53 protein-coding genes and 4 pseudogenes (2 of these 57 running past the window's edge) are annotated in these 56094 nt (G+C 71.3%); 26 read left to right on the top strand and 31 right to left on the bottom strand.

The window, feature by feature from the left end:
- Positions 1–19 carry the beginning of an ArsR/SmtB family transcription factor gene (locus tag MQP27_RS20820; protein WP_242766795.1) on the bottom strand. It extends 323 nt beyond the left edge of the window, so 19 of the gene's 342 nt are visible here — the first part of the coding sequence; its start codon is at positions 17–19; its stop codon lies beyond the left edge, outside the window.
- 5 nt (positions 20–24) lie between these two features.
- Entirely contained in the window at positions 25–210 is a 186-nt protein-coding gene (locus tag MQP27_RS20825; RefSeq protein ID WP_242766796.1) for a hypothetical protein, read from the bottom strand.
- 203 nt (positions 211–413) lie between these two features.
- On the opposite strand from MQP27_RS20825, the pseudogene MQP27_RS20830 reads away from it, so the two are divergent.
- Positions 414–666 (top strand): annotated as a pseudogene (locus MQP27_RS20830) (IS630 family transposase); the annotation flags it as partial.
- 26 nt (positions 667–692) lie between these two features.
- Here the strand turns inward: MQP27_RS20830 and MQP27_RS20835 are convergent.
- On the bottom strand, positions 693–1190 hold the full coding sequence (locus tag MQP27_RS20835) for a quercetin 2,3-dioxygenase (protein ID WP_242766797.1): 498 nt from the start codon (positions 1188–1190) through the stop codon (positions 693–695).
- Positions 1191–1249: 59 nt separating this feature from the next.
- On the opposite strand from MQP27_RS20835, the gene MQP27_RS20840 reads away from it, so the two are divergent.
- The gene (locus MQP27_RS20840; protein WP_242766798.1) at positions 1250–1960 is read left to right on the top strand and encodes a TetR/AcrR family transcriptional regulator; all 711 of its coding nucleotides are present in this window, start codon (positions 1250–1252) and stop codon (positions 1958–1960) included.
- Positions 1961–2535: 575 nt separating this feature from the next.
- Here the strand turns inward: MQP27_RS20840 and MQP27_RS51700 are convergent.
- Positions 2536–2835, bottom strand: coding sequence for an integrase core domain-containing protein (locus MQP27_RS51700; protein ID WP_372511262.1), 300 nt, complete (start codon positions 2833–2835; stop codon positions 2536–2538).
- Entirely contained in the window at positions 2756–3409 is a 654-nt protein-coding gene (locus MQP27_RS20855) for an LLM class oxidoreductase (RefSeq protein ID WP_242766799.1), read from the bottom strand. Before MQP27_RS20855 ends, MQP27_RS51700 begins: the two co-directional genes overlap by 80 nt.
- 352 nt (positions 3410–3761) lie before the next feature.
- Here MQP27_RS20855 and MQP27_RS20860 point away from each other — a divergent pair, with 352 nt between their 5' ends.
- Positions 3762–4142: a hypothetical protein gene (locus tag MQP27_RS20860; RefSeq protein WP_242766800.1), complete on the top strand. Its 381-nt coding sequence runs from the start codon at positions 3762–3764 to the stop codon at positions 4140–4142.
- Here the strand turns inward: MQP27_RS20860 and MQP27_RS20865 are convergent.
- The 3 genes and pseudogenes from MQP27_RS20865 to MQP27_RS20870 form a co-directional block, all read right to left on the bottom strand.
- Positions 4099–4989 (bottom strand): fructosamine kinase family protein, encoded by an 891-nt coding sequence (locus MQP27_RS20865; protein ID WP_308289964.1) that lies wholly within the window; start codon positions 4987–4989, stop codon positions 4099–4101. The genes MQP27_RS20860 and MQP27_RS20865 overlap by 44 nt on opposite strands.
- A 55-nt stretch (positions 4990–5044) precedes the next feature.
- Positions 5045–5170, bottom strand: coding sequence for a hypothetical protein (locus MQP27_RS51020; protein WP_278196333.1), 126 nt, complete (start codon positions 5168–5170; stop codon positions 5045–5047).
- A 781-nt stretch (positions 5171–5951) separates the two neighbouring features.
- Positions 5952–6131, bottom strand: a pseudogene (locus MQP27_RS20870) (helix-turn-helix domain-containing protein); the annotation flags it as partial.
- A 170-nt stretch (positions 6132–6301) separates the two neighbouring features.
- Here MQP27_RS20870 and MQP27_RS20875 point away from each other — a divergent pair.
- Positions 6302–6655 carry a hypothetical protein gene (locus MQP27_RS20875; RefSeq protein ID WP_242766801.1) on the top strand — a complete coding sequence of 118 codons (354 nt, stop codon included), beginning with the start codon at positions 6302–6304 and terminating at the stop codon, positions 6653–6655.
- 354 nt (positions 6656–7009) lie between these two features.
- Positions 7010–7627 carry a DUF1963 domain-containing protein gene (locus MQP27_RS20880; RefSeq protein WP_242766802.1) on the top strand — a complete coding sequence of 206 codons (618 nt, stop codon included), beginning with the start codon at positions 7010–7012 and terminating at the stop codon, positions 7625–7627.
- 320 nt (positions 7628–7947) lie between these two features.
- Here the strand turns inward: MQP27_RS20880 and MQP27_RS20885 are convergent.
- From MQP27_RS20885 to MQP27_RS20895, 3 genes and pseudogenes are all read right to left on the bottom strand, one after another.
- A pseudogene (locus MQP27_RS20885) lies at positions 7948–8318 on the bottom strand (fic family toxin-antitoxin system, toxin component).
- Positions 8315–8470 (bottom strand): hypothetical protein, encoded by a 156-nt coding sequence (locus tag MQP27_RS20890; RefSeq protein WP_242766803.1) that lies wholly within the window; start codon positions 8468–8470, stop codon positions 8315–8317. Before MQP27_RS20890 ends, MQP27_RS20885 begins: the two are co-directional and overlap by 4 nt.
- 639 nt (positions 8471–9109) lie before the next feature.
- Positions 9110–9688: a TetR/AcrR family transcriptional regulator gene (locus MQP27_RS20895; RefSeq protein WP_242766804.1), complete on the bottom strand. Its 579-nt coding sequence runs from the start codon at positions 9686–9688 to the stop codon at positions 9110–9112.
- Between the two features lie 96 nt (positions 9689–9784).
- Between MQP27_RS20895 and MQP27_RS20900 the strand changes: the two genes are divergently transcribed.
- Positions 9785–10666 (top strand): SDR family oxidoreductase, encoded by an 882-nt coding sequence (locus tag MQP27_RS20900; RefSeq protein WP_242766805.1) that lies wholly within the window; start codon positions 9785–9787, stop codon positions 10664–10666.
- Positions 10667–10884: 218 nt separating this feature from the next.
- Here the strand turns inward: MQP27_RS20900 and MQP27_RS20905 are convergent, their stop codons facing one another.
- Positions 10885–11445, bottom strand: coding sequence for a hypothetical protein (locus MQP27_RS20905; RefSeq protein ID WP_242766806.1), 561 nt, complete (start codon positions 11443–11445; stop codon positions 10885–10887).
- 111 nt (positions 11446–11556) lie between these two features.
- On the opposite strand from MQP27_RS20905, the gene MQP27_RS20910 reads away from it, so the two are divergent.
- Both MQP27_RS20910 and MQP27_RS20915 read left to right on the top strand, forming a co-directional pair.
- The gene (locus MQP27_RS20910) at positions 11557–12255 is read left to right on the top strand and encodes a TetR/AcrR family transcriptional regulator (protein WP_242766807.1); all 699 of its coding nucleotides are present in this window, start codon (positions 11557–11559) and stop codon (positions 12253–12255) included.
- Between the two features lie 207 nt (positions 12256–12462).
- Complete coding sequence (locus MQP27_RS20915) at positions 12463–13047, top strand: DinB family protein (protein WP_242766808.1); 585 nt, start codon at positions 12463–12465, stop codon at positions 13045–13047.
- Positions 13048–13403: 356 nt separating this feature from the next.
- Here MQP27_RS20915 and MQP27_RS20920 read toward each other — a convergent pair whose 3' ends face one another.
- Positions 13404–14267, bottom strand: a complete 864-nt coding sequence (locus MQP27_RS20920) for an NAD(P)H-binding protein (protein WP_242766809.1) — start codon at positions 14265–14267, stop codon at positions 13404–13406.
- A gap of 125 nt (positions 14268–14392) precedes the next feature.
- Here MQP27_RS20920 and MQP27_RS20925 point away from each other — a divergent pair, with 125 nt between their 5' ends.
- On the top strand, positions 14393–14848 hold the full coding sequence (locus MQP27_RS20925) for a MarR family winged helix-turn-helix transcriptional regulator (RefSeq protein WP_242766810.1): 456 nt from the start codon (positions 14393–14395) through the stop codon (positions 14846–14848).
- Between the two features lie 126 nt (positions 14849–14974).
- Here MQP27_RS20925 and MQP27_RS20930 read toward each other — a convergent pair whose 3' ends face one another.
- Entirely contained in the window at positions 14975–16543 is a 1569-nt protein-coding gene (locus tag MQP27_RS20930) for a cellulose binding domain-containing protein (RefSeq protein WP_242766811.1), read from the bottom strand.
- Between the two features lie 198 nt (positions 16544–16741).
- Here MQP27_RS20930 and MQP27_RS20935 point away from each other — a divergent pair.
- A pseudogene (locus MQP27_RS20935) lies at positions 16742–16942 on the top strand (DoxX family protein); the annotation flags it as partial.
- Positions 16943–17008: 66 nt separating this feature from the next.
- Here the strand turns inward: MQP27_RS20935 and MQP27_RS20940 are convergent.
- From MQP27_RS20940 to MQP27_RS20960, 5 genes are all read right to left on the bottom strand, one after another.
- On the bottom strand, positions 17009–17857 hold the full coding sequence (locus MQP27_RS20940) for a hypothetical protein (protein ID WP_242766812.1): 849 nt from the start codon (positions 17855–17857) through the stop codon (positions 17009–17011).
- A 157-nt stretch (positions 17858–18014) separates the two neighbouring features.
- Complete coding sequence (locus MQP27_RS20945; RefSeq protein WP_242766813.1) at positions 18015–19934, bottom strand: N-acetylmuramoyl-L-alanine amidase; 1920 nt, start codon at positions 19932–19934, stop codon at positions 18015–18017.
- A gap of 251 nt (positions 19935–20185) precedes the next feature.
- Positions 20186–21025 carry a SigB/SigF/SigG family RNA polymerase sigma factor gene (locus tag MQP27_RS20950; RefSeq protein WP_242766814.1) on the bottom strand — a complete coding sequence of 280 codons (840 nt, stop codon included), beginning with the start codon at positions 21023–21025 and terminating at the stop codon, positions 20186–20188.
- Positions 21026–21162: 137 nt separating this feature from the next.
- The gene (locus tag MQP27_RS20955) at positions 21163–21675 is read right to left on the bottom strand and encodes a flavin reductase family protein (protein ID WP_242766815.1); all 513 of its coding nucleotides are present in this window, start codon (positions 21673–21675) and stop codon (positions 21163–21165) included.
- Between the two features lie 80 nt (positions 21676–21755).
- Positions 21756–22187, bottom strand: coding sequence for an ATP-binding protein (locus tag MQP27_RS20960; RefSeq protein ID WP_242766816.1), 432 nt, complete (start codon positions 22185–22187; stop codon positions 21756–21758).
- A gap of 204 nt (positions 22188–22391) precedes the next feature.
- On the opposite strand from MQP27_RS20960, the gene MQP27_RS20965 reads away from it, so the two are divergent.
- The 3 genes from MQP27_RS20965 to MQP27_RS20975 all read left to right on the top strand — a co-directional run bounded on the left by MQP27_RS20965 (position 22392) and on the right by MQP27_RS20975 (position 29862).
- Entirely contained in the window at positions 22392–22757 is a 366-nt protein-coding gene (locus MQP27_RS20965; RefSeq protein WP_242766817.1) for an STAS domain-containing protein, read from the top strand.
- A 260-nt stretch (positions 22758–23017) separates the two neighbouring features.
- The gene (locus tag MQP27_RS20970) at positions 23018–27292 is read left to right on the top strand and encodes a HAMP domain-containing hybrid sensor histidine kinase/response regulator (protein WP_242766818.1); all 4275 of its coding nucleotides are present in this window, start codon (positions 23018–23020) and stop codon (positions 27290–27292) included.
- A 77-nt stretch (positions 27293–27369) separates the two neighbouring features.
- A complete protein-coding gene (locus MQP27_RS20975) occupies positions 27370–29862 on the top strand; it encodes a SpoIIE family protein phosphatase (RefSeq protein WP_242766819.1) in 2493 nt (830 codons plus the stop codon).
- Between the two features lie 12 nt (positions 29863–29874).
- On the opposite strand, the gene MQP27_RS20980 is transcribed toward MQP27_RS20975, so the two are convergent.
- Together MQP27_RS20980 and MQP27_RS20985 are read right to left on the bottom strand one after the other, a co-directional pair.
- Positions 29875–30678, bottom strand: a complete 804-nt coding sequence (locus MQP27_RS20980; RefSeq protein WP_242766820.1) for a hypothetical protein — start codon at positions 30676–30678, stop codon at positions 29875–29877.
- Between the two features lie 99 nt (positions 30679–30777).
- Positions 30778–33579, bottom strand: a complete 2802-nt coding sequence (locus tag MQP27_RS20985; RefSeq protein WP_242766821.1) for a helix-turn-helix transcriptional regulator — start codon at positions 33577–33579, stop codon at positions 30778–30780.
- 136 nt (positions 33580–33715) lie between these two features.
- On the opposite strand from MQP27_RS20985, the gene MQP27_RS20990 reads away from it, so the two are divergent.
- From MQP27_RS20990 to MQP27_RS21040, 11 genes are all read left to right on the top strand, one after another.
- Positions 33716–36298, top strand: coding sequence for a helix-turn-helix transcriptional regulator (locus MQP27_RS20990; protein ID WP_242766822.1), 2583 nt, complete (start codon positions 33716–33718; stop codon positions 36296–36298).
- Between the two features lie 25 nt (positions 36299–36323).
- A complete protein-coding gene (locus MQP27_RS20995) occupies positions 36324–37313 on the top strand; it encodes an alpha/beta hydrolase (RefSeq protein WP_242766823.1) in 990 nt (329 codons plus the stop codon).
- Positions 37314–37349: 36 nt separating this feature from the next.
- Positions 37350–38375, top strand: coding sequence for an AraC-like ligand-binding domain-containing protein (locus MQP27_RS21000; protein WP_242766824.1), 1026 nt, complete (start codon positions 37350–37352; stop codon positions 38373–38375).
- Entirely contained in the window at positions 38360–39355 is a 996-nt protein-coding gene (locus MQP27_RS21005) for a helix-turn-helix domain-containing protein (RefSeq protein ID WP_242766825.1), read from the top strand. Before MQP27_RS21000 ends, MQP27_RS21005 begins: the two co-directional genes overlap by 16 nt.
- A gap of 39 nt (positions 39356–39394) precedes the next feature.
- Positions 39395–40363, top strand: coding sequence for an alpha/beta hydrolase (locus MQP27_RS21010; RefSeq protein WP_242766826.1), 969 nt, complete (start codon positions 39395–39397; stop codon positions 40361–40363).
- A gap of 20 nt (positions 40364–40383) precedes the next feature.
- The gene (locus tag MQP27_RS21015; RefSeq protein WP_242766827.1) at positions 40384–41100 is read left to right on the top strand and encodes an alpha/beta fold hydrolase; all 717 of its coding nucleotides are present in this window, start codon (positions 40384–40386) and stop codon (positions 41098–41100) included.
- Positions 41101–41245: 145 nt separating this feature from the next.
- Positions 41246–42385 carry a sensor histidine kinase gene (locus MQP27_RS21020; protein ID WP_242766828.1) on the top strand — a complete coding sequence of 380 codons (1140 nt, stop codon included), beginning with the start codon at positions 41246–41248 and terminating at the stop codon, positions 42383–42385.
- Positions 42382–43041, top strand: coding sequence for a response regulator (locus MQP27_RS21025; protein ID WP_242766829.1), 660 nt, complete (start codon positions 42382–42384; stop codon positions 43039–43041). The genes MQP27_RS21020 and MQP27_RS21025 overlap by 4 nt, the downstream gene beginning before the upstream one ends.
- Positions 43042–43164: 123 nt before the next feature.
- Entirely contained in the window at positions 43165–43803 is a 639-nt protein-coding gene (locus MQP27_RS21030; RefSeq protein WP_242766830.1) for a GOLPH3/VPS74 family protein, read from the top strand.
- A 16-nt stretch (positions 43804–43819) separates the two neighbouring features.
- Positions 43820–45376, top strand: coding sequence for a carboxylesterase/lipase family protein (locus MQP27_RS21035; protein WP_242766831.1), 1557 nt, complete (start codon positions 43820–43822; stop codon positions 45374–45376).
- Between the two features lie 110 nt (positions 45377–45486).
- A complete protein-coding gene (locus tag MQP27_RS21040; RefSeq protein WP_242766832.1) occupies positions 45487–45996 on the top strand; it encodes a MarR family winged helix-turn-helix transcriptional regulator in 510 nt (169 codons plus the stop codon).
- Positions 45997–46000: 4 nt separating this feature from the next.
- Here MQP27_RS21040 and MQP27_RS21045 read toward each other — a convergent pair whose 3' ends face one another.
- The 7 genes from MQP27_RS21045 to MQP27_RS21075 all read right to left on the bottom strand — a co-directional run bounded on the left by MQP27_RS21045 (position 46001) and on the right by MQP27_RS21075 (position 52991).
- On the bottom strand, positions 46001–47188 hold the full coding sequence (locus MQP27_RS21045) for a PP2C family protein-serine/threonine phosphatase (protein ID WP_242766833.1): 1188 nt from the start codon (positions 47186–47188) through the stop codon (positions 46001–46003).
- On the bottom strand, positions 47175–48932 hold the full coding sequence (locus MQP27_RS21050; RefSeq protein ID WP_242766834.1) for a PP2C family protein-serine/threonine phosphatase: 1758 nt from the start codon (positions 48930–48932) through the stop codon (positions 47175–47177). Before MQP27_RS21050 ends, MQP27_RS21045 begins: the two co-directional genes overlap by 14 nt.
- Positions 48919–49977: an ATP-binding SpoIIE family protein phosphatase gene (locus MQP27_RS21055; RefSeq protein ID WP_242766835.1), complete on the bottom strand. Its 1059-nt coding sequence runs from the start codon at positions 49975–49977 to the stop codon at positions 48919–48921. The genes MQP27_RS21050 and MQP27_RS21055 overlap by 14 nt, the downstream gene beginning before the upstream one ends.
- Positions 49974–50420 carry an anti-sigma regulatory factor gene (locus MQP27_RS21060; protein ID WP_242766836.1) on the bottom strand — a complete coding sequence of 149 codons (447 nt, stop codon included), beginning with the start codon at positions 50418–50420 and terminating at the stop codon, positions 49974–49976. The genes MQP27_RS21055 and MQP27_RS21060 overlap by 4 nt, the downstream gene beginning before the upstream one ends.
- A complete protein-coding gene (locus MQP27_RS21065) occupies positions 50420–50836 on the bottom strand; it encodes an STAS domain-containing protein (RefSeq protein WP_242766837.1) in 417 nt (138 codons plus the stop codon). Before MQP27_RS21065 ends, MQP27_RS21060 begins: the two co-directional genes overlap by 1 nt.
- Entirely contained in the window at positions 50833–51735 is a 903-nt protein-coding gene (locus tag MQP27_RS21070; protein ID WP_242766838.1) for an STAS domain-containing protein, read from the bottom strand. Before MQP27_RS21070 ends, MQP27_RS21065 begins: the two co-directional genes overlap by 4 nt.
- A gap of 104 nt (positions 51736–51839) precedes the next feature.
- Entirely contained in the window at positions 51840–52991 is a 1152-nt protein-coding gene (locus tag MQP27_RS21075; RefSeq protein ID WP_242766839.1) for a PP2C family protein-serine/threonine phosphatase, read from the bottom strand.
- A gap of 172 nt (positions 52992–53163) precedes the next feature.
- On the opposite strand from MQP27_RS21075, the gene MQP27_RS21080 reads away from it, so the two are divergent.
- Complete coding sequence (locus MQP27_RS21080; protein ID WP_242766840.1) at positions 53164–53652, top strand: MarR family transcriptional regulator; 489 nt, start codon at positions 53164–53166, stop codon at positions 53650–53652.
- 393 nt (positions 53653–54045) lie between these two features.
- Positions 54046–54471, top strand: coding sequence for an ATP-binding protein (locus tag MQP27_RS21085; RefSeq protein ID WP_242766841.1), 426 nt, complete (start codon positions 54046–54048; stop codon positions 54469–54471).
- Here MQP27_RS21085 and MQP27_RS21090 read toward each other — a convergent pair.
- The 3 genes from MQP27_RS21090 to MQP27_RS51705 form a co-directional block, all read right to left on the bottom strand.
- Positions 54461–54667: a hypothetical protein gene (locus MQP27_RS21090; RefSeq protein WP_242766842.1), complete on the bottom strand. Its 207-nt coding sequence runs from the start codon at positions 54665–54667 to the stop codon at positions 54461–54463. The genes MQP27_RS21085 and MQP27_RS21090 overlap by 11 nt on opposite strands.
- A gap of 70 nt (positions 54668–54737) precedes the next feature.
- A complete protein-coding gene (locus MQP27_RS21095; protein WP_242766843.1) occupies positions 54738–55238 on the bottom strand; it encodes a hypothetical protein in 501 nt (166 codons plus the stop codon).
- Between the two features lie 148 nt (positions 55239–55386).
- Positions 55387–56094: the 3' portion of a hypothetical protein gene (locus MQP27_RS51705; protein WP_372511263.1), read on the bottom strand. It continues 843 nt past the right edge of the window; 708 of the gene's 1551 nt are visible here — the last part of the coding sequence; its start codon lies beyond the right edge, outside the window — the gene reads right to left on this strand; the stop codon is at positions 55387–55389.

Raw genomic sequence — 56094 nt, forward strand, 5'->3', positions numbered from 1 at the left:
CGTACAGCGGAACCGGCATCCCGATCACCTCTCGCCCGCTTTTGCGGCGGAATCCACGTCGATGCCGTGCCGCCGTGCCACCCGCAGCGCGTCGTCCAGCTCGTCCTGAGCCACGGCCACTTCGTAGGCGTCCTCGGCTGCCAGAGCCGCCGACAGTGCGGTACGCGCCGCGTGCACCCGCTCCAGTACGGCCTCGGCGAAACCGCCCACCGAGGACCACCTCCCCTTACGACTTGGCTTACACAGCAACTAACGAATTGAAGAACTCTTCAAGAGTAGTGGACGGCGGCGTCCCCGCCTCCCCCGGTTGGGCTGTGTTCGATGGCGGCGGACGGCGTTGGCCCCCGTTACGCGCGAGCGGGCTTCGTCGGGTGACCGTGGCGCCGGAATTGCCTCTCTCCACGGTTCACGCCCGGGGCACCGCCAACACCCTGGCGGCGCTGAGGTCGATCCGAGGCCGCCCGACCCGACGGCGCCCCGGTCTACGCACCCTGGGCCAACCCGATCGAGACCCATTTCGGCCCGCAGCGACAGTTCACCCTGGCCAAGTCAAACCACCGCAGCAGCCCCGCGCAGACCCAGGCCCTCCACGCCTGTCTGCGCTGCTACAACGCCAACGCCATCCATCAGGAGGTGCCGGCCGCGCAGCGCCGAGAGCCCCGCCGCGGCCCGAACCTGGCACGCCCGTGCGGCTACGCGCCGGTGTGGGCGTTCGGCGGCGGGCCGAGGATCTCGATGTGGTGGCGTGCCGCGGTGTGGCCGAGGGCCGCGGGGTCGAACGGCCCCGGGTCGGGGAGCCGACGTTCTTGGGCCGGGGCGCCGACATCCTTGGCGAAGTCCTCGAAGCCGGACGGTGTGGTGATCTGCAGGCAGCGCAGGGGTTCCTCGGAGCCGACGACGAACGTGTGGGGCAGACCCACCGGCAGAAGCACGAAGTCCCCCGGGCAGGCGGTGAGTTCCTCCCCGTCGCACAGGAAACGGGCCGTGCCCGACAGGACGTAGAACATCTCGTCCTCTTCCAGATGCCGGTGCAGGGGCGGGGCGAAACCGGCCGGGTTGAGGAACTCCGCCACGGTGAGCCGGCCTCGGGTCTGCGCTCCAGTGGCCTTGACGGTGACGAGGTTGCCGAGGAACCACAGCGCCTGGCCTTCGGAGCCGGCCAGGACATAGGGACGGTTGACGGACGGCATGGCCGCCTCCCCCATTGGATAGACGACGTCTAGTGAATATGACGGTAGTATGTCGGTTCATGGGCGTCAACAGCAGTGCGGCCGGCCGCGGGCGGCGCCGGTACGACTCGCCGTTGCGGGACCAGCGGGCCCGGCAGACCAGGCAGGCGATCGTCGCGGCAGCGAACCGGCTCTTCGTCGCCCGCGGCTACGCGGCCACTTCCTTTGCCGACATCGCCGCAAACGCCGCGGTGGCGCGGCCGACCGTCTTCGCCGCCTTCGGCTCCAAGGCCGCGTTGCTCCGCGAGGTGGTGGACCAGGCCCTGGCCGGCGACGACGAGCCCGTGCCGGTGGCCGAGCGCCCCTGGTTCCGGCCCGTGCGGGAAGGACGGACCCCACAGGCGGTCCTGGACGCCTATGCCGAGGTCTGCCGCATCATCGGCGGGCGCGCCGCGGAGGTCTTCGAGGCGGTGCGTCGGGCCGCTGACGAAGGTCCCGAGCCGGCCGACCTGTGGGAGACGATGCAGCGCAACCGGCGCGCGGGAGCCACCATGGTGATCGACCTCATCGAGGCACTTGAACCCGGGCCGCGCCCCCTCGATCGCGAGCGCGCCGTAGACGTCGTGTGGATGTTCAACGATCCTTCCCACTACCAGTCCCTGGTCCGGGCGTGCGGCTGGAGCGAGCAGGAATACACCGCCTGGATCGCCGACCAGATGCACCACGGCCTCGGCCTCGACGACCCCAGGCCCGCGCACGGCAGCGCCGTACGGAACGAAGACAACGCGTAGCGCGGTGACCGCATGGGCGGTACCACGGTCACCAACCCGGAGCGGACGCCCGAGGACCTGATCGGCCGCAGCGCAGCGGTCGTCGCGGATCCGGGCGTGCGCCGCCAGTCCCGCCTCGTCCTGCGGCAGCAGACGCACGTACCCCTTGGCTCGCCACTGCTCGGTCTTGAGCTCTGTGAGGTCCGGGTGGATGACGTACGTCATGCTGCCGTCGAAGCGCAGGATGACGCGCTCGCCGATCAGTTCGGGGCCGAGGGCGACGGGGGTCTGCCCGAGCGAGACCATGCCGTCCTTGGACGCCTTGCGCTCGGCCTCGACCACCGTTGCGGGCGCCAGGGGCTTGTCCGCGCTGACGCCGCCCCGAGGCTCGGGCCCGCCGGGCCGGCCGCCCGGCATGATCAGCCACTGAAGGTCGGCGTCGGCGAAGGCCATCGAGCGGGTCCGGACGAGCTGACCGTCGAGCAGGACATGGACGGTGCGGTGGCTGACCCAGACCGTGACGGTCCGGCCGACCAGGTTCGGGCTGAACTTCAGGCTCTGCCCCTGCGGCAGCGTCACGTGTCGACCGGGACTGATCAGCGCCTCGAACTCCACTGCCTGGATCGGGGCGCTCTCCTCGGACGAACTGGGGCCGGCAGCACTGGAAGCCGCATGGGCTCGGAGGGCGCGGGCGCGGGCTCCGCCGCCAACGGGGCCGAGGGTGCCGAGGCACCGGACGTGATCGTGTGCGGCCGGAACACCTGGGCCGGGGTGGCCATCTCCAGCGACTGATGGGGACGGGTGTGGTTGTAGGTGTCAACCCACGCATCGATCGCGGTCTGTGCGGCGGCCGGGTCGGCGAAGGGCCCGGAGTGGTCCAGCTTCTCGCGACGCAAACCGCCGCAGCACGCCGTCGCGGCCCAGCGCGTCGGCCTCCTCGCGCGGCCGGCGCGGGCTGCTCTCCTCCATGCGGCGCGGGGTGCGCATGCCGCGCCAGAGCCGCAGGGCCTCCCACGCCTCGTCGCCGCCGCCAGCCAGGACGAGGAAGCAGGTGAGAACGAGCCGGGTCGGCCGACGGCCCGCTGCGGAGGCGCACTCCGGGCCACGTCCACAACGGTCTGGCGGGTGTGGCCGATGTCCTTGACGGACGTGATCACCCTGTCCGCCAGGCCTCCCGCGGCCGCCGTCGACCTCGACCTCGGCGCCCGAAAGCAGCGTGTCCATCAGCCAAAGCGCCTCCTGGGTGCGCGCCAGCCGGTCCCGGTACGGCGGCAGGGCGGCGTCCAGCAGCGGCAGCTCGTTGACCGCCTGGCCCATGCCCACCGCGGTCATCAGCGTCGCCGCCCGGGTGGACGCGGCCAGCGCCCCCAAGCTCGCCCAGCTGAACCCGGCCACTCCGCCGTTGCCCGTCCAGGGCTGCAGATGATCGGACACCACCAGCGCGTCGAATCCAGCAGATTCGGCCAGCATTCCATGCCGGACCAGCAGCCTCCGGCTGCCATGCCTCGTGCGCCAGAAACCATCCTATTCGCGACTTCGCTTTCCTACGTCCCCCCGCCCCGCAGGGCGCTGCATCGCACAGCGGCGCCTTGCGGCGATTTTTCTTGGCTGCCCTATTTCCTGGATCATTACCGTGGGCTGGGAACCGAGAGTTTCCACGTGATACGCCATGTGGAAATCCTTGGCGATCCGGACCTGAATTCTTCCGTGGAGGTGATGCGGGGGTCGAACTCGAATTCGCCAACATCTGTGTGGCACCCTGGCATGAGGATCTCGATGCCGCTCTCATCCGGAAGCAGATGAGCTCCTGCCCCGACGGCTGGTGGATCGTCGCCGACCTCGACGAATTCCATGTCTACGACAGACCGCCGACCGGCTCGCCCTCGCCCGGGGCACGGTCGAGTTCGACCTCGGCCAGCACTACGCCTGGACGGCCTACTCGTCCGGCGAGTGGCGCCTGGTGCACCGGTCGATCGTGGGCGAGCCACAACGCTTCATCGGTCATCTCGACGACAACGACGGCAGGATCGTTGTGGACGATCCCCAATTCCGCTTCGCGGGGCCGGAGTTGGAGCACTGGTTCCGTGCCTACCACGCCGCCCGGCAGGGCGGGGACGCCGTGACGACCGCCGGCCCGCGACGCCGGTATCGGACGGCGCTCACACCCGTGTCGGCCCGCTGCTGCGCCGGAACGGGGCGATGATCTTTCGCACGGCTTCGGCGGCTCCCCAGTCGTCGTCGTCATGGGCGATGGTGCTCAGCAGTTCCCTCAGGTGGAAGATCTCCATCCGCTCCCGCCAGCCGTCGTCGATGCCCGCGATCTCCTGGTAGACGGCGAAGAAGCGCTCCGAGGCGGGTGGGCGCGGCGAGCACCACAGCATGCTGAGGTCGGTCTCGGGCCAGTTGTAGGACACCGCGGGGTCGATCAGTACCGGTTCCCCGACGGCAGTCGAGACGACGTTCTCCTGCCAGAGGTCACCGTGTGTCAGACACGGGGGCCGTTGCGGCACCAGGTCGGGCAGGGCCGCGCACAGTCGCTCCAGGGCCCGGCACTCGGTGGCATCGAACGCCGCTTCGACCAGGGGTTCCGACAGCCAGCGAAGGATGCGGCGCTCCGCGAGGAAGGCGTAGCCGTCGCTGTCCCAGGTGTTGTCCTGGCGCAGCCGGCCCAGCCAGCCCGGACGGTGCCAGCCGAACCGGTCGGCGGCCGTCGAGGTGTGCAGGACGGCGACTGCCCGGCCGAGCCGCTCCCAGAACGCCTCGTCGTCCGGGCGTGGCCGCATCCTCTCCAGCACCAGCAGCCGGGGCGAGGCGTGCAGCACCTTCGGAGTGAGCACCCCGCCGGTCTCACGCAGCTCCCTCAGGCCGGCGGCCTCGATCGGAAAAATGTCCCGGTCCGGTCCGAGAAGCGTTTTCGCAAAGAGCTGGGAATCATCCGCCAAAGTCACCATTCCGGCAATCGCGACCACTCCCCCGGAGGCCTTTTCCACGGATTCGGCTGCGTAGCCCGCTTCATGAAGACGCTTGATGAGTATCTCCCCGTCAGACACTCGGAAATCACATCACATTTCCTCCGTGGGCACCAGGGAGCGGTTCCGGATACATTCACCGGCAGCAGCGTTCCTGCAGCGAGTACAGTCCCGCCTCCAGTCCGCCGCTCCTCAACAGCGTCACGTGATCCCCGGCCTTGGCGGCCGCACCGTCCGCGACCACCACAATGAGATCCGCCATTCCCGCGGTGGAGAAACGGTGAGAAACCAACAGGGTGCTCCACCGTCCGTCGCCGACCTTCCGGCCTGAGCGACATAACGCTGGAAAAGGACGTGTTCCGCCTCGGCGTCGAGAGCGGAGACCGGCTCGTCGAACACCGTCAGCAAAGGCCCGTCCCGCATGAACGCGCGGCCGAGCGCCAGCTTCTGCCACTGGCCGCGGGAGAATTCCGTGCCGTCAGTGCGGCTTTTGCCGAGCCGATGCGCGGCAGGTCGCCTACCCCTACAGCCTCCTGCACCGTGAATTCGTACCGGATGAAGTCCTGGAAAGCCGCCGCCGTGCGGGCACGCCACCCTCCTCCCCATCGGCTCCTCGTAGTACAACCCGCCGTCGGGACGCCGGTGTTGCGTGTGCCGCTTCGGCGGGAGGCGGCCCGCCCGCTGGTAACACAGCATCGCTGCTTCCTGGTCCGTCCGGCGTGATCAGTACTGGAGGGCGGCCCAGACCTCGCGGTCGCGCTCGGCGGTCCAGATCACCGGGTTCGACGCCGCCGAGTTCGTCCCAGACGCGGGAGACGTCGAAGGGCAGGCAGTGCTCGAAGATGGGCCAGCCGCCGTAGCGGTCGACGAGCGCGGCGTGTGTGGCCCGGAAGGCTTCCTTGAGGGTGCCGCCGCGCTGCTGGACCGCACTGACCTCGTCCAGCATGACGGTGAGGAAGTGCCGGGTCTGGGCGACGGCGGCGTGTACCGATGTCGGCGCAGCTTCCCCGGCTGGACCGGGCAGCGGAACAGCACACGCCCGCCCGTTGCGCGAGCAGGGGCCGCACCTCGCCGATGGCACGAGTGATGGTGGAGCGGTCCACACCGAACGAGCGGGCCAGTACGTCGTGAGTGGTACCGCGGCGGAGATTCACCGGTGTGGCCAGCAGCCGGTCGACGAACACGCACTTGTGCTTCGCTCCGGCTCCTACAGCCCGTCGCCGCGGCTCGTCCGCCAGACATGCCTGAAGCCGCTCGTGCCTCACGTGCCCCAACCCCCATCATGCTCAGTTCAACGAGCTGCCTGGGCACGAGCCACGGCCAACGGTGCACGAGGTCGTCAGGCCCAATGCCGTGACTCTGTTGGTGATCTTCGGCGAAGGGAACCTCCGCGATGCTGGTGCGGAATCGTCTCGATGTGCTGTTCGAGGACGAGGAGTTCGCGGATCTCTGTCCCGCTGATGGGCGGCTCGGGTTCTCGCCGGGCAGCTCGCGCTGGTGTCGGTGCTCCAGTTCGCCGAGGTTCGATTACTCGCTGCTGAGCGATTTCCGCGCCCGCCTGGTGCAAGGCGACGCGGCGGACCGGATGGTGCGTGTGATGCTCAAGCGGTTGACCGAGGCTGGATTGCTGAAGGCCGGCGGGCGGCAGCGTACCGATGCGACGTATGTCCTGGCCGCGGTGCGACGGCTCAGCCGCCTGGAGGTGGCCGGGGGAGTCTGTGGGCCGCCCTTGAGGAACTGGCCGTAGGCCTCGCGGCCCAAGAGAGACCATGTCGAAGGCATCGCCGACCCTCCGGGGTGAGAGTGAGGGAACGGCGGATCAGTCCCGTACCGAAGTGCACTGCGAGTCGGCAGAGGCATGCGACGCGGGAGCAGCCATGTGCCCAGTCTCCCGCACCGTCAGGAACCGTTGCCGTTCAGGAACCTGCGGCCTGGCGCCGGCGCCGCCCTGGCACGATGGACCAGCCACGCGCCAAGGGCGGCGGAACCCGGCCCGTGCGGTCCCCTCGCCGCCTGGACCGACACGACGAAGAGGGCACTCATGGTGAGCACGTTGAGGATCGAGGCATTCGTTCCAGCCCCGGCGCCGATCACCGATCCGGTGACCAAGTTCGGAGGCCAGCCGGTGTGGCTGTGCGAACCGCAGTGGCCGGTCAACGACGCCTGGGACGAGCCGATGCGCTTCATCTGCCAGATCGATCTCGAGACCGTACTCGGCGAGGCGGGGCGAGGCAGACTGGCGTACGTCTTCATCACGCACGCGCAACACGGCGACGACACCTTCTTCGACCCCGACACCGCCTTCCCCGATGAGGGCGCGAACGCGATCATCGTGCAACCGGGAGGCGCCTACCACGGTCCCACGCTCCCGACAGCCACTGGCCCCACCCTCTTTCACGCCGATGACGGGTCCGACGCCGAATACGCCCTCCAGCTCATCCCGGACACCGACCCCGACTTCCGGCCCCAGCACCAGCCCGGCACACCGCCGCCCGACGATCACGCGCACTACTGGGAACAGATCAGCGGCGACAAGATCGGCGGAACACCCGCGTTCTTCCAAGACGACGATTGGCCCGACAACGGGCCCTGGACACTGGCCCTGCAGCTCAGCCCCAACTTCCAGCCGTTCCACCTCAACCTCGGCGCCGCGCCCACCACATTCGCATTCGTCTCCCCCGACGCGACACAAGGCCGCCTCCTCATCCAAGACACCTGACCCGAACCGGGAAACCACCGGCCCGTCCAGGAAAGATCAATGCCGGCCTCGCTGGTCAGGACCGGGTCGAACGCTCCTCCTACCTGCTGAACCACTCGTTGGGCGGGCCACTTCAACGTTCCCGCAGCTCACGGTCGTCGGCCTGATCCAGGCGACGTGCCGCGAGTATGGACAGCGTTTCCCAGGGGCACGTCGGTCACGGAGGCCCCCAGCGCACGCAGGACGGCAGGTCGCGCAGTCCACGGCCCGGCGTTCGGCCGGTGTACGAGACGGCGGCCGCCGACGGATCGCATGCCCTTGCGCGGCTCGGCTCAGCCAGGTCAGGGCTTCCACGCGCGCAGCATGGCGGCGATCCCGGCGACGGTGGAATGCGGGCTTTTCAACTCGTGGGCGAGCGCGGTCCGTTGCTCGCGGGTCGGGTTCACCGGGATGCTGCTGGCTTCGAGGTACATCACGGCGACGGCGCAGGCGACGGCCAGGTGGAGCGCTCCAGCCAGCGGCAGCGGCCGAGGGTGTGGGCCAGGGCGGCAGCGCGGGCGCAGGGGCCGTCGTAAACGGGTCGCTCAAGGAGTTCGCCACGGTGGCGAGCGACGGCGGCGACCGGCACGCCACAGTCGTCGACGCCGGGCTCACCGTGGCCTGCCCGTTCGGCGACTTCCAGGATCCAGGATTCGCCGACGTGCAAGATCACGCGGCGGTACCCGGCCGTGGCTTGGCGTAGGGGGCGTCGAGCTGCTGCTCCAGATCGTCGAGGAAGGTGCCGTGCTCGTCGATGAGGCGCTGCGCGGCGGCCATGCCGGCAGCCCGGGCACCGGTCGTGTCTTCGATGATCAGCCGCTCCACGTAGCGGTTGAAGTCCAGGCCGCGGGCGGCCGCGGCGCAAGAGGGTAGCAGGGTGGTAGCAGGCGTGCGGGCGGTGTCGCCGGAGTGGCTGCACCGGCCATGTCCGCTTGAACACGAGCGGGGGATCGGCCGGTCAACACGTTCACTCGATCGAGCAAGTCGGACCACGACCTCCATTTGCCGCAGATCCATGGCCCCTTCCCGTTCAACTTCCCGTCCGGTGCTAAGACGACGAACGGGCTTCGATCTCCTCCGCATCGTAAGCAGACCCGCACGACGTCCCGCGGATGGCCGGTCACGCTCCGATCGGCGATGACGAGTTCCGTGGCCGACGGATCTGGGAGAAGGCCGGCTCGGCGACGACTGCCGCTGCCGGGCAAGCCCGGAATGCCGCCCGGGCCGGGCCGTATCGTGACGGCCGGGGCAGCGCGGCTGCGACACCTGGGAGCGCGCGGCTGGGTTCTCCCTGGAGATGAGGTCGTCCAGGGCCATCACGCAAACTGCCGAAACAGCGGCGCCCCGACGCTGCCGCCCCGGCCCTCGCGCCGCGCAACATGGGAGTGAGCAGGTCGGCAGCCACATTGCTCTTTAGAAGCGCCTTCCGCCGCGGTTCGGTGAACAGTCGGCGATCCTGGCCGGTCAGCCCAGCGAGGCGCTCGCTGCACGCAGTTCGTCCAGAGCCGCCAGAGTGTAGTCGGCGAGGTTGTCCTTGGCGTCACGGTCGCCCTCCGACCACTGGGCGTATCCCCGCTTGAAGGCGAGGACGCCCAGCTCTCCGGCCAGCGCCGCGGTCGGATCAGGTGTGCCGCGGGCGACCAGAGCGGTCGTCATCGCGGCCGCGAGACTGACGCTCTTGAGGGCGTCGCGCTCCTGGAGTTCGGTGCTGGCGGCGACGGCCGCCTTCAGGCGAGGGGCGAGCTCGCGATTCATGGGGCCCATCGCGCTCGAGGCGCGCTCGAGACCGGCGGCGACCGCTTCGAGGGGGCTGGCGTCGTCCGGTGCGTCGGCGATTCCCTCGGTCAGCAGTCGGCTCAGGGTCTCCTGTCCGGCGACCAGCAGCTCGCGCTTGTCGGGGAAGTGCCGGAAGAAGGTGCTCTTGGTGACGCCGGCGCGCTCGGCGATCTGCGCGACCGTCGTGGCGTCGTACCCCTGCTCGGTGAACAGGTCGACGGCAGCCACGACGAGGCGTTCGCGTGCGCCTGGTTCCCATCTGGCCATGGTCACCATCCTAGGTGATGGGACTCTTGTCCCGTCACTGCGGTAGAGTGATGGGACAAGAGTCCCATCACTCGTCACCTGTTGGGGAGCCTTCCCATGCACGTTTTTGTCACCGGCGGTACCGGTCTGATCGGTTCCGCGGTCGTCGCGGAACTGCTCGCGGGCGGCCACACCGTTCTCGCGCTCGCCCGCTCCGACGCGTCCGCGCAGGCCGTCAAGGCGGCCGGTGCCGAGCCGCTGCGGGGCGCCCTCGCCGACCTGGACGTCCTTCGCGCCGGCGCCGCCCAGGCCGACGGGGTAATCCATCTCGCGTTCGACCACGCCTTCGGCAGCCCCGACACGCTCGCGAAGGCGGTCGCCGAGGAGGGGGGCGCCCTCGCCACCCTCGGCCAGGAACTCGTCGGCAGCAACCGCCCCTTGGTCACCGCCTCGGGAACGCCCCGCGTTCCCGGCCGGGCCTCCACCGAGGCCGACCCGTTGATGACGCAGGGGCCGGTCGGCGGGCGTGCCCGCGCGGTCACCGCGGTCCTGGGCCTGGCCTCGCGCGGGGTCCGCAGCAGTGCCGTACGCCTGCCGCGCACGGTCCACAACCAGGGGGCGGGCGGGTTCGCCGGTCTGCTCACCGACATCGCACGGCGGACCGGGGTCTCCGGCTATCCCGGCGACGGCACACAGCGCTGGCCGGCCGTGCACGCCTTCGACGCGGCGGTCCTCTTCCGGCTCGCCCTGGAGCAGGCGGAAGCGGGTACCTCCTGGCACGCCGTGGCCGACGAGGGGGACCAGGTCCGCGACATCGCCGCCGTCATCGGGCGGCGGCTGGGTCTGCCGGTCGATTCGGTGCCGGCGGAGACCTACGGCCCCCTCGGCGAGATCTTCGCCGGCGACCAGCCTTCCTCCAGCGCCCACACCCGGCAGGCGCTGGGCTGGCAGCCCAAGCACCCGAGCCTGCTGGAAGACCTCGAGAACATCCAGGCCTGACCGCTGGACGACGAGGCCGGCGCGCTGCGAGGTCCCAGTCGGCAGGGCAAGGTCCCCGTCCACACCCGACTGCATCCTGACCTCCCAGTTGAGCAGCTCCCCGGCGGCCGTGATGAGGTTGCCGACCAGCGGGAGAGGACGAGGGATCCGGCGCCGGTGGCGTCGAGCAGGGGGCCGGTGCCGACCTCGTGCATCGCGGCCAGGAGCGCGACCGGCCCTCAGGTCCTGGGAATCGAGCGGGACAGGCGCATCGCCGAGGCGAGGAAGAAGATGCCGCCGAGCGCGGCGTAGCCGGCGATGGTGGCCAGTGAGGGGTCGTCCTGAGTGGCGCTTCGGATGAAGTTCGCGCCGGCGAGGACGGAGATGCCGCCGCTGAGGATCATGGCCCACTGGCCGCCCATCGGGCGGCGCGCGACGCCCACCAGGAGCTGTATGAGGCCGGAAACGACCGCCCACGCGCCCCAGACGCGCAGTACGTCGGCCACGCCGGAGGCGCCGGCGATCACGACGCCGACGGCGGCGAGCGCACTGGCGGCCATGTTGGCGTACAGGCCCTTGACCAGGCCAGCGGCGCGCGCCGACCTGGCGTCGACCACGGCCGCGGCGACATCGAAGGCGGGGTAGAGGAACAGGAGCACCTTCGTACCGACGGTGAGTTCATCACCGGACACCAGCAGGAGTGCGGCCCAGGCGGCGGCGAAGGCGAAGCGGATGACGTACAGCCGGCGCAGGGCGGGTACGGCGGCGGTGGGCGTGGCGGAGGCAGTGGTGGATGCCATAGGGGTTCTCCAGTATCTGCGAAGTAGAGAGAACGGTCTCTCTTGTTTGCAGCCTGGCACAGCCAATCTGCGAAGACAAGAGAGAGCGTTCTACCCTCTATAGTGGGCCGTATGGCAAAGACGGAAGTCGGCACAGGCAGCGGCAGGCGAGTCTCCGAGGCTCGCGAACGGCTCCTGAAGACCGCCGGGCAGCTCTTCTACGCGGAGGGCATTCAGAGGGTAGGCGTCGACCGCCTGGTCGCCGAGTCGAAGGTCACCAACGCCACCTTCTACCGCCACTTCCCCAGCAAGGAAGACCTTGCCGTCGCCTACATCGGAAGCGTCGACCAGGCGATCCGTACCCAGATCGGCTCCCTGACGGCCGCGGACCTGCCGCCCGACGCGATCCTGCGGGGCATCGGCGCGTCCCTGGTCGACCAGATCCGCTCGCCCGGCTACCGCGGATGCGCCTTCCTCAACGCGGCAGCGGAATTCCCCGATCCCGACCATCCGGTTCACCGTGCCGTTGTGCAACACCGCGCATGGTTCCTTCAGACGATCACCGCACTGTTCACTGAGATCACAGCCGCGCAGGCCGATCACGCCGGGCGGCACTTCGTCATGCTCCGCGACGGCGCGATGAGCGCCGGCTACCTCGGCGACCCCGTCCTGGCCGGCGAGACCTTGCTGCGTGGCATCGACGGACTGCTGCGGATCCATACCGCCCGCGGACAGGACGAGGGCACCACCTCGGCATCCGCATCCGGTCAGGCCTCCTCCGCGGTGCCGACGGTCTCCGACATCGAGTGCTCGCCGCGCCCCGGCGGGTGACCACAGTTGGCGCTCCACCGGCCGCGTTGAGCACCGAGTGGGTGTCGGCGTACTTGCTTGCGTGCAGAGCCAGTTACGGATCGACGTGCAGATCAAGTTCTGGGTTGTCTCACGTGGCACCTGTCGCGAGCTTCAGGTGGCGGGTCGGAGCGACGGCGACGTAGAGGATCTTGAGACCGTGCGCGGCCCATGGCAGGCTCATGCCGCATGATCGATGAATTCGCTAAAGACAACCTGCACGGGAGACTGCGCCGAGACCGTGAGGCGCTGCTCTGGAAACTCGACGGCTTGTCCGAGTACGACGCCCGCCGACCTTTGACGGCGACCGGGACCAACCTCCTCGGCCTGGTCAAACACGTGGCCACCGTCGAGGCCAGGTACTTCGGCGAGGTCTTCGACCGCCCCTCCCCCGAACCGCTGCCCCGGTGGGACGACTACGACGGCAGCGACTTGTGGGCGACCGAGGACGAGAGCCGCGATCAGATCATCGCGTTCTATCGGCGCACGTGGGAGCACTCGGACGCCACGATCAACGAGCTTCGCCTCGACTCCCCCGGCCACGTGCCGTGGTGGCCGGAGCCTCATCGCAACGCGAACCTGTTCGCCATCATGGTCCATGTCCTGGGCGAGACCGTCCGGCATGCCGGGCACGCCGACATCCTGCGCGAGGGCCTCGACGGGCGGACCGGGATGCGCGCCGAATACGAGGAGAAGATCGACGCGGACGCGCGCGCAGCCTACTGCGCGAAGATCGAGCGGGCCGCCAGGTCGGCCGCACCACTCACGGCTTAGGGGCTTAGAGGTTGCCCTTGCTGCCGTGCCGGTCGAGCCTGGACAGTCGATCGTCCAGGTCGGAGGCGGAGGGACTTCCACTGGAGGCCCGCACGGCGGGGGTGGACCAACAGCGTGTTCGGTCAGTCGGTCGGCGGCCTTCTTCCCGCGGTGGGAGGAGCCGTTGTCCGCGATCCAGAACACGCTCCGTAGGTGTGGTTCACGGGGATCGCTCTGGCCCGGCCAGGAGCGGGAGTGGAGTGGCAGCGGCAGCGGTCCTGGACGGAGGTCTTCTCGTCCTCGCTGACGACGCTCGGCCGGGCGGGGTGCCCGCAGCGCCTTCGGTCTGGCGGAAGGGGGCGTGGTCGTCCGTCGGTTCAGGCGTTTTCGGGCCGTCGGAACGCGTCGGCGTTGCGCGCGCACCAGTCGGCGAAAGTTCGCGGCCTGCGTCCGAGCAGCCGCCCCACGGTGTCCGTCCGGAACCCGACGGTGTCGGCGCGCATGAGGGTGAAGCCCTCCGTGATGGCGTCGGCGAGTGCCTGGGGTGCCCCGTTGGGGAAGCGGAACCGTACGGCCTCGGCCGCTGTGGCCGTTTCCCGGACCTCGATGTTGCGGCCGATCGTCTCGGAGATGATGCGGACCTGCTCGGCGACGGTGAACATCTCGTCGCCGGTGAGCACGTATTCCTTGTCCTGGTGACCGGCCTCGGTCAGGGCGAGGGCGGCGACCGCGGCGATGTCCGCGGGGTCGATCGGGGCGTAGCGGCCCGGGCCGACCGGGTCGAGGACGTAGTTTCCCTCGCGGATGGTGGGCAGCCAGTCGAGGGCGTTGGTCATGAAGCCGCCGGGCCGCAGGAATGTGACGGGGATACCGGAGGCGCGGATGATCTGCTCGCGTTCGTGGTGCCAGCGCCCCATGGCGGGAATCGGGTCGAAGGTGACGTGGAAGGAGGACAGGTGCACGACATGCTGCACCCCGGCGGCCTGGGCGGCGGCGATGGCGGCGGCGGTGTAGTCGGTGCCTATGCCCTGTGTGAGCAGGAAGAGTTTGTCGACGCCCGCGAAGGCCGGAGCCAGTGTCGCGGGTTCCCCCAGGTCGCCGACGGCGCGTTCGGCGCGCTCGGGCAGTCGTGCGGCGCGGGCGGGGTCGCGGACGAGGAGACGTAACTTCGCGCCCTTCGCGTCGAGTTCGCGGGTGAGTTCCCGGCCGATGTTCCCGGTGGCTCCGGTGACCAGTATCATCGTGGCTCCCCAAAGTCGTTTGCCGTCTATCGAGTTCGAGGGAACGTTAGCCGGTGAACGATTAGCCGTCAACCGAGTTGGTTGCGGCTCGGGCGTCCGCTCCCGCACATCACCGAAAGGCCGCGATGTCAGAGTTCCTTGACCTGCACGGCAGAACGTCGAAGGTGCTTCGGGCCCTGGCCGACGCGGCCATGCGGCGCCATGGGCTGCACGTCGGACAGAACTACCTGCTCGCCGTGCTGTGGGAGCGGGACGGCAGCACGCCCGGCGAAGTCGCCGCCGCGCTGAACGTCACGACGCCCACCGTCGTCAAGATGGCCGACCGGATGACGGCGGCCGGGCTGCTCACCCGTCGCCGCGACGACCGGGACAACCGCCTCGTCCGGCTCTGGCTCACCGACGCGGGGCGTGCGCTGCAGAAACCGGTCGAGGCGGAACGGCGGTTGATCGAGGAGAAGGTCACCGCGGACCTCACCGAAACCGAACGCGAAGCCCTCTTGAACGCCCTGGCGAAGGTCCACCGGGCGGCGAGTGAGCTACTGAGCGAGCCCATCGACTACGGGGACTCTGCCAGCAGTTGACGCTCCCACGCCCCCCTGCCGGGGGCCCGGCCGGTCCGACGCCGACGTGTCGGCTCGGACCGGCCGGGGCCGTTTCGAGAAGTCAGGCGTGTACTTCCCGTCTGGCGGCGGTGTGCTGACGGAGTTTCAGCCGGTGTAGGTGGCGAAGATCTTCGCGAACTCGTAGGGAGACTGGGGGATGTTGGTGCACTGGTACAGGGCTCCGGTGCAGGCGTTGCGGTCGCGGGTGGATTCCCAGAAGGCGAGTTCGCCCAAGTGTCGGGACTGGGCGAAGGCGACCAGTTGGCGTGCGTCGGACTGGTCGTAGATGTGGCCGTCGTCGTTCTGGCCGAGCATCGGCGTCACGCCGATCATCGCCCAGAGTTCGGCGTCGCTCCGGCCGGGGTAGAGCGACTTGAGCTGGGTGAACGTGCTCTGGGCGGCTTGGACCGCCGCGTCGCCGTAGTCGATGCTCCTGTAGTAGTCCATGGCCATGACGTTGACGACGTCGAGGTCGACGCCGGCGTCTCGCGCCGACTTGACCACGTTCAGGCCGTCCGCGGTGAGGCCTTCCGGTAGCACCGGCAGCGTCAGCGAGATCCGCAGGCCCGGGTGGGCCTGTTGCAGGCGTGCCAGGGCCTGGGAGCGGCGGGTGACGGAGGCCGGGTCCGCGGTGGCGGCGCCCTCGATGTCGAAGTCGACGTACTTCAGGCCGTAGGCGGAGACGACCGCGTCGTACTCGGCGAACAACGCGTCCACCGACCCGCAGGCCTGGGCCAGTTCGATCCCGCTGGCGCCGCCGAAGGAGACCTTGACGTCTCCCCCGTTCGCTCGCAGGTCGTCGATCTGGTCCTTGGCCCAACCGTCGCGCGGGTCATAGGCGTTGAACCACATCGCCTTGCAGCCCGAGGCGGTGATGAAGGCCATGGTGTAGTTCTTGAGTCCGCTCGCCGTGGCCATCTCGGGCATGCTCGGGGTGGGCCAGGCGCCCATGTCGACGTACGGCGCGGTGGACAGGCTCGAGCCGGGCTGCTGGTCGCCGCCCGCAGATGTCGTACCGCTGACGGCGGTGCTGTAGGCGGAGAGGTTTCCCGCCGCGTCGCGGGCGCGGACGCGGAACGAGTAGGTCGTGCTCGGCTGAAGTCCCGTGGCTGTGTACGAGGTTGCGGTGACGAGGACTGGTGTGCCGCCGTCGCGGGAGACCTCGTAACCGGCGACGGAGCCGGAGTCGTCGGTGGCGGCGGTCCAGCGCAGTGTGAGCGAGGAGCCGGTCGCGGATCCGACGGTCACGCCGGCCGGGACGGCGGGCGGTGTGGTGTCGGCTCCGGAGCCGCCGGTGCAGGGCGCTCCGTCGAGTTTGCAGTTGGCGGGGGTGCCGGTGCCGGTGGAGACCCAGCCGAAGGTCGCGGACGCGCCGGGTGCCAGGGTGCCGTTGTACTCGCGGTTCTTGAAGGTGACGTGGGTGCCGGTCCGGGTGAGCAGCGCGTCCCAGTACGAGCCGACGGTGGTGCCCGAGGGGAGGTCGAACTCGACGGTCCAGGAGGACAGCGTCGTACCGCCGGAGTTGGTGATGGTGTACGCGCCCTGGTAGCCGCCGTCCCAGGTGGAGGTCTTGGAGAAGCTCGCGGTCGGTGTTCCCGCGGCGGTGGCGGGTGGGGCGAGGACGGCGAGGAGCATTCCGATGAGCAGGACGAGGGGTGCGGAGAGTCTTCGCATTGCTGACTCCTGGGGGGTTGGGCGCCGGGGAGGCGCGCGAGGCCGCACATGATTGGTCCATACCAAATCTCTGACATGTACGTACCGAGCGGCAGCGCCATTGGTCAAGCCCGGCGTTCCGTTGTCACGAAATCGGGTCGCTGATCCGTCTTCAGGGGAAGGGCATCTCGCAACGGGCCGCCCGGCAGCACCATCCGGGCGGCAGGCACCGCGGGGCTGCTCGCCGGGCCGGCCGTGCCCGTTCTGGGAACCCTGGCCGCCGCCTGCCTCGTGCTCTACTTCATCGGCGCCGTCATCGCCCACCTGCGGGTCGGTTCCCGCAACATCGTCGGCGGGATCGTGTTCCTCGTCACCGCCGTGGCCGCGCTGGTCCTGGGCCTGGCTTACCACGGCCCTTAATGATCTGTGCAGGAAGCACGGAGTCGAGGGGGCGGTCGTGCCCCCTCGACTCCGGCCCCTAACCGCTCACCTGACGTCGACGAAGTCGCCGGGCGCTGTCGACGCGGCGGTGGTGGCCGTGCCCGCGAAGGCATAGCGGTAGTAGCCGTCGACCGTGGCCTTGGTGGTGGTCTTCAGGACGCCGGTGCTGTTGGTTCTCACCGTCTTGAGGGTGGTGTAGGTGCTGCTGCCCTTCTTGCGGAACTGCAGCTTCACGGGCTGGGACGCGTAGCCGGCGTACTTGCCCGTCGACCAGTTCGCGCGGGCCAGCTTGCCCGTGACCGTGATGGTCTTGCCCTTCTTGACCGGCTCGGGAGTGGCGTCGGCGGTCAGCGTGGAGGCCTTCTTGATCGCGGTGGTGGCGACGTCGTCGTTGTAACTGGCGTTCGCGTACAGGTCCCATGCGCCGAGGAACAGCTTCCACTTCCCGGCGACGCCGTTGTCCTTCATGTCGGTGGCCGGGTGGATGTTGAAGACGGCCTTGCAGTTGTAGACGCCCTGGGTGGCGGTCTCGGTGCAGGTGGGGTCGTCGTCCGTGCCGAGGCCGCCGGTGATGCCGTCCGTGGTCGAGCTGTCGGTGCCCTGCCACAGGAAGGCCTCGGTGAGGGCGACGCCGTTCTGGTCGGTGGCGGTGTAGGTGACGGTGACGGACTTCGTGCCGGTGACGCCGAGGACGATGTCCTTGCCGCCGTTGATGACCGCGTTCGAGAACTTGGTGTTGCCCAACGAGTCCTTCGGCCGTACGGAGTTGGAGGCGAACGATCTGAGCTTGGCCGGCGCGTCCGTGTGCTCCGACGCCTGGGCGGTGGCCGGAAGAGTGAGCGCGGACAGGACCGCCGCACCGGAGACGATGACGGCGGCAGCGCGTATACGCATGAATCCCCCCACGGGAACCTGAGAGGCCCGCCGAAGTCTCCCTCCGGTCGGGCCTGTTGATCTCCGCATCCTACGAACTCGGTTCGGAACCAGTGAAGATCCTTTGTGCAATAAGTGCGTAATGGGCGAGGGAGCTTGCCGACTCGGCGGTGCGCCGTCAGCTGTCCGTGGCCGTGACGTCCGTGGCGTACACGAGGGCGACCCGGTGGTTGTACTGGACGGTGTACATCGCCTTGGCGCCGGTGACGACCGTGCCGCTGGAAGGGAAGAAGTCGTCTGTGAGGGACGGTGCCGTTGTGGCCACGTAGGCCTGGCCGGGCGGGACCACGTACATGCTCAGCGCGGCCTGCGTCGAGGGAGACAGGGCTGCCGGGTACTCGCCGGCGTCCGGGTAGCTGGAGCCGTAGACCGCCACCGGCGAGGTGCCGGCCGCTGCGATCACCTTCACGCCGTGGGCCGGCGTGGTGTTGCAGCCGTCCGGGTTGTGGAACCACACCTTGGCGCCGCTGTACCAGATGGCGGTCCAGTCGCCGTCCTGCCCGGCGACCACGAACTGCTGTCCCGCCACCGCCGTGCTGCCCCAGTCGTTGATCCGGTCGGTGCCGGCCGTGCCCGGGTGGATCGCCGGGTCCCCGAAGAGCGGGGCGGTGTCGGCGGGTTCGGTGTGCAGGTAGACGAAGTTCGCGGGCTGCTGCGTCTCGGTGCATACCGTGGTGGCGCCGGTCGGGTCGTCGGCGGGGCAGATCTGGACCGTCTGCGGGTTGTCGTCGAAGCGCGGAGCGATGGTGACCACCGAGCCGACAGGGCCGACACCGTGCTGCATGGCGTGCACTCCGAGCAGGCTCATGAAGTGGTTCCAGTCCCAGGACGGGCCCGGGTCCCAGTGCATGCCGGAGACGAGGGACGACCTGGGTCCGGCGACGTTGTCGTGGCCGATGATGTGCTGCCGATCCAGCGGTATGCCGAAGCGCGCGGCGAGGTACTTCACCAGGTCGGCCGTGGCCTCGTACTGCGCCTCGGTGTACCAGGTGGCGCCGTGCGCGGCGTAGCCCTCGTGCTCGATGCCGATCGAGTGCATGTTGGTGGAGTAGCTGCCCGCGTGGAAGGCGAGGTCCTTGGTGGGCACCATCTGCGTCACCGCGCCGTCGGAGGAGCGCATGACGTAGTGCGCGGCGGCGCCGCCCGCCTGTTCGAAGGTGGTGATGGCGGCGTCGTAGGAGCTCTCCGTGTCGTGGATGACGATGGTGTCGATACGGATGCCGTTGGCGGGGCGGTTGGAGACCTGCCCGTTCGCGGCCGCCGCCGGGACGAAGGTGCAGGCGACGGTGGCGGGGCACTCGGTTTCGGTGTCCGTCGCGGACTTCAGGGCGAGTGAGGCCAGTTGGCCGGTGGCCGGGTGGACGTCGCTGTCTGCCGCGAGGGAGACGCGTCGGCCGTCGGCGGTGGTGCGGTGGGCTCCCTTCTTCACCGTGGCGAAGACGCGGTCGGCGAAGGCCTGGGCGCCCGGGCGCCGGGTCGACTGGCTGTAACGGGCCACGGCCGCGTACCAGTTGGCGGGGTCGGCGGACAGGGTGCCGGTCACCGTCTTCTGGTACGAGGCGAGAAGTGCCGCGCCGCCGCGGATGTTGGCCGACGGGTCGGTGCGCAACTCCTTCGCCGACAGGCCGGTCAGCTTCGCGGCCGCCTGGACCGTGTGCAGGGCGGGGTCGGCGGCCAGCTTCGACAGCTCGGCGCGGCCGACCGCGCCCGCGTCCCCGGAGGCCATCATGGCGGGGGTCACGTCAGTCAGGTGCATGGGCCCGTAGCCGCCGTCCGTGCTGTGCTGTCCGGCGTGCGTCTCCCAGGCGGACTCCTGGTACGCCACCGCCAGCAGCACCTGACCCGGGACGTGGTAGGCGTCGGCGGCGGTCGTGAACTCCTGTTGGAGAGTGGGCGCCGAAGGTGCCGTGTCACCCGTGGCCAGTGCCGGCACCTGCGTCGCCGTCCCGGTTGCGAGGGCGAGCGCGGCGGCCGCGGCCGACAGGGCGCGACGGCGGCGCTTCGACGCATGGGCGCGGCCGGTGTTTCCAGTCGTCATGAAAGCGTCCTCGGACCTCGGAGAGGTCAGGTGGCTGGCTCCGCACCCTGCTCGGGGCTTCGTCCATCGGAGTCTGGGCAGTGGATGATCCCGCTCGGCGCGATCTGGCGTCAACTTGGACTGCCCAAAGGGGACTTGACGGAACGGCTCCAACCACGAGGACCGCCGGCTCTGCAACTGACCAAGCCGCGGGCCCGCCTTCGGGGATCACCGAGGGGGCCCGCGGGGACGTCGTACGGCCGGAATGCGGCTCAGCCGGTGGGGAGCATGCCTTCGCGCAGTCGGGCCAGGAGGCGGTTCAGCAGGCGGGAGACGTGCATCTGCGAGATCCCCAGCCGCTCGCCGATCTCGGCCTGTGTGCGCTCCTCCACGAAACGCATGTGGAGCAGGAGCCGGTCCCGCTCGTCCAGTTGGGCGACCAGGGGTGCCAACGCGTGGAAGTCCTCGACCAGTTCCAGCTTGGTGTCCTCGCGGCCGATGAAGTCCGCCAGGACGCTCTCGCCCTCCTCGCCGGTGGAAATGGCCGCGTCGAGGGAGGCGGAGGTGTAGCCGTTGGACGCCAGGCGCGCCTCGATGACCTCCTCCTCCGACAGGCACATCAGCTGCGACAGCTCCGCGACCGTGGGCGTGCGGCCCAGACGGCTGCTCAGTTCCTCGGTCGCCTGCGCCAGTTGCGCGCGGGCCTCCTGGAGGCGGCGCGGGACGTGGACGGCCCAGGAGGTGTCGCGGAAGAAGCGCTTGATCTCGCCGACGATGTACGGGATCGAGAAGGACGTGAACTCCACCTCGCGCGCCACCTCGAAGCGGTCGATCGCCTTGATCAGCCCGATCACCCCGACCTGGACGATGTCCTCCATCTCCTGCGGCCCCCGGCTGCGGAACCGTGCGGCGGCGTAGCGCACCAGCGAGAGGTTCATCTCGATCAGCGTGTTGCGCGCGTACTGATGCTCTTCCGTACCCTCCTCCAGCTGGGCCAGCCGAGCCAGGAAGAGCCGGGTCAACTCCCGTGCGTCCTTGGGAGTGACCTGGGAAGGATCAGTGCCCTCCGGCAGTCGCACCGCGCCGGCCCGGGTCGTCAACGCCGCCGTCATGTTCAATGCCTTTCCCTCGTTCTCAACACGGCTGGTCGGCCGCTCGCGCTGCCGGATACCCCGGATTCCTCATCCCATCGCCTTTGTTCAAGGCGAGATCCGCACGTGACCGAAGTCGGACCCGTCAGCGCTCGTTTTCAGCCGCCGGACTCCGTCGGCGAGGGCCGGCCCGCCGGATGTCCGGGGTCTATGTCGAGCGTCTGACGCAGCCTCAACAAGGGTCCCTCGCGCCGCCCGCCCCACTGCACCGGTTCGACCACGAAGCCGACGTGATCGCCGCCCGCGTCGAGGCATCGCTCGATGCGACCGACGAACCAGGCCGCCACGTCCGTCAGGACCACTGCCCCGCCGTATCCCTGTGTCCACCGCACCTGTGCGAACTTGTCGGAGTCGGCACCGCACTCGCCGCCGAAGAGGGCGGCCAGATCGTGCTGGTCGCGGGTGAGCAGATGGACTCCCAGGCAGCCTGCGGCACGCGCGGTCTCGTAGGTGTGGTTCGCCGTGGAGAGCCACACCGTGAAGCGCACCGGCTCCAGGGAGCACTGCGAGAAGAACCCCACCAGACAGCCCGACCGCCGCTCCCCGACGGCGGCCGTGACCACGCACATCTCGGGATCGAGCCGGTCGGTGAACGCGTCGGACTCGGGCACCTGCCGTCACTCCCGTCCCATGTCGCCGCCTGCGCACCGCCTGCCGCCCGAGTGCCCCTCGCGCGCCTCGGCACACCGCCTCAGCCGCCGAGGCCCACCGGGTCGTCGAACAGGGCGAGGCGTGCGGTGATGCGCTTGCCGACGGGCTCTCGCTGCGCGGCGAACCCGTCGACCACCGCCATCACGATCTCCAGACCGTGCTGCCCCACCCGTCCGGCGTCGGTGGCGCGGGCCGTGGGCAGGGCCGGATCGGTGTCCCACACCGCGATCTCCACCCATCCCCCGGCGACGCGCAGCTGCAGCAGCACCGGGCCGGGAGCGTACTTCAGCGCGTTCGTCACCAGCTCGCTGACCACCAGCTGCGTCAGGTCCATGGCGCGTGCCGACACCGGCAGACCCCGCTCGGACTGGAGCCGCGCCAGGAACTCCGACGCCCTGGCCCTGGCGTCGGCGATACAACCGACCTCGCCGTCCAGAGCCACGGTCACCTCGGCGGGCGCGTCATCCGGCATCCGGGAACACTCCTCCAACAGGACAGGCTCCCTGCCGACCATGTGCAATACCCCGTTCATGAGCGCGCGACTTCCCCGAAATTCCCGCCCTACACCTGCGCCACGCGTACATGTGTGGGCCATGTGCACGCATCGCGCACGGTTTCCGGGGCAACGGTGCCAACGAAGACATGGCCGGTCCCGTCGAGTACGCAGGGGATACGAGTGGCGGACAACCAGGAAGCAGCGGAGCACGGTGGGCTGCACGTGGTCCGGACCGAGGCCGACGGAGTCGTCGTTCTCAGCCTCCGCGGCGAGATCGACCACCAGAACGCCGGCGCCATCACCCGGGCCGTGCCTCCGGCCGACCCCACCGCCGGACACCGGGTGGTCGTGGATCTGAGCCGGGTGACGTTCATGGACTCCAGCGGGATCAACGCCCTCATCGCCGTCCACCAGTCCGCGCAGGCGGCGCGGGGATGGCTGAGGCTCGCGGGCGCCCAGGGCCCCGTGCTGCGGACGGTGCAGCTCGTGGGTCTCGACACCATCGTCACCTGTCACCCGACCGTCCAGGACGCCCTCGCCCGGTGACCGCCTCCGGCCGGTCGGCAAACCGAGGCGAGTACCCCGGCCGCGTGCCGTCATGCCGCCTTCTCCGCACATTTTCCGCACGGCCGGGAAGCTCGCTCCAGGCTTTGGTTGTCGTCCGACAACTGCGTTAACCTTCACCGGATTTCCTCACCGTGCGAATCCGTGAACAGCGGAAACGCGGGCGGTGGGCAGGGCTTCACGGCCCGGCGCGGTTCCGAGCCCTCGGCGTGGGGGCTCCTGGGAGCGGGACGAGGGTGCGCATGACCGGCAAGACGATCGAGGCCGTGGAACACGGTCCGGGCGAGCAGGAACTGCGGCAGCTGCTGGCCGGCCTGACCGCCGTGCGGGACGGGGACTTCGGCACCCGGCTGCCGTCCGACGGCGAGGGCCTGCTCGGCGACATCGCCACGGTCTTCAACGGCATGGTGGACCAGCTGTCCCTGTTCACCTCCGAAGTCACGCGCGTGGCACGCGAGGTGGGCACCGAGGGAACCCTCGGCGGTCAGGCGGAGGTGCCGGGGGTCTCCGGCACCTGGGCGGACCTGACCGACTCGGTCAACGCCATGGCCGGCAACCTCACCACACAGGTGCGCGACATCGCCCAGGTGGCGACCGCGGTGGCCAAGGGCGACCTGTCGCAGAAGATCGACGTGCCGGCGCGCGGCGAGATCCTGCAGCTCAAAGAGACCGTGAACACCATGGTCGACCAGCTCTCTTCGTTCGCCGCCGAGGTCACCCGCGTCGCCCGCGAGGTCGGCAGCGAAGGCCGGCTGGGCGGGCAGGCCCAGGTGCCCGGTGTCGGCGGGGTCTGGCGGGATCTGACCGACTCCGTGAACTTCATGGCGGGCAACCTCACCTCCCAGGTCCGCAACGTCGCCCAGGTGACCACCGCGGTCGCGCAGGGCGACCTCTCCCAGAAGATCACCGTCGACGCCCGCGGCGAGATCCTCGAACTCAAGAACACCATCAACACCATGGTCGACCAGCTCTCCGCCTTCGCCGACGAAGTCACCCGCGTCGCCCGCGAAGTCGGCACCGAAGGCCGGCTGGGCGGGCAGGCGGACGTCAAGGGCGTGAAGGGCACCTGGCGCGACCTGACGGACTCCGTGAACTTCATGGGAGGCAACCTCACCTCCCAGGTCCGCAACGTCGCCCAGGTGGCGACCGCCGTCGCGCAGGGCGACCTCTCCCAGAAGATCACCGTCGACGCCCGCGGCGAGATCCTCGAACTCAAGAACACCATCAACACCATGGTCGACCAGCTCTCCGCCTTCGCCGACGAAGTCACCCGCGTCGCCCGCGAAGTCGGCACCGAGGGCAATCTGGGCGGGCAGGCGATCGTACGGGGCGTGTCGGGGACCTGGAAGGACCTGACGGACAACGTCAACGTGATGGCGTCCAACCTGACCGGCCAGGTCCGCTCGATCGCCCAGGTCGCCACCGCCGTCGCCCGCGGAGACCTGTCGCAGAAGATCACCGTCGAGGCCAAGGGCGAGGTCGCCGCGCTCGCCGACGTCATCAACACCATGGTCGACACACTCTCCGCCTTCGCCGACGAGGTCACCCGCGTGGCCCGCGAGGTCGGCACCGAGGGACGGCTCGGCGGCCAGGCGCACGTGCCGAACGTGGCGGGCACCTGGAAGGACCTGACGGACAACGTCAACTCCATGGCCAACAACCTCACCGGCCAGGTCCGCAACATCGCCCTGGTGACGACGGCGGTGGCGGGCGGCGACCTCTCGAAGAAGATCGACGTGGACGCCCGCGGCGAGATCCTGGAGCTGAAGACCACCATCAACACCATGGTCGACCAGTTGTCGTCGTTCGCCGCCGAGGTCACCCGCGTCGCCCGCGAGGTCGGCAGCGAAGGCCGGCTGGGCGGGCAGGCCGAGGTCGAGGGCGTCGAGGGCACCTGGAAGCGCCTGACGGAGAACGTCAACGAACTGGCCGGAAACCTCACCCGTCAGGTGCGCGCGATCGGCGAGGTCGCCAGCGCCGTCGCCGAGGGCGACCTGACCCGCTCCATCACGGTGGAGGCGTCCGGCGAGGTCGCCGAGCTCAAGGACAACATCAACTCCATGGTGGAGTCCCTGCGCGAGACCACCCGGGCCAACCAGGAGCAGGACTGGCTCAAGACCAACCTCGCCCGCATCTCCGGCCTGATGCAGGGCCACCGGGACCTGCCCGTCGTCGCCGAGCTGATCATGGACGAGCTCACACCGCTCGTCGCCGCCCAGTACGGCGCCTTCTACCTGGCCGAGGACACCGAGCAAGGTCACGAGCTGCGGCTGGTGGGCTCCTACGGCTGTCCCGACGACGCCGACCGGCCCATCCGCATCCCTGTGGGACGCTCGCTGGTCGGTCAGGCCGCCCGCAACCGACGGGCCATCACCGTGGAGGAGCTGCCGCCGGGTTACGTCACCATCTCCTCGGGCCTCGGACACGCCGTGCCCAGCGCCCTCGTGGTGCTGCCGATCGTGGTCGAGGACCAGGTCCTCGGCGTCATCGAACTGGCCTCCGTCACCCGCTTCACCCAGATCCACCAGGACTTCCTCGCCCAGCTGATGCCGACCATCGGCGTCAACCTGAACACCATCGTGGCCAACGCCCGCACCGACGAACTGCTGGACGAGTCGCAGCGGCTGACCGCCGAACTCCAGGCGCGCTCCGCGGAGTTGCAAATCCAGCAGGACGAACTGCAGCGCTCCAACGCCGAGCTGGAGGAGAAGGCCTCCCTGCTGGCCTCCCAGAACCGCGACATCGAGGCGAAGAACCTGCAGATCGAACAGGCCCGGCAGGAACTGGAGACCCGCGCGCAGGAACTGGCGCTGGCCTCCAAGTACAAGTCGGAGTTCCTGGCGAACATGAGCCACGAGCTGCGCACCCCGCTCAACAGCCTGCTGATCCTCGCCCAGTTGCTCGCCCAGAACCCCTCGCGCAACCTCACCCCCAAGCAGGTCGAGTACGCGGGCATCATCCACTCGGCGGGCTCGGACCTGCTCCAGCTGATCAACGACATCCTCGACCTGTCGAAGGTGGAGGCCGGCAAGATGGACGTCGCCCCCGAGCGCGTCCCGCTGCGCCAGTTGCTGGAGTACGTCGAGGCCACCTTCCGGCCGATGACGACGCAGAAGAGCCTGGAGTTCACGGTGGCCACCGCGCCGGGCACCCCCGCCGACCTGCTCACCGACGACTCCCGGCTGCGCCAGATCCTGCGCAACCTGCTGTCGAACGCGGTGAAGTTCACCGAGCAGGGCGGCGTGGAGCTGCGTATCGAACCCGCGGCGGACCGGGAAGTGCCCTCCGGCGTCCACCGCGGCGGCCCGGTCGTGGCCTTCCGGGTGAAGGACACCGGCATCGGCATTCCCCAGCAGCAGCTGGAGACGATCTTCGGGGCGTTCCAGCAGGCGGACGGCACCACCAGCCGCAAGTACGGCGGCACGGGCCTGGGCCTGTCGATTACCAGGGAGATCGCCCACCTGCTGGGCGGGGCCGTCACCGTCGACAGCACGCCCGGCCAGGGCAGCACCTTCACGCTCTATCTGCCCGTCGCACGCGCCGACTTCGAAGACGTACTCGGCGGCGGCCGGGTGCCGGAGCTGCCGCAGGACACGGCCGGTCCGCCGGAGCAACCGGCCGCCCAGGCCCCGGCGGCCACCTCGTCCGCCCCGCCGCAGCAGCGCAGGCGCCGTCTGCTCGTGGTCGAGGAGCGGCTGCGCGGTCTGCTCACCCTCGTCGCCGAACGCGCCGTCGCGGACCTCGCGCCCGCACCGGACGACCCGCACGGGGCGATCGAGATCATCACGGCCGTCGGGGCCCAGGAAGCGGCCGCCGCCCTCGCGTCCGACCCCTGCCACTGTGTGGTGCTGGAGCTCGGCATGCCCGACGAGGAGGGTGTACGTCTCCTGGAGGCCATGCAGGGCGACTCGGCGCTGGCCGGCGTGCCCGTGCTCGTGCACACCGGTCACCGGATGGACCCGGCGCAGGAGCAGCTGCTGCGTTCCCGCGCGGGTGGCCGTCCGCTGGACTTCCTGGCCAGCCTGGACGAGCTGCGCGAACGCATCACGCTGCACCTGTCCGCCGAGGAGCCGGGAGACGTGCTGACCCTGGTGCGCTCGGACGAGCCCCAGCAGCCCGCCACGCAGGTCGTCGACGACTCCTTCCTCGGCCGCACCGTCCTGGTCGTCGACGACGACGCACGCAACCTCTTCGCGCTCAGCGGCGTGCTCGAACTGCACGGCTTCCAGGTCCTGCACGCGGACAACGGCCGCAAGGGCATCGAGATGCTGATCGCCCACCCGGAGGTCTGCCTGGTGCTGATGGACGTGATGATGCCGGAGATGGACGGTTACACCGCCACCGCGGAGATCCGCTCCATGCCCCAGTACGCGGACCTGCCGATCATCGCCGTCACCGCCAAGGCGATGCCGGGCGACCAGGAGAAGAGCCTGGCGTCGGGGGCCAACGACTACGTCACCAAGCCCGTCGACGCCAACGACCTCATCGACCGCGTACGGCGCAGGCTGCCCGCTTGACCGGACGGGCACGCCGCCCGGCGTGCCCGTCGCCCCTGCGCCGTCCCTGGACGTCCGAGCCGAGGAACCGTCTTCACGTGAGCCGACTTCACCAGCCGTCCGACCCGGACGTCCCCGCCACCGGCGGGGTGCCCCGGCCCGCAGCGGGGCCCGCCCAAGTGCCGGCCACCCGCCCGGGCACCGCCCCGGGCCGGGCCGGCAACGACGGTGAGGACGCCGTCGTCCAGACCTCCCCCGTCGGGAGACTGGCCGCGACCGTGGAGCGGCTTCGCCGCGAGGTGCGGGCGGCGCAGGCCGAGGCCGACGGGCGCGCCCTGATCGAGCTGGCCAAGGGCATCCTCGTCGAGCGGCTGGGCTGCGGGCCGGCGCAGGCCGCGCGCCAGCTCGCCGAACTGACCGAACAGGCGGGCGTGACACCGCTGGAGTTCGCCGTCGAGGTCATCAACCAGGCCTCCCGCGACCGGCTCTCCGAAGTGACAGCAGCCTTCCTCGCAGCCGCCGCGGGCCGAAACAGCGCACCAGACGCACCGGAACACAGCTCGTCCGCCGTGGGACTGCGGTCCGCGGAGAGCGCCGCACTGGCCGCCCAGGATGCGCAGGCCGTCGCCGACTCCCTGCTGGAACACGCCCTCACCCCGCTCGGCGCGGTGGCCGTGGCCATCTGGGCGCTGGGGGCCGACGGCTCCCTCACCCTCGCGGGCAGCGCCGGCTTCTCCCCCGCCGAGGCGAGCCGCTGGCGGCATGTCCCGCCGGGGGTGGCGACTGTTGCGCGCCGCGGCCTCACCGAGCGGACGGGCGAGTGGATCGGCCGCCTGAGCGAGACCGGCCTGCCGTCCGTCGGTCAGCACCAGCACCCCGAGGGCGGCCGGGCCGCCGTGCCGGCGTCGGCCGCGGGCCGTATCCACGGCGTTCTGGAAATCGTCTGGCCTACGCCGCTGGAGCCTCAACCCCCGCAGATCGTCCGCCAGATCGAGGCCCTGGCCGAACTGTGCGCGCACACCCTGGAGACCAATGCCCTGAGCGGCCCGGACGACGACCCGAGCCCCCGTCTCCTGCCCGACGCCGCCGAGCTGATGGACCTGGCCGACGGCCTGCACGACCCCGCGCTGGTCCTGGTCCCGCAGGTGGACGCCGACGGAAACCTCGTCGACTTCCGCATCCACCATGTCAACGCCCGCTTCCTCGACCCCGCGGGACGGCCCCGGGGAGTCGTCAGCGGAGCGCTGCTCCTCGAGGCGTACCCCATGGCCGCCGGCGAGAGCGGACTGTTCGAACAGATCGAACGCGTCTACGCGACGGGCGAGCCCTTCCGCACCCAGCGCATGCGGCTGACCGCCCTGGTGGACGAGGTACCGCTGGCCGCGGTCGCCGACATCAGCATCAGCCGGCACGGCGGGAGCGTCCTGCTGCTGTGGCGCACGGAGGACGAGACGGCACGGCTGGCCAACCTGCTCCAGCACGCCCAGCGTCTGGCCCGTATCGGCGGTTTCGAGGAGAACCTCCTGACCGGCGAGATCACCTGGAACGGCCAGCTCCACCACCTCTACGGCCAGTCGCCCGCCGACGGGCCGGTCCCCCTGGAGCAGCTGCCCGCCCACGCCCACCCCGACGACGCCGTCGCCCTCGGCCGCTTCCTGCGCACGGTCCTGCACCACCACCGGCCTGCGGCCGCCGCCTTCCGGCTGCAGCGGCCCGACGGCGTCACCCGGCACATCCGGGTGGCCGCCGAGCCGGTCCTCGACTCCGACGGCCGCCTGTACGTCGTGCGCGGCGCCTACCAGGACATCTCCGCCCACCACTGGACGGAGGTCGCCCTCGCCGCCACCCGCGACCAACTCGCCCACAGCGAGCAGCAGGCCAGCGAACGGCACCGGCTGGCCCTCCAGTTGCAGCACGCCATCATGCCGCCCGCCCAGGCCCCGCTGGAGCGGCCGGGGCTGCGCGTCGCCGTGCGCTACCGGCCCGCCGAGACCGAGCAGTTGGTCGGCGGCGACTGGTACGACGCTGTCGTGCTCCCCTCCGGGCTGGTGCTGCTGTGCGTGGGGGACGTCGCCGGGCACGGCATCGAGGCGGCGACCAACATGGTCGTCCTGCGCAACGCGCTGCGCGGTCTCGCCGTCACCGGTGCCGGGCCGGGGCAGCTGCTGTCCTGGCTCAACATGGTGGCCCACCATCTGACCGGATCCGTCACCGCCACGGCGGTCTGCGGCCTGTACGACCCGGACCGCCGCAGCCTGCGCTGGGCCAGGGCGGGCCATCTGCCGCCCGTGCTGGTGCGCGGGAGCGAGGCCACTCCCCTGCCGCTGGTCACGGGGCTGCTGCTCGGTGCCGTGCCGGAGGCGGCCTATGAGGAGCACGAGGTGCAACTCGCCGTCGACGACACCTTGTTGATGTACACGGACGGCTTGATCGAGCGCCGCGACCGCTCGGTGGAGGAGTCTTTGACCCACCTGCTGACGATGGCGCGCACTCTTCAGCCCACGCTGGAACAGCAGTTGGACCGCCTGCTCACCCACAGCAGATCCGACACGGACGACGACACGTGCGTCGTCGGTGTCCGGGTGACCTAGTGGGGGGGCCGGTCAGCTCCGGTGGCGGTAGTAGGTGATCTCGTCCGTCGTCGCGTAGTTGCCGTGGTCAACGTCGATGACCGTGAACACGGCGACGTCGCCGTTGGTCGTGTCGCGCAGGCAGACGGTGCGGCCCGGTGGGGCCTGGCGGAAGTGGATGCGTCCCTCGGTGGGGTGGCGGGTGGCCTTGGCGGCGCACTGGGCGGGGCTCGGCACGGTGTTGCCGGGGACGACGTAGGCATCGGTCAGCGGCTGGATTTCGAAGGCGCCCTTGCCGTCGCCGCCGGCGTTCGTGCTGACGCTCCATGCGGTCTCGGAACCGCTGACCGCCCCGGCGCGCAGGTCGAAGAAGTAGTTGTAGTTCTTCAACGACAGCGTCCGGTGTCCGTAGACCAGGGTGTAGTCGCGGGAGGCTGACGTGGTGTCGCCGCTTCCGTCCTTCGGTGCCACCACCCCGTAGACGATGGCCCCCACGGCGGCTGTGGCAGCAGCCGTCACCACGGCGGTCGTCACGCGCTGGCGGGTTCTTGGGGGTCGTCCGGTGGAAGGTTCCGGTTCCGGGTCGGATGGATCCGGAACCGGGTCTGGGTCCGGGGGCGGGGACGGTGTGGTGGGCGGGGTGTCGTCGGCCCACGGCGACAGCGCCTTGTCGACCGCCCCGGAGGCCGCGACGGCGAAGGCGATGGCCACGGCCCACCGGTCGGCCGCGTCATGGGCGAGCCAGAGCACCGTCAGCGCGTACAGCCCAGCCAGCGCCGCGCCGAAGGTCCCCAGCGTCGCGAGGAACAAGACGGCTCTCCGGCGTCCTGCGTTCACGTCCGCTCCCCCCTGCCACTCGTGACCCATCCCAGCTTGGCATGGAACAGACAAGGCGGGGAGAGGGGCGTGCGTCGAGCGGAAACTCTCACAACCGCCTTACAGGGGCGGCCAGTTGACCGGATCGGCGACGCGGCCGAGGGCGTCGCGCAGTTGGGCGCGGGCCGTGATGCCGAGCTTGGGGAAGATCTTGTGGAGGTGGAAGCCGATGGTGCGGGGCGAGAGGTAGAGCCGGGCGCCGATGTCGCGGTTCGTGAGGCCCTCCGCGGCCAGTTGGGCGATCTGCAGCTCCTGCGGTGTCAGGTCGGCCAGGGCTTGGTGCGCGGCGGGAGGGGTCACGGTCACGCCCGTCGCACGCAGCTCCCCGGTGGCGCGCTCGGCCCAGGGGCGTGCGTCCAGTCGTCCGAAGATGTCGAGGGCGGTGGTGAGGTGGGGCCGGGCGTCGGCGGTGCGTCGGCGGCGCCGTAGCCACTCGGCGAAGTCGAGGCGGGCGAGGGCGTGTTCGAAGGGCCAGCGCGCGGCAGCCGGGTCCTCGACGGCCGCACGGAAGTGATGCTCGGCGTCGTCGGGGTCGCCGAGCAGGGCGCGGGCCCGGTGCACGATCGCGGCGAGGCGGGCGGAGCGGTGCTCCTCCAGTGTCCCTTCGGCGGCGCTGAGCACCGTGCGAGCGTCGTCCGTCTGTCCGGTGCGCACGGCTGCGGCGGCGAGATCGGCGAGCTGGTAGAGGGAGGCGTGGTAGTGGACCGGTGCCGGGCGGGCATCGTCGGTGAACGTGCGGCGCAGGTGGCCGTACGCCGACTCGTGGTCGCTCTGCGCCAGGGCCGCCAGGGCGAGGGCGTGGCGGTGACGAACGTACAGGCTGCGGGACTTGCGCAGGTCCCGGCCGCGGACGGCGTCCTCCGCCTGTGCTCGCGCGCCGGCGTGGTCCCCGCGGGCGGCCAGCAGGGTGGCCTGGAGAAGCGGTGAGCCCACGGCGACGTTGTCCGCGCCGGCCTCGGTGGCCATCCAGAAGGCTTCCTCGGCGGCGGATCGGGCCGCGTCCCAGGCTCCGCTCTCGAAGTGGGCCAGGGCGAGGGCCTGCGCGACGGTGCAGTTGGCGCCGGCGGTGGCGGCGCGGCGCAGCTGGTCCATGGCCTGCCCGAGCAGGCGTACGGCTTCGTCGGTCTCGTCCAGGATCCAGGCCGCGCCACCGAGTGAGACGAGCCCGGTCAGGGAGCCGTCGGGCAGGGCGTCGATGGCGTGGGCGAGGTTCTTCAGGGTCTGCTGGCGGTCCGTGAAGGGACTGCCGGCCGCCCGGGGCCAGACGCGGTCGGTCTCGTCCGGCTGCGGTGCGATAAGGTCGCCGATCCGCTGGAGTTCGTGCCGGTAGCGGGGATCGCCCGAGTTGTACGCAGGCGTCGCGGCCGTCCCCAGCGCGCTCAGGGCGAGAGCCGGTGCCGAGCCGGCCATCGATTCGGCCACGGGCAGCAGGAAGGCCAGGGAGTCGTCGTGCCGCAGCGTGACGGCGAGGGACCAGCCGGCGCGCAGGGAAGCCTCGGCGAGGAGCTGGGGGTCGTCGGTCAGTGTGCTGACGCGGCCGGCGCTCTCCCCCACCCACTGCGGATGCCCGGCGTACATGGCCGACGTGGCCGCGGCGAGCAGCCGCCGGGCCCGCTGCCGCGGATCGGGGGTGAGTTCGGCGGCGCGTTCGAGTGCGGTGGCCGCGGCCGCGTGTCCGCCACGCTGCTGGAAGCGTTCCGCGCTCTCGGCCAGGGCGCGGGCGACATCCTCGTCGGGTCCGGAGGCGGCCGCGGCGAGGTGCCAGGCACGACGGTCGGGTTCGTGGGTGAGCGCGGCGGCGAGAGTGAGGTGGGCCTCGCGGCGTTCGGCGAAGGACGCGGCCTGGTAGACGGCGGAGCCGACCAGGGGGTGGCGCAGCCGGACCTGGCCGGCCTCCACGCGCACCAGCCCCGCCTGTTCTGCGGGTTCCCAGACCTGCGGTGTACCCGCGTCGGGCAGGGCGTCCAGGACGTCCGAGAGCTGTGCGGTGCCCGCGGCCGCCGCCACCAGCAGGGCGCGCCGCGTCGGGTCGGGGAGGGCGGGCAGGTCGGCGGCGAAGAGCTGCTCCAGCCGGGCGGTGAGGGGCAGCGAACCCGCCGCGCCGAAGTCCCGTATGCCCGGATCCCTGGCGAAGGCCCGGGCGAGCTCGATGAGGGCGAGGGGGTTACCTGCCGCCAGCTCCAGGATCCGCGCCCGAACCCGGCCCTGCGGGGGTCGTGGCCCGCTGTCCAGCAGGAGCCCGGCCGCGGCCCGGTCCAGCGGGCCGGCCGTCAGATGGGGGAAGTCACGGTCGAAGCGGGCCGGCACCGCTTCCTCGCGTGCCGCCAGCAGCAGGGCGGCTCGTTCCCCGTCCAGACGCCGTGCGACGAAGGCCAGCGTGTCCAGGGAGCCGACGTCCAGCCAGTGGGCGTCGTCGACGACGATCAGCAGCGGGCGCTCCGCCGCCGCGTCCGAGAGCAGCGTCAGCACCGCGGTCCTGATCAACAGCGGGTCCGGCGCCGCCGCTTCGTCGGCCTCGCCCAGACCCAACGCATGGGAGAGGGCGTCACGTTGGCGCCCGGGCAGCCCGTCGATCCCGCCGAGGACCGGCCGCAGCAGCTGGTGCACCCCGGCGAAGCCGAGGTCCTGTTCGCCCTCGCAGCCACGTACCCGCAGCACGCGCAGGCCGCGCTCCGCGGCCTGTACGGCGGCCCGGTCGACCAGGGTGCTCTTGCCCGCACCCGGCTCTCCGGTCAGGACGAGCACCTTGGGGCCGTCGCCGTCCGTGGCGTCGATCAGCCGCGTGATGCGCGACAGTTCACGATCCCTGCCGAGGATCGCCGGCCCGTCAGCCCGCCCGGCACCGAAGGCACCCAAGTCCATGAAGATCCGCTCCCCCCTTGCGCCTCCATCCTGCCAGGTCGCGGCGGATGACTGGTCACATGACAGAAGCGCTGCCCGGCACGCCCCTGACAGCATCCCGGTCATCGGGTGGGTCGCGGCGAGCAGGAGTTCGGCAGTGGGTTGGCAGGCGGCGTTCGATCCGGTGCAGCAGTGCACCGACGGGCCGCACCCCCTGCTCGTGCTGGGCGAGACCGGCACCGGCAAGACCCGGCTGCTGCGGATCGCCGAGCAGCGGGCCGGGGAACGCGGTGCCCGCGTCCTGTCCGCGCGTGCCTGCCCGCAGGAGGCGCAGCAGCCGTACGCCTGTCTGCACCAGCTCCTCCTGCCCGTACTGGCCGAGGCCGATGCCCTGCCGGAGCCTAGGCGCCGGGCGCTGCACGCCCTCCTCGCGCCGACGGAGGACGACGTGCCGCCGGAGGGAGCGGACCTGAGCAACGCGGTCCTGGCCCTGCTGACTCGCCTCGGGCGGACAGGCCAGGTCCTGCTGACCGTCGACGACCTCCACAACTGCGACCGCGACTCCCTGGCCGTCCTGTCCTACGTCACCCGACGGCTGTCCGGCGAGGCCGTCACCGTCCTCTTCACCGCCCACGGCGAGGCGCCTCCGCCCGCCGCACCCGCGGACCTCGCCGTACTGCTTCTCGGCCCCCTGTCACCACCGGCAGCGGCCCGGCTGCTGGACGCGCAGCCGGGCGCACCCACCGGAGGGGCCAGGCTGGAGCTGCTGCGGCAGGCCGAAGGCAACCCGCTCGCGATCATCGAGCTCAGCCGTGCCACGCGCCAACCCCGGCGCATCCAGGCCCTGTACGCCCCGCAACTGGACGCGCTGCCGGAAGGAACACGGCACGCTCTGCTGTACGCGGCTGCCGCCTGGCCGCACCAGGAACTCGCCCCGGTCATGGCCGCCCTGGGCACCGACGACCTGGGCGTGTGGGCCCCGGCGGAGACAGCCGGGCTGATCACCGTCACCGACGGGCGGCTCGCCTTCCGCAACCCGCTCACACGTACGGCCGCCTTCTACCGGCCGCCCGCCCAACTGCGCCGGCAGGCCCACCGCGATCTGGCCGCCGTATCCCCCCATCGTCCAGCGCACCTGGCCGCTGCCGCCGTCGGTCCGGACGAGGCCGTGGCCGCAGCCGTGGAGGAGGCGTCCGGTCGGGGTGACCGTTTCACCGCGGCCCGCGCGCTCGAACAGGCGGCGCTGCTCGGCTCGCACGGCCGGGACCGCGCCCGACGTCTCGCCGCCGCGCTGGCCGCCGCGAGCGACCTCGGAGACCCGGCGTGGGTGCGGGAGCTGTACGGGGCGCTGGAGCGGGCGAACCGCGATCCGCAGGGGATGTGTGCCGCGGCCTGTGCCATGAGTGGGGCGCTGTCCTTGCTGTCGTACCAGCGAGAGGCGTTCGATCTCCTGCTCGACACGGCACGGCGGGCGCGCGCGGCCGACGCCTCGACGGCCTTCGCTCTGGCTGCGGTGGCGACGGGCATCGCCCGCCAGTCCGGACTGCCCGAACACTGGCGGCAGTTGAGGCGCCTGCTCGGCCTGGCACCGGAGAACGGATCAGAACACGCCGACATCTTCGCCTCCGTGCAGGCCCTCGCCGCGACCGGTTCGAGCCGCCCGGCCCGGCTGCTCGCGGGCGCCGCACTCGCCCACCACACCGACGAGTCGGATCTGTGCGCGGAGCAGTTCCGGCAGGCGGGTGAACTGCTGCGCGCACAGGGCGCCTTGGGCCCGCTCGCCTGGACGCTGGCGGCCCAGGTGGAGACGCTGCTGGGCCTCGGGCGGTGGGCGGAGGCGGAATCCCTGATCAAGGAGGGCCTCTCGCACGCCGCCGTCCACCGCTGGACCCGCGTCGAGATGGACCTCGAAGCGCTGCGGACGACCCTGGGCGCCCTGCGCGGCGAGAGCGTGCCCGGCACCCGGTTCACCGGCCCCAACTGGCGCTCCGTCAGTTTGCACGAGAACCGGGCCACTCACGCCCGCATGCTGCGGGCCTGCGGTCTGAGCGCCCTGGTCCTCGGCGACGGGGACGGCGCCTTCCGGCATCTGCGCACGCTCTTCGCGGACGACGGCGAACCCCTCGACCCCTTCCTCTCCCCGCGCTGTATCGCCGAACTCGCCGTCGCCGCCCATCGCACGGGCCGTCAACGGGAGGCCGCGCACGTCCTCGTGCGGGTCCGGCGCAGCCAGGGCGCGCGGCCCACGACCCGGATGACGCTGCTGATGCACCACGCGGCGGCGCTGGTCGACGAGGACGCGGACAGCGAGCACCACTTCCAGCTGGCCGTGGTCAACCCGGAGGCGGCCCGCTGGCCCCTGGAACGGGCTCGGGCCCGCCTGGACTACGCGATATGGCTGCGCAGACGCAGACGGCCGCTGGAGGCACGCGCCCAGCTGACCGTCGTACTCGAAACGGCGACCCGGCTCGGCGCCCGGCACCTGGCCGAGTCGGCGCGCGGTGAACTGCGGGCGAGCGGGGTGTCAGAAGCTCCCGCGTCGGCGGATCCGCTGGGTGAACTGACCGCCCAGCAACGGCAGATCGTGCGACTGGCCGCCAACGGCCTGTCGAATCGCGAGATCGGCGAACAGCTCTTCCTGTCGCCGCGTACCGTGGGCTCGCACCTCTACAACGTCTATCCCAAACTCGGCGTCAGCAGCCGCCACCAGCTGCGCGATCTCCTCGTGCACGAGAAGTGACCGGGCGAAAGGCGGGTATCGCAGCATGGAGCCGGACGGGCCGCACCCGTGCCCCCTGGTGCTCGATCCGCTGGCGCAACGCCTCGTCGACGCGTCCTCGGCGCCGCCCTTCCTGCACGAGCTGCCGCCCGATGTCGGCCGTCAGGCGCTGAGGGAGTCCCAGGTCCACCGGATCGAGGACTTCGCCGTGGACGCCGCCTTCCAGGTGGCGCCCGTGGGACCGTCCGGACTGGTGGGCTTCTGGATCTTCAGGCCGCCCGCGGCGCAGGGGCCGCTTCCCGTGCTGCTCTACCTCCACGGCGGCCGGTGGGCGCTGGGTGACGCGCAGACCCACGCCCGGCTCGTCAGCGACCTCGTGACCGGCGCGGGCGTGGCCGCCGTCGTCCCCGAGTACAGCCGCACCCCGGAGGCCCGCTACCCCGTGGCCGTCGAGGAGTGCTACGCCCTCATGTCCTGGGTGGTCGGCCACGCGGGCGAACTGCGGCTGGACGCGGGCCGGTTGGCGGTGGCCGGGGACTGCGCCGGGGCCACCCTGGCCATCGCGCTCACCCTGCTGGCCAAGGCGCGCGGCGGCCCGGACATCCGTGCCCAGCTGCTGTACTACCCGATCACCGACGCACGCTGCGCCAGCGCCTCCCAGCACCGGTTCGCCGAGGGATATCTGCTCACCCGTCAGGCCCTGCGCGACTATTGGCGCCAGTACAGCGACGACCCCCGGGACCTGGCCGAGCCGACCGCCTCCCCGCTCCGCGCCGACCCGGAGCAGCTGGTGGGGCTGCCGCCGGCCCTGCTGATCACGGCGGAGGCCGATGTGACGCGGGACGAGGGCGAACAGTACGCGGACCGGCTGCGCCGCGCGGGAGTCGAGGTCACGGCCGTCCGCTTCCTGGGCACGGTCCACGACTTCGTCTCTCTGACGGCACTGCGTGACAGCCCTCCGGCGCGGGGCGCCGTGCGGCAGGGCGCCGCCTTCCTGCGGGCTCGGCTCGGGCGCGCGGACCAGTCGACCGACTGATGCGTCCGCACCCCGGCCGACGGCACGCTGACGGGTATGTCAGCCTTCTACGATTCCTTCACAGAAGACGGCTCCGCGGCACGCCCACACGCCCAGGTGTTCTCCACCAGCTGCGTGCCGGTGCGCGAGAGCCTGGACTTCTGGCGTGACGCCGTGCTCGCCACGCTCGTGGGAATGGACATCACCACCGAGGCCGGGGCCGTCGACGCCACCATGCGTACGGACCGTCTCGGCGACCTCCGTATCACCACGGTCGACTGCGATCCGGGAGACATCCACCGGTCCCCGCACCATGTCGCCCGCGGCGACGGCGAGCACGTCTTCGTCGCCGTGCAGGACAGCGGCACGGCCCAGGTCGAGCAGGACGGCCGGTGCACGGAACTGCGGCCCGGCGACATCGCCTTCTTCGAGACGCTCCGCCCCTACCGCACACGGTTTCCGCAACGGTTCCAGCAGAAGATCTTCGCCGTGCCACGCGGCCTCCTCGGCCAGTCGGAGGCAGCCCTGGGACGGATCACGGCACGGGCCGTACGCCCGGTGGGCGGGCTCGGGGCCCTGCTGTCACCGTTCCTGTCGCGACTGGCCGACACGTGCGGGTCCTACTCCGGCCCGGTGGCCGGCCGGATGGCCGACAGCGCCGTGAGCCTGCTGGCCGCGGCCGCCGCACAGCACCTGGGCGACGAACCGGCCGGTCTTCCCGGCGCCGACCGGGTGCTCCTGCTGCGCGTCCAGAGGTACATCCGCTGGCACCTGGCGGAGCCGGACCTCACTCCCGCCGTCATCGCCCGCGCCCACGGCATCTCGGTGCGCTATCTGCACCGGCTGTTCGAGCAGGAGGGCACGACGGTCGGCAACTGGATCCGCCGCCTACGACTCCAGGAGTGCCGCAGGGAACTGACCGCGGCCGCGAGCATGGGCAGCGTCGCCCGCCGCTGGGGATTCAGCGGCACCGCGCACTTCGGACGCGCGTTCCGCCGGGAGTACGGCACCTCCCCCACCGACTGGCTCCAAGCCGAGCGGGCCCGGCGCTTCACGGAGGAGGACTGGTGCCGGGCGACCTGAGCGAACTGCCGTACGGAAAGCGGCTCTTGTCGACCGCTTACGGCGATCTCCGGCTGGTCACCCGCGCGGACCCGGAATCCTGGCAGGGTTGCGTCCGGCTGCTCCGGCTGGGCGCACTCCAGGTCGCGGCCGAGGAGTGCGACGCCGTGGACGTCGTACGGACCACGCGGGACACGGCGGACGGCAGGGCGCACCTCTTCGCCCGCCTCCAGCTGGAAGGCAGCGCCCACCTGGTCCAGGACGGCCGCCGCACGCACCTGCACCCGGGGGTCCTGGCCTTCTACGACGCGAGCCGGTCCTTCCGGCTCACGCTGCCGGAGCGTCAGCGCGCCCGGGTGCTGATGGTTCCGCGTCCGATACTGCGGCTGGCGGAGCCGGAGATACGCAGGGTCACCGCGAAGGTCGTCGGCGCCACGCCCGGCGGACCGGCCGCGCTGCTGCTGCCGCTCCTGTCCGGGCTGGTGCAGGAGATCCTCGCCACCCCACCGGCCGCCGGCGAGGAACTCGCCGGCGCGGTCGCGGACGTCCTCGCCACCCTGGCGGCGGACCAGTTGGACGCCACCGAGCCGGCCGATGCCGGGCCGAGCACGATGATCGACCGCGTCAAGGCCACCATCGAAACCCGCCTCGCCGAACCGGAACTGACCCCGCGCGCACTCGCCGACGAGCACGGCATCTCGCTGCGCTATCTGCACAAGCTGTTCCAGGAGCAGGGCGCCACGGTCGGCGGCTGGATCCGCCGACGGCGACTGGAGGTGTGCAGGGCCGAACTCGGCCGCCCCACGGCGGCCGGCCTGACCATCGCCGCCGTGGCCGGGCGGTGGGGGTTCATCAGCCCCGCCCACTTCAGCCATGCCTTCCGCAAGGAGTACGGGATGTCCCCGGCGCAGTACCGGGGGCAGCGGCAGGGGCTCCCGAGTGCACTGCCGGACCAGCACCGGTGCACTGGCGCGCAAAGCCCGCCGCTCTCTCCGTTCTAACGTCCCGGCAGAGCTCATCCGAACACTGAGGAGAACCACATGTCCGACGCCGTGGAACCGGTCCGGCCGGTGCTGGAGCCGGCCGCCCAGGCCTTCGTGGAGGCGACCGCGAACCCGCCCTACCTCTTCGATCTGGGCCCGGTGGAGGGCCGCAAGGCGGTCGACGAGGTGCAGTCCGGCGAGATCACCCTGCCCGCCGTCGACGAGGAGTGGATCACCGTCGAGGGCGGCCCGACCGGCAGCGTCCGGGCCCGCATCGTCAAGCCCGCCGGCACCACCGCCACCCTCCCGGTGATCGTCTACATCCACGGCGCGGGCTGGGTCTTCGGCAACGCCCACACCCACGACCGCCTGGTGCGCGAACTCGCGGTCGGCGCGAACGCCGCGGTGGTCTTCCCCGAGTACGACCTCTCACCCGAGGCCCGCTACCCCGTCGCCATCGAGCAGAACTACGCCGTCGCCCGCTGGATCGTCCAACACGGCACGGCCAAGGGCCTGGACCCGTCCCGCATCGCGGTGGCCGGCGACTCGGTCGGCGGCAACATGAGCGCGGCGCTGACCTTGATGGCGAAGCAGCGCGGCGGCCTCCCGCTGCTGGCGCAGGTGCTGTTCTACCCGGTCACCGACGCGAGCTTCGACACCCCCTCCTACCACCAGTTCGCCACCGGCTACTTCCTGCGCCGGGACGCCATGCAGTGGTTCTGGGACCAGTACACGACCGACGCAGCCGACCGCGCCCAGATCACCGCCTCCCCCCTGCGCGCCACCCCCGAACAGCTGACCGGGCTGCCGCCGGCCCTGGTCATCACCGGCGAGGCCGACGTCCTGCGCGACGAGGGCGAGGCCTACGCCAACAAGCTGCGCGCGGCCGGCGTCCCGGTCACCGCGGTCCGCTACCAGGGCATCATCCACGACTTCGTCATGCTCAACGCCCTGCGCGCCACCCACGCCGCCGACGCCGCCATCAAACAGGCCATCGACACCCTGCGCACCGCCCTGCACGGCTGATCCGAGAAGGAGAACCGAACATGCCCACCACTCCCACCGTCCTGCTCGTGCACGGCGCCTTCGCCGACGCCGGCAGCTGGTCCGGGGTCATCGCGGAGTTGCAGGGCCACGACATCCCCGTGATCGCGCCGCCCAACCCGCTGCGCGGACTGGCCTCGGATTCCGCGTACATCGCCTCCGTGGCGTCCCAGATCGACGGCCCGGTCGTCCTCGTCGGCCACTCCTACGGCGGCGCGCTGATCACCGTGGCCGGGGTCACCGAGAACGTGGTCGGGCTCGTGTACGTGGCGGCCTATGTCCTCGAAGAGGGCGAGAGCCTCGGCGAGTTGCAGGGCCGCTTCCCGCTGTCGCCGCTGGTCAGCAGCCTCAAGGAGTGGACGTACCCGGTCCCGGGCGGTGACCCGGCCGTGGAGGTCACCATCGCCGAGGCCGCCTTCCCGTCGGTGTTCGCCGCCGATGTGCCCGCGGACGTCACCAAGGTTCTCTCGGCGGCCCAACGCCCGCTGGCCGCCGCGGCGTTCGAGGAGACCGCGTCCGCTGCCGCGTGGCGGACCAAGCCGTCCTGGGCGCTCGTCGCGGGCGCCGACGAGGCGATCAACCCGGAGGTCGAGCGCTTCGGCGCCAAGCGGGCCGGGGCCACTATCGTCGAGCTGGAGGGCGCCTCGCACGCCGTGGCGGTGTCCCGGCCGAAGGCTGTCGCCGACCTGATCCGCGACGCGGTACGCGCGACGAGCTGACGCGACGCACGGCGCGGCGCGGCCGGACACCGTACGGTTGTCCGGCCGCGCCGTTCGTCGTCAGCGGGCATGCCGGTTGTGACGTCGACGATGTGGGAACGGTCTCCTGCGGGCCCCGGTCCGTCCCGCCGGATAGGGTCGGGACGTGGACCGCAGCATGCAGCCGTACGACGGGTTTGTCGGTGAGGCTCGGGGCCTGTGGTGGGGGTCGGCCGGGCTGGTCCTTGTGGTTGTGGGGACGTCGGTGGTCGTCGCCGGCGCGGATCAGGTCGGGCGGCTGATCGTGGCCGTGGCACTGGTGCTCACGCAGGTCTGCGCCCTGAGGTGGCAGGTGCGTTCACCGGTCGTCGTGCTGGCGGTGAACGAGGTGACGGGCCTCGCCGTGTGGGCGTTGCTGCCGGCGGTGTCCTTGACGGGGGCGCTGCTCGCGGCTCAGGTCGTGTTGTGTGTGCTGTCGGCCACCAGGCCGCGGCGGGTGTCGGTTTGGGCCCTGGCGGTGATGTGCCTGGCGGCGCCGCTTGCGTTCGGGGCGGGTGGGCCCGCGGGTGGGACGGTGTATCTGCTGGCGGTGCTCCTGGCGTGGACCGCGGGGCAGTGGCGCCGGGCTCAGCAGGCGCGGACGCTGGCGGAGACGCGCCGGGCCGTGATGGAGGAGCGAGCGCGGATCGCGCGCGAGGTGCACGACGTCGTGGCGCACACCTTGTCGGTGATGGTGATTCAGGCGGGCGCCGCCGATGACGTGTTCACTCGGCAACCCGCGCAGGCGCGCCAGGCGCTGCAGGCGATCGAGACGGGCGCCCGCTCGGCGCTCGGTGAACTGCGGCTGCTGCTGCGCGCGTTCCACGGCGACGCGGAACAGGACGAGGTCGCGGAGCGGCGGGCGGCGGGGCCCTGGCTCGCGCGCCTGGACGAGCTGGCCGACTCCGTGCGCGCGACCGGGCTGACCGTACACATGTGTTGCGAGGGCTCCACCGTCGGCCTGCCGGCCGCCGTGGACCTGGCGGCGTACCGGATCGTCCAGGAGGCCCTCACCAACACGCTGCGCCACGCGGCCGGCGCCGACGAGGTGCATGTGCGCGTGGCATCCGGAGAAGAGTGTGTGGAAGTCAGGGTGTCCGACAACGGCCGTACACGACACGGCAGTTGGCCGGCGGCGGGAGCGGGGCGAGGGCTCGTGGGCATGAAGGAACGTGCGCGGCTCGTCGGCGGCAGCCTGCGCGCCGCTCCGCTGCCCGGGGGCGGATTCGAGGTGGCGGCACGGCTGCCGGTGGAGGACGCGTCATGACGCTGCGCGTGCTGGTGGCGGACGACCAGGTCCTCGTCCGTACCGGATTCCGCATGATCATCGATGCGCGGGAGGATCTCGCGGTGGTCGGCGAGGCGTCGGACGGCCGTGACGCGGTACGGCTGACGCGGGAGCTGGCGCCGGACGTGGTGCTGATGGACGTACGCATGCCCGTCGTGGACGGGATCGAGGCGACCCGGCAGATCGTGGACGGCGGCAGCCCGGCCCGGGTGCTCGTGCTGACCACCTGGGACGTGGACGCGCACGTGGTCGCCGCGCTGCGGGCCGGGGCCAGCGGCTTCCTGCTCAAGGACATCCGGCCCACCGAGCTCGTCGAGGCGATCCGGCTCACCGCCCGCGGCGACGCACTGCTGGCACCGACCGTGCTCGGCCGCGTCCTCGACCGGTTCCTGCGCACCACGCCCGACCCGGCGCCGCCGCCCTCGCTGCGGGAGCTCTCCGGCCGGGAGCGGGAGGTGCTCACCCTGATCGGGCAGGCCCTGTCGAACGCGGAGATCGCCGGACGGCTGGGCCTGTCGGAAGCCACCGTCAAGAACCATGTCACCGCTGTGCTGCGCAAACTGGGCCTGCGCGACCGCGTCCAGGCCGTCGTCGCCGCCTACGACCACGGCCTCGTACAGCCGCGTCGCCCGTGACGCCGGCCTCCTGGTCGCCTCCTCCTCAAGGATGAGGCCGGGCCCCGGTCCTCCTGTGTTCCCAGTGGCGAACCGCTCGTACGGCCGATCCGCGGGCGGGGTCGCCGACCCTAGCGTCGAGGTGTGATCGACGACCTGCCCTGCCTCATGTATCTGCTGGCCTACGACGCCTCGGCCGCCGGCCCCTACGACCGTTCCCGCACCGGGTTCCTGGTGCGGGCCGCCGCCCTGGTCGACCTGGCCCTGCGCGGTCGGCTGGAGGAGGGCGACGGCACGGTCGCCGTCACCGGCACCGGACCGGTCGGGGACCCCGTTCTGGACGGCGTCCTGCGTGACGCGGGCGCGGGGCACGGCTGGAAGCAGCTCGTGCGCAGCCACCGCAGGCGGTCACTGGCACAGGTGGAGGACCGGCTCGCCGCGGCGGGCGTCCTGACCGTGCAGGAACCGCGCACCTTCGTCGGCAAACGGCGGCTGACTGTTACGGACCGGGCCGTGCCCGCCGCTGTGCGCGCCCGCGTGGCCGCGGCGCTGCACGGCGACGGCCCGGTGCAGGACCTCCCGGCCGCCGACGCGGCGCTGCTGGCGCTGGCCGCGGCGGGCGGCATCCGCTCGGTCGTCTCACGGCAGGACCACAAGACCCACCGGGCGCGCATCGACGCCTGCACGGGGACACTCGCCGTCCTCGCGCCGGGCCTCGCCAAGGCCGTACGCGCTCTGCCGACCACCATGATCGCCGCACAGGGTGGCATGGGCGGCGGCTGAACGAACGGGGATTCCGATGAGCATGCACCGTGCCCTGACCGCCTTGGGCTGCGCCGTGGCCGCCGTACTCGCGACGGCCTGGTCCGCAGCCCCACCGACACATCCTGCGCCCGCCACGACGGTGCGCACCCACGACGGCCTGGTGCGGGGTGCCGCCCACGACGGCTACCGCACCTTCCAGGGGATCCCCTACGCGGCTCCCCCGCTCGGCACTCTGCGCTGGGCGCCGCCCCGGCCCGCGGCTGGCTGGTCCGGGGTACGGGACGCGTCCCGGCCCGCGAGCGCCTGCCCGCAGCCGGCGGGCGAGGTGCCCGGCGGCAGCACCGACGAGGACTGCCTCTACCTGAACGTCACGACGCCCGACGGGGCAGGGCCGGCCCGCCCGCGGCCGGTGATCGTGTGGCTGCACGGCGGCGGCTTCACCACCGGAGCGGGCAGCTCCTACGACGCGCACCGCATGGCCGTCCGCGGGGACGTCGTGGTCGTCACCGTCAACTACCGCCTCGGGGCCCTCGGTTTCCTCGCTCACCGCGGGCTGCCCGGCTCCGGCACCTTCGGCCTGGCCGACCAGCAGGCGGCGCTGCGCTGGGTACGTGCCGAGATCGGCGCATTCGGCGGGGACGCGCACGAGGTGACGCTCGCCGGCGAGTCCGCGGGCGGCTACGGCGTCTGCGCCCAGCTCGCCTCCCCCGCCGCCGCGGGCCTCTTCGACCGGGCGATCATCCAGAGCGGCCCGTGCACCGGCCGCGCCGACCGGCCCTTCGCCCCGTCCTCCGTCCCGCTGTCCACGGCGCGCGCGGCGGGCGACGACCTTGCGGCGAAGGTCGGCTGCGGCACCGGACGCGACGTCTTGGCCTGCCTGCGGCGTGTGGACGTGTCCCGGCTGCTCGCGGCCCAGGACAGCGACCAACAGCCCGCGTACGACACGCCGTTGCTGCCCGCCGATCCCGCGGCGGCGATCGCCGCGGGCCGCTTCCGCCACGCCCCCGTACTGATCGGGAACAACCACGACGAGGGCAACGGCTGGGCCGCGGGGATCATCCAGGCCGGTCACCCCGTCAACCCCGGCACCTGGCCCGATGTGGTCGCCGCCTTCTTCCCCGCTCCGGGACAGGCGAAGGCGATCGTCCGGGAATACCCGGTGCACCGCAGCGACGGCGGCCCGGTGTTCGGGGCCGTCATCGGCGATGCCGACTTCGCCTGCCCGACGGCGCGCACCGACGGCCTGCTCGCGGCCCATGTACCGCTCTGGCGCTACGAGTTCGCCGACGAACACGCTCCGCCGCTCACCCCTGGTACGCCGCCGTTCCCGCTCGGCGCGCAGCACGCCGCCGAACTGCCCTACCTGTTCGACCTGGGCGGCCGCCCCCGCGAGCTGAGCGCGGCGCAGCACCGCCTGGCCGACACCATGATCGACTACTGGGCCCGCTTCGCCCGCACCGGCGACCCGAACGGTCCGTCGTCCCCGCGCTGGCCCCGTGGGACGGTGCTTTCCCTGGCACCGGATCACGTCCTGCCCACCCGCACGGCACCGGCCCGCCACCACTGCGCCTTCTGGAACGCCCTCGACTGACCGCACACCGGATCACTGCGGCGCGGTCCGCTTGCCCGTCGGGTCATCGGGTACTGCGTTTGAGTGAGGTGATATCTGGACTGCCCGTTTTTGCAGAAAGTTGCCCTTCTGTGACTCCTCTAGGTGATCCCTGCGGCGCCCACTCGGAGGGACCTGAACATCGGCCGGAAGCTCTCGCGGCGGAGATCGCCGACGCCGTGGACAGCCTGACGCTCCTGTGGTCGGTCGCTGCTCAGGCGGCGACGCTGCGGTTGTCCGTGCACCAGTTGAGGGCGTTGCGGGCCCTGGACGCGGAACCCGGCCTGAACCTGACCGGTCTGGCGGAACGGTTGGAGACGGGACTGCCCACGGCGAGCCGGCTGTGCGACCGGCTCGAGGCGGCCGGGCTGATGGAGCGGGCGCTGCACCCCCGCAAACGGCGCGAGGTGCGGCTGAGTCTGACCCGTCACGGGCGGCGGGCGCTCGAGGACGTCGCGGTGAGTCGCACGCACGCGCTGGCGGCGGTGCTCGGGGCGATGGAGCCCGCCGAGCGGAACGCTCTCCGGCGTGGGATGCGGGCCTTCCTCGCCGCGCGGGAGGCGACCCTGTGGTTCGGTGGGGCGGACGCCGAAGAGACGTGAGCCGTCAGGGCGTTGACCGTTCGCGGCCCCTCCAGTCCAGGCAGACCACCGCGGCGTCGGCCGTGAGGTCCTTGCTGCCGAAGTGTTCGATCAGGCCCGCGACGACGGCCCGGGCGGTCTCGTGCGGGGGTGTCTCACGTGTGGCGCTCAGCACCTGGCGCAGGGCGTGCTCGCCGAAGAGGTCTCCGCTCGCCGAGCGGATGCCGTGCACGCCGCGGCTGACGGCGATCAGCCGGTCGCCGGGCTCGACGCCGAAGGTCTGTTCCTCGTAGTGGGTCTCCTCGAACATGCCCAACGGCAGCTGGGCGTCCAGTTCGATCCGCTCGATCCTGTCCTCGCGCAGGCGGTACAGCTGCGGCGAACCGGCGTCCACGGCGTGGACCGTGCCGGTGTCCAGTTCGAAGCGCAGCAGGAGGGTGGAGGCGTACGTCCTGCCGCCGTACTGGGCGTAGAGGGCCTGGTCGGCGAGGCTCGCCTGGTCGGCCAGGCCGATCCCGGCGCGGCGGGCGTTGCGCAGTGCGCCCACGGCCAGGTTGGTGAGCAGGGAGGCGTCGATGCCCTGGCCCATGCCGTCGGTGACGGTGAGGGTGAGGTGGTCGGCGCCGGTGGACCAGTCGAAGTTGTCGCCGCCGACGGTGTAGGCGGGTTCGAGGTGGGCGCCGATGACGTACTCGTCGCGGGCGCAGCCGCGGCCCGGCAGCAACTGCCACTGCATCTCCGCGGCGAGGGTGAGGCGCCGGGTGCGGCGCGCCTGCACGTAGAGGTCGGTGTCGCGGTCGGCGGTGCTCACCTCGTGGCCCAGTGCGGTGGCGAACTCGGCGAGCCGCAGCACCAGGGGCGGATCGGTGCGGCCGGCGGGCAGCCGTACGGAGAGGACGCCCATGCGGTCGCCGCGGACGGTGATGGGCAGGTGGACGAGGTCGGCGGCCGGGTCGGAGAGGGTCTCGATCGTGGGGGTCTGGGTGGTGAAGGCGGTGCCGGCCGGGCCGTTGCGCGCGGGCAGCGGGTCGGCGGTGTAGGGCAGATGGGTGACCGGGTGGAGGAGGGTCAGGCTGTAGTCGGCCAGCAGCAGGGTGACGTCCTGGGCTCCGGCGAGCTCGGCGAGCAGGTCGGCCGCCGTGGACACCAGGGCGTGGGGAGGGGCCGCGCGCAGTCGGCTCTCCGCCGAGGGGGCGGGTTCAGAGGTGTTCACGGACGGTGCCCTCCCCTGTGGTGGCTTTCACCGTATCGCCCTGCGGAGCGCCGACGTCGGGGACGGGAAGGGTGCGGCACAGCATCAGGCAGATGTCGTCGTCGCGTTCCGAGTCGTGCAGCAAGGGCTTGAGGACCGCCTCGGCGCAGGCGTCCAGGTCTTCCAGGTCCGCGGGGCTCAACGCGCCCAGCGCGTCGGCCAGGCGTTCGATACCGGGTTCGATACCGAGGGCGCGGCGCTCCACCAGGCCGTCGGTGTACAGGACGACGGTGGAACCGGTCGGGAGCTGGAGGGTGTGGTCCTCGTAGGTGTAGGGCAGCGGCACACCCAGCATGATCCCCGGTTTGGTGTCGAGGACCTCGACCGTGCCGTCGGGGGTGCGCACGAGTGCGGGCGGGTGTCCCGCTGCGGCCCACACCAGGGTCGGGTCCCCCGGGCGGAAGCGGGCGACCACGGCGGTGGCGTACAGGGCGGGATGCTGGTGGATGAGCATGCGGTGCAGTCTGGTGAGGATGCGGGCCGGGCTGTCGTCCTCCGCGGCGTAGGCCCGCAGCGCGGTGCGCAACTGGCCCATCAGCACGGCCGCGTTCAGGCCGTGGCCGGTGACGTCTCCTATCACGGTCAGGACGCTTCCGTCGGGCTGTACGAAGGCGTCGTACCAGTCTCCGCCGATGTTCAGGCCACGGGTCGCGGGCAGATAGCGGGCGGCCAGTCGCAGGCCCTCGGCGGCGGGCAGTTCGGTGAGCTGGGCCTGCTGGAGTGCCTCGGCGACGTCCCGGTGCTGTTCGTAGCTGCGTGCGTGGTCCAGGGCCACGGCCCAGCGGCCGGCCAGGTCGATCAGCATGACGGCGGCGTCGGGGTCGAAGCGGGGGCCCGGCGGGGTGAGGGTGAGCACGCCCAGCAGGCGGGGTGCGGTGAGCGGGATGCACAGCAGCGGCCGCTCGGGGGACAGGACGGAGGGCGGCAGGTCGTCGACGCCGGGCAGGCCGAGGGGGTGGAGGGCGGCGTGCTGGGGCCGTCCGCTGCGGGCCGCGGCCACGGCGGCGGCCGGATGGTCGCCCGGGCTGGACGCCTCGTCCTCGTCGAAGAGCCAGATGTCGGCCTTTTCGGCGAAGTCGGGGATCAGGAGGTCGGGCAGCCGCTGCAGGATGGCCGCGTGGTCGAGGGAGGCGGTCACGGCCGCGCTGGCACCGGCCTGGAAGGTCAGCAGGCGGCGGGCGTTCTCCGCGTCGGCGCGGGCGGCCTGCTCGGCTTCGAGCAGGGCGCGCTGGGTCTGGGCGGCGGCTTCCAGTTCGGCGTGCAGGGCCAGTACGCCCTGGTTGGTCTGGTGCAGCTCCTCACGGTGGAAGCGGACCTGGTTCTCCGCCTCGTCCAGCTGCGCCAGCAGGGCGGCGGTGTCCTCGTCCTGGGCGAGCAGGGCATGGGCCAGTTCCACCGGGTCCAGGTCCGCCGGCGCGGTCCACGGGCGGGACAGGGGCGCACGGCAGGTGAGGGTGTGCCGCCAGGGCGTGCCGTCGTACGGTCGTACGGTGATCCGGAGCCGACCGCCGGCCTGCGGGGCGGCGACGACGATCTCCGCGTCCCCCGCGCCCAGGCTCCGGCGCAGTTGCGCGGTGAGCGAGGTCAGAAAGCGGGTCCGCTCCACGACCGGTACGTCGGCGTCCGCGGTCAGCCGCGCCAGCCAGGCGCGGACGCGGGCCGCCTCGGCGGCCGAACCGATCTTCCAGGTGTCACAGTCGGTCATGGGCCTCGGTCCGGCGTTCGGGGGCGAGTACGGCCACACTGGTGTCGTCGCGCAAGGGGCTGGCCGCGCTGCCGGCGTCCCGCAGGACGGCAGCGGCGATCAGCGCGGGGTCGCGGGTCAGCAGATGCGGGTCGTCGGGCGGTGTCCAGCGGCCGGGCAGACCGTCGCTCGCCAGCACGAGCAGGCTGTCCGCGCTCCACGGCTGCCGCACCACCGGCACGGTGGCCGGGAAGGCCGCGCCGACGATGCCGGGGTGGGAGACCAGGGGCTGCCACACACCGTCGGTGCGCAGCCGGGCCGCGATGTTTCCGACGCCGGCGAAACGCAGCGTGCCGGCGCCGCTGTCGAGTTGGGCGAGGGCGACGGCCGCGCCCCGGGTGGGCCGCAGCGCCGTGTCCAGGCGGCGCAGGATGTCGGCGGGCGGCAGATGGGCCGTACGGTGCAGCTCCGCCATGGCGGCGGAGGAGGCCTGGGCGGCCTTGGTGCCGTGGCCGAGGCCGTCGGCGAGGAGCAGGGTCAGCAGGGGGCCGGAGCGGGACCAGGCCCAGGCGTCGCCGGAGTGCTCGGCGTGCGCGAGGGGGATGTTGATCCCGCCCGCCCGGGCCGCCGTCGGCCGCGGGTGGGTGTCGGAGCCGATGCGGGCGAGTACGACGGTCCCCCGTCCGCGCACGCTGTACAGGTCGAAGGCGCTGGAGATGCGCCGACAGGTGCCGAGCCCGGCACCCAGGGACGAGGGGGTGGTGGTGAAGCCGTCCCGCACGGCCGCGGCGACGTCGGGAATGCCGGGGCCGTGATCGAGGGAGAGAAGCTGCACCGCCACGGCGCGCGCTCCCCCGTGGGTGTCGGGCGGCTCCACGAGGTTGACCACGACTCGCCCGCCGCCGCCGTGCTTGAGCAGGTTGGTCGCCAGTTCGGTGGCGACCAGCGCGGCGTCGTCGGTGCGCCGCGTGTCGAGGTGGGCGTCCCGGCAGGCGGCCTCGGCCGCGACGCGGACGTCCCGCACCCGGGTCGAGTCGTGCACCGGGATGTCCCACACCCTGCTCATGGCGTCCCCCGGCGGGCGGTGGGCACGCCCTGCTCCCAGGCCTCGACGGTGACCGTGGTGCCCTGACCGGGAGTGGTGTCGATGGTGAAGTGCTGCATCAGCCGCCTGGCGCCGCCCAGGCCGAGGCCGAGGCCGCCGCCACTGGTGTATCCGTCCGTCAAGGCCAGCTCGACGTCACGGATGCCGGGGCCGTGGTCGACGAAGGACAGGCGCAGCCCTCTGCGGTGTCCGTCGTCCAGCGATGTCATCTCCATGAGTCCGCCGCCCCCGTGCACGAGGGTGTTGCGGGCCAGCTCACTGGCGGCGGTGACCACTTTGGTCTGCTGCGCCAGTCCGAATCCGAGGTCGGTCGCGGCCTGCCGCACCCGCTGCCGTACCCGGGAGAGGTCCGCGTCCGAGCCGATGGGCAGTTCGGCCGTGACTGGCCGTGAGACGGCCTCCATCACGTGTCCTCCTTGCCCGGGTCGGACGGCACGGCGGCCAGGGGGTGGCCCGACAGCAGTTCCAGCGCGCGCTCGACGTCCAGTGCGGTGGCCAGGCCGGGCAGGGTGAGTCCCAGCTCGACCAGGGTCATCGCCACGGCCGGCCGCATCCCGGCCAGCACGGTGCGGGCCGCCATGAGCCGGGCGTTCGCGGCGATCTCGGCGAGGACCCGCCCGAGGAACGAGTCGACGATGTCCACGCCGGAGATGTCGATGACGACGCCGGTGGCGCCGCTGCGGGCGACGCGCTGGGCGATGTCCTGCTGGAGTTGCTCGGCCGCCGTGTCGAGCAACTCGCCCTGGAGGGTGACCAGCAGGACATCGCCGAGCGCCAGCACGGGCACCTGGGCCGGCCGGCTCGGCCACGGCACGGTCATGACGGGCTCACCCGGGAGGCCGACGGGGCCGGGATCGCGATGCCCTGCCGTGCCAGGGCGTAGGCGAGGGCGTCGGCCAGGCTGGAGCGCGTCACGACCGTTCCCAGGTCGATGCCCAGGTGCACGATGGTCTGCGCGATCGCGGGACGGATGCCGGAGACGATGCACTCGGCGCCCATGAGCCGGGCCGCGGCCACCGTCTTGAGCAGGTGCTGGGCGACGAGCGAGTCGACCATGGGCACACCGGTGATGTCGAGGATGGCGTACGCGGCACGCTGGTCGACGATGGCCTCCAGCAGGCTCTCCATGACCACTTGGCTGCGGGCGCTGTCCAGCGTGCCTATGAGGGGTACGGCGACGATGCCGTCCCACAGCTGGATGACGGGCGTGGCCACCTCCAGCAGCTGCTGCCGCTGCCGCTCCATCAGCTCCTCGCCGGCGCTCAGCGCGGTCTCCATCACCACCAGGCGCAGGGTGCCCATGACAACGGACAGCAGCAGCACCGCCTCTCCCGCCTGCACTCCGGACGGGTCGGCGAACTCCGCGCGCAGCAGTTCGGTGACCGGCGGGCGCAGGGCGGCGACATCGTCGGCGATCTGCGCGGGGGTGGCTCCGCCGCGGGCCCGGGACGCCGCCACATGCCCCAACTGCTCGCGCACCGTGGCGAATTCGGGTGCCGTGATGTCTTCCGGGCGCCCACCGGCCAGGACCTCCGCCAGGGCGTCCACCACGCCCTTGCAGGCCTCCACCGCCTCGTCACGGGAGACGGTGAAGACCGTACGGAACAAGGGGGCGTCCGCCCAGCGCTGGGCGATCTGCTCGCGACGCTGCTTGAGGAAGGCTTCCACCAGCTGTGCCGCCGTCTCGCGCGTCGCCGTGTCCTGTTCCGTCACTTGCATCGTCTCCTTCGGTGCGAATCGTTGGGCCCCCTCCAGCAAATAGTTGCCGTACGACAAACATTAGCGGTGGGGCTGAGGCGCGAACAAGGTGATCGCCGTCCGGGTCAACGCCCGTGCCAGTCCAGGCAGACGACCAGGGCGTCGTCGTCCGGGGCGGACCGGCCGCGGTAGCCGGTCAGCTCCCGCAGGATGGCGCGCGGCACCTCGGCCGCGGGCAGCAGACGAGTGGCCTGGATCGCCCGGGTCAAAGCCTCCTCGCCGTACGTCTCTCCCTTCGGGGAGGCCACGTCGTAGACACCGTCGCTGACGAACACCAGCCGGTCGCCCGGCTCGACCCGGAACTCCTGGGCCACGTAGTCGGTCTCCTCGAACATGCCCAGCGGCAGCTGCGCCTCCATGGAGATCCGCTCCACGGTCCGGCCCCGCAGCCGCAGCGTCCGTGGCGATCCGGCGTCCACCACCCAGGCGCGTCCGGTGGCGAGTTCGAAGTCGAACATCAGCATCGACAGATAGCTACGGCCCCGGTAGTGGGCGTACACCGCCTGGTCGGCCAGGGCCGCCTGGTCGGCAACGGGGAGGCCGGCCCGGCGCGCGTTGCGCAGGGCGTTGACGGCCAGGTTCGTCAGGAGGGCGGCCTCGATGCCTTCGCCCATCCCGTTGGTGACGTAGAGCATGAGGTGGTCGGCCGTCGCCGACCAGTCGAAGTTGTCGCCGAAGATGGCGTAGGCGGGCTCGAGTTGGGCGCCCAGTTCGAACTCGGGCCGGGCGCAGGAGCGGCCGGGCAGGAGCTGCCACTGCATCTCGGCGGCCAGGGTGAGCCGGTCCTTGCGGCGGGCCTGGAGGTAGAGGTCGGTGTCCCGGTCGGCCACGACCATTTCGTGGCCGAGCACCTCGGCGATCTCGGCCAGCTCCGCCATCTGCTTGCGGACCGCCGGTTCGCCGCCGCCGAAGGTCACCGACAGCACGCCCAGCCGGTCGCCGCGCACCGTGACCGGGAGGTGCACCCGCGCCCTGTCCGGCGAGAGGCGTTCCACGAACGGCTCCTGGGCGGCGAAGGCGCGGCCCTCGGGGCTGTTGTGCACCGGCACCGGCTTCGAGGTGTGCGGCAGCGCGGACACCGGCTGCAGCACCGTCAGGCCGTAGTCGGCCAGGAAGAGCTCGACGGTGTCCGCGGCGTACTGGTCGACCAGTACACCGCGGACAGCGTCGAGCAGCGCATGGGGGGCCGCCGTACGCAGGGCGCGCTCGGCGGTCATGAATCTGTTCACGATGAGAAAACACCAATCTTTCACGTCGAACGCTCATGGGCCTGTGCCCAGGGTCAAGACCGTTCGCGGCGGCCGGACCGGGCGTCCCGTCCGCTTCCGTGGATCTGTCGCGCGCCGCCGGGCCTAGTACGCTGGCGGCCGTCCCGACGCCTGCGAGAGTGTGACCGTGACTGCCTTCCGCCCCCGCCCACCGGCTGACCAGGTCGCCCGCGTGACCTCGACGGCCGCGGAGCTGCTGGAAGTGCTCTGGGGCCGAGCCTCGACGGCGCCCGCCTCGGCGTCCCAGCTGCGTGTGCTGTTCATCCTCGAGCACCATGACGGCGTCAACCTGCGCACGCTCGCCGACTCCCTCGCTTCCACACCGCCTTCGACCAGCCGTCTGTGCGACCGGCTCCAGGCCGCCGGCTTCGTGGACCGCGTGGTGAGCCCGGCCGACCGGCGCGAGGTGCGGCTGCACCTCAGCAGTCGCGGGCGCGCCTTCCTCGCGGACCTGCGCACGCGCAGGGAGCGCGAACTCCAGGTCGTACTGGACCAGATGTCCGCGGCCCAGAGGACCGCGCTGCTCGACGGCCTGGAGGCGTTCTGCGACGCGGCGGCCTTCCGGATAAACGACGCCGACGTACAGGAACCCGACAGCCGGACGGCTTGAGCCTCCACGCGGGGCACGGCCCGGATCGCCCGGGTGCGGCAGCGCGACGCCCGGCCGTCGGCCGGTTCGCGGTGGCCGTGACCTGCGCACGGAGCGGCTTGCGCCCAGTGGAGCATTCCTGATCCTTCCCCCGTGCGCGTCCGACACGGCTTACTTTCTTGCCTCACGCCCATAGTTGTCAAACGACAACTATTGCGCGAGGAAACCCTCTTGCTGCCGGGTACCCCGAGCCGTCGCGACTTGCATCGATGTGGTGAACCTCTCGACCGCTACCGAGTCCACCCCTGGCGCATCACGCCTTCGGGACCAGACCGCGTGGATCGGCCTGCCTGATACCGGATCTCGCGGGCATGCGAACAAAGGGAACGAAGAGAACGCAATGGAGGTGCACCTGTGCACCCTTCCCCGCGGAAGGACCGAAGCCCGCACCGTGCCCCGTGGACCGCCGATCGCGCGCGGGAACTGACGCGCGCCTATCTGTCCGTGATCGCGCCGAGCGACCAGGACACCGTCAACGCCGCGCTGCTCGTGGTCTCGGAGCTGGTCACCAACGCTCTCCGGCACGCCGGCGGCGTGACCGGTTTCGGCCTGCGCACCGGCCCCGGCACGCTCACCGTGACCGTGTCGGACGCCAGCCCCGACCCACCGCGACGACGCTGCACTCCCGTCTGGGAGCCGGGAGGCTTCGGCTGGCCACTGGTACTCGACCTCGCGTCGGACGTACGCGTCAGGACCGGGCCGAAGGGCAAGACCATCGAGGCGACGCTCAAACTGCCGGTTGAGGCGGCCGACGTGTTCGGCGAAGGACTCAGCATGTGACCGCCGCGAGTGACCCGGCGTCCATGCGAACGCCGACGACACTGGACCGGGCCTGTTCCGCCTGATGGCCGGGGCGATGGGGGCGCATGCGCTGGGCGCCGGGGACGGCTTCGAGGAGACCGTCGAGGCCGAGGTGGGCCAGATTCTGCTGGGCCTCCGGCGTACCCATCACCGTCCTGCGGGCCGCGGTCGTCATCGGCTCGGCGTCCGTCGGACAGCCCAACCAGACATCAAGTTCGAGTGACGTTTGAACGCCAGTGAGCAGGTCAGGCGGCAACCAGCAAGGCCTGGATGCGGCTGACGGCACGCAGGATCTCGTCCCGGTTCTTCGCCCGCTTGATCCATGCCGGGAGACGGGCCACCAACGTCATCTTCTGCCCGGTGTCGTACCAGGGCGCTCGTTCCCGCAGCGGTGCCTGAACGAAACGACGTATCAAGTCGAGGTGTTCGAGGTTGTACGCCCACAACCACCCGTGCCGGGTCGCGACCTGGAGCCACAAAGGCATACCGAAGTACGGATCCGTCGCGGGTTGAGCTGTGCCGGCGGGGAGCGCGACACGGCGGCCGCTCCACACTCGAGAGAGTCCACAGTCACGACAGACCAGACGTCGCGGCGTGAACACGATCCGGCCGCCGGGATCAGAGGCTTCGGGCGCTGGAACGACACGAGCGGCCTTCTCGCAACCGGGACACCGCACAATGATCAAGCTGATGAAGTCGTACTCGGTGCTGCGTGGATCCCGGAACCGCCCAGGGCACAAGGCCATGCGGTGAGTATGCAACTCCTTCGTAGAACGGCGCATCCCGGGCGACGTCCCGGCCTCCGTCGGTCCCCCCACTCGACAGCCGCCCTCGGCCAAGATGCAAGACGGCCCAGGGCGGTTGTCGAGTGGGGATCGATGGTCTGGCCCTGTGTCAGCAGGTGTGGATGTCCTGGCCGTTGACGTCTTTCGCGACGTCGTTGCCCTGGCCGCTGAGGTAGTACGCGGAGACGAAGTCCCGGCCACCGGTGTCCATGTCGGTGTACAGCCACCAGTGGTTGTAGGCGCTGCCGGACCCCACCTGCGTACCCCAGACCTTGCAGTAGACGTAGTTGGTGCCGGCGTACAGGGCGCCGCCGTGGTCGCGTCCGGAGGCGGTGGCGAAGGTCTTCACCCACACCTTGCCGCCGGCGTCGTCCCCGGAGGCGCACTCGGGAATGTCGTCGCCGTTCTCGTCCTGCGCGACGTCGTTGCCCTGGCCACTGAGGTAGTACGCGGAGACGAAGTCCTTGCCGCCGGTGTCCATGTCGGTGGAGAGCCACCAGTGGTTGTAGGCGCTGTCGGAGCCGACCTTGTCGCCCCAGATCTTGCAGAAGACGTAGTTGCGCCCCGCGTTGAGGGTGCCTCCGTCGTTGAGTCCCTTGGCGGCGGCGAAGGTCCTCACCCAGGCGCGTCCGCCACTGCGGCCCGTGCCGGTGGTGGTGCCGTCGCAGGTCGGCAGGTCATTGCCGTTCTCGTCCTTGGCGACGTCGTTGCCCTGACCGCTGAGGTAGTACGCGGAGACGAAGTCCCGCCCACCGGTGTCCATGTCGGTGTACAGCCACCAGTGGTTGTACGCGCCGCCGGAGCCCACCTGCGTACC

Source organism: Streptomyces cylindrosporus (assembly GCF_022698165.1).
GTDB classification, from domain to species: Bacteria; Actinomycetota; Actinomycetes; order Streptomycetales; family Streptomycetaceae; genus Streptomyces; species Streptomyces cylindrosporus.

Bases quoted from the DNA above. Each gene is read 5' to 3' on its own strand.
- MQP27_RS20835 (WP_242766797.1), bottom strand. From the start codon at position 1,190: ATGCCGTCCGTCAACCGTCCCTATGTCCTGGCCGGCTCCGAAGGCCAG.
- MQP27_RS20840 (WP_242766798.1), top strand. From the start codon at position 1,250: ATGGGCGTCAACAGCAGTGCGGCCGGCCGCGGGCGGCGCCGGTACGAC.
- MQP27_RS20855 (WP_242766799.1), bottom strand. From the start codon at position 3,409: ATGCTGGCCGAATCTGCTGGATTCGACGCGCTGGTGGTGTCCGATCAT.
- MQP27_RS51020 (WP_278196333.1), bottom strand. From the start codon at position 5,170: ATGGCGGATCTCATTGTGGTGGTCGCGGACGGTGCGGCCGCCAAGGCC.
- MQP27_RS20875 (WP_242766801.1), top strand. From the start codon at position 6,302: ATGCTGGTGCGGAATCGTCTCGATGTGCTGTTCGAGGACGAGGAGTTC.
- MQP27_RS20895 (WP_242766804.1), bottom strand. From the start codon at position 9,688: ATGGCCAGATGGGAACCAGGCGCACGCGAACGCCTCGTCGTGGCTGCC.
- MQP27_RS20900 (WP_242766805.1), top strand. From the start codon at position 9,785: ATGCACGTTTTTGTCACCGGCGGTACCGGTCTGATCGGTTCCGCGGTC.
- MQP27_RS20905 (WP_242766806.1), bottom strand. From the start codon at position 11,445: ATGGCATCCACCACTGCCTCCGCCACGCCCACCGCCGCCGTACCCGCC.
- MQP27_RS20910 (WP_242766807.1), top strand. From the start codon at position 11,557: ATGGCAAAGACGGAAGTCGGCACAGGCAGCGGCAGGCGAGTCTCCGAG.
- MQP27_RS20915 (WP_242766808.1), top strand. From the start codon at position 12,463: ATGATCGATGAATTCGCTAAAGACAACCTGCACGGGAGACTGCGCCGA.
- MQP27_RS20920 (WP_242766809.1), bottom strand. From the start codon at position 14,267: ATGATACTGGTCACCGGAGCCACCGGGAACATCGGCCGGGAACTCACC.
- MQP27_RS20925 (WP_242766810.1), top strand. From the start codon at position 14,393: ATGTCAGAGTTCCTTGACCTGCACGGCAGAACGTCGAAGGTGCTTCGG.
- MQP27_RS20930 (WP_242766811.1), bottom strand. From the start codon at position 16,543: ATGCGAAGACTCTCCGCACCCCTCGTCCTGCTCATCGGAATGCTCCTC.
- MQP27_RS20940 (WP_242766812.1), bottom strand. From the start codon at position 17,857: ATGCGTATACGCGCTGCCGCCGTCATCGTCTCCGGTGCGGCGGTCCTG.
- MQP27_RS20945 (WP_242766813.1), bottom strand. From the start codon at position 19,934: ATGACGACTGGAAACACCGGCCGCGCCCATGCGTCGAAGCGCCGCCGT.
- MQP27_RS20950 (WP_242766814.1), bottom strand. From the start codon at position 21,025: ATGACGGCGGCGTTGACGACCCGGGCCGGCGCGGTGCGACTGCCGGAG.
- MQP27_RS20960 (WP_242766816.1), bottom strand. From the start codon at position 22,187: ATGCCGGATGACGCGCCCGCCGAGGTGACCGTGGCTCTGGACGGCGAG.
- MQP27_RS20970 (WP_242766818.1), top strand. From the start codon at position 23,018: ATGACCGGCAAGACGATCGAGGCCGTGGAACACGGTCCGGGCGAGCAG.
- MQP27_RS20985 (WP_242766821.1), bottom strand. From the start codon at position 33,579: ATGGACTTGGGTGCCTTCGGTGCCGGGCGGGCTGACGGGCCGGCGATC.
- MQP27_RS20995 (WP_242766823.1), top strand. From the start codon at position 36,324: ATGGAGCCGGACGGGCCGCACCCGTGCCCCCTGGTGCTCGATCCGCTG.
- MQP27_RS21000 (WP_242766824.1), top strand. From the start codon at position 37,350: ATGTCAGCCTTCTACGATTCCTTCACAGAAGACGGCTCCGCGGCACGC.
- MQP27_RS21010 (WP_242766826.1), top strand. From the start codon at position 39,395: ATGTCCGACGCCGTGGAACCGGTCCGGCCGGTGCTGGAGCCGGCCGCC.
- MQP27_RS21015 (WP_242766827.1), top strand. From the start codon at position 40,384: ATGCCCACCACTCCCACCGTCCTGCTCGTGCACGGCGCCTTCGCCGAC.
- MQP27_RS21025 (WP_242766829.1), top strand. From the start codon at position 42,382: ATGACGCTGCGCGTGCTGGTGGCGGACGACCAGGTCCTCGTCCGTACC.
- MQP27_RS21035 (WP_242766831.1), top strand. From the start codon at position 43,820: ATGAGCATGCACCGTGCCCTGACCGCCTTGGGCTGCGCCGTGGCCGCC.
- MQP27_RS21050 (WP_242766834.1), bottom strand. From the start codon at position 48,932: ATGACCGACTGTGACACCTGGAAGATCGGTTCGGCCGCCGAGGCGGCC.
- MQP27_RS21055 (WP_242766835.1), bottom strand. From the start codon at position 49,977: ATGAGCAGGGTGTGGGACATCCCGGTGCACGACTCGACCCGGGTGCGG.
- MQP27_RS21060 (WP_242766836.1), bottom strand. From the start codon at position 50,420: ATGGAGGCCGTCTCACGGCCAGTCACGGCCGAACTGCCCATCGGCTCG.
- MQP27_RS21065 (WP_242766837.1), bottom strand. From the start codon at position 50,836: ATGACCGTGCCGTGGCCGAGCCGGCCGGCCCAGGTGCCCGTGCTGGCG.
- MQP27_RS21070 (WP_242766838.1), bottom strand. From the start codon at position 51,735: ATGCAAGTGACGGAACAGGACACGGCGACGCGCGAGACGGCGGCACAG.
- MQP27_RS21075 (WP_242766839.1), bottom strand. From the start codon at position 52,991: ATGACCGCCGAGCGCGCCCTGCGTACGGCGGCCCCCCATGCGCTGCTC.
- MQP27_RS21090 (WP_242766842.1), bottom strand. From the start codon at position 54,667: ATGACGACCGCGGCCCGCAGGACGGTGATGGGTACGCCGGAGGCCCAG.
- MQP27_RS21095 (WP_242766843.1), bottom strand. From the start codon at position 55,238: ATGGCCTTGTGCCCTGGGCGGTTCCGGGATCCACGCAGCACCGAGTAC.